52 protein-coding genes, 1 other RNA gene and 1 pseudogene (1 of these 54 cut by a window edge) are annotated in these 57,671 nt (G+C 34.9%); 19 read left to right on the top strand and 35 right to left on the bottom strand.

All coding sequences use genetic code 11. The annotated features are described in order from the left end of the window. Nucleotides 1–186 precede the first annotated feature (186 nt). The 5 genes from A9G10_RS06925 (at nt 187) to mutT (ending at nt 6,045) form a co-directional block, all read left to right on the top strand. The gene (locus A9G10_RS06925; RefSeq protein ID WP_143425973.1) at nt 187–549 is read left to right on the top strand and encodes a hypothetical protein; all 363 of its coding nucleotides are present in this window, start codon (nt 187–189) and stop codon (nt 547–549) included. Nucleotides 550–678: 129 nt separating this feature from the next. After that, nucleotides 679–2,229 carry a multicopper oxidase family protein gene (locus A9G10_RS06930; RefSeq protein WP_065558820.1) on the top strand — a complete coding sequence of 517 codons (1,551 nt, stop codon included), beginning with the start codon at nt 679–681 and terminating at the stop codon, nt 2,227–2,229. A 145-nt stretch (nt 2,230–2,374) separates the two neighbouring features. After that, complete coding sequence (locus tag A9G10_RS06935) at nt 2,375–2,713, top strand: hypothetical protein (RefSeq protein ID WP_143425974.1); 339 nt, start codon at nt 2,375–2,377, stop codon at nt 2,711–2,713. Nucleotides 2,714–2,796: 83 nt separating this feature from the next. Then, nucleotides 2,797–5,523 (top strand): preprotein translocase subunit SecA, encoded by a 2,727-nt coding sequence (gene secA, locus A9G10_RS06940; RefSeq protein ID WP_065558822.1) that lies wholly within the window; start codon nt 2,797–2,799, stop codon nt 5,521–5,523. A 117-nt stretch (nt 5,524–5,640) separates the two neighbouring features. Then, on the top strand, nt 5,641–6,045 hold the full coding sequence (mutT, locus tag A9G10_RS06945; RefSeq protein ID WP_065558823.1) for an 8-oxo-dGTP diphosphatase MutT: 405 nt from the start codon (nt 5,641–5,643) through the stop codon (nt 6,043–6,045). Nucleotides 6,046–6,098: 53 nt separating this feature from the next. Here the strand turns inward: mutT and A9G10_RS06950 are convergent, their stop codons facing one another. From A9G10_RS06950 to A9G10_RS06970, 5 genes are read right to left on the bottom strand one after another with little or no spacing between them, the layout of a single operon-like run. Then, entirely contained in the window at nt 6,099–6,485 is a 387-nt protein-coding gene (locus tag A9G10_RS06950) for an EamA family transporter (protein ID WP_065558824.1), read from the bottom strand. Beyond that, complete coding sequence (locus A9G10_RS06955) at nt 6,482–6,841, bottom strand: EamA family transporter (protein WP_065558825.1); 360 nt, start codon at nt 6,839–6,841, stop codon at nt 6,482–6,484. Before A9G10_RS06955 ends, A9G10_RS06950 begins: the two co-directional genes overlap by 4 nt. Beyond that, entirely contained in the window at nt 6,829–7,263 is a 435-nt protein-coding gene (zur, locus tag A9G10_RS06960; RefSeq protein ID WP_065558826.1) for a zinc uptake transcriptional repressor Zur, read from the bottom strand. The genes A9G10_RS06955 and zur overlap by 13 nt, the downstream gene beginning before the upstream one ends. 23 nt (nt 7,264–7,286) lie before the next feature. Further along, a complete protein-coding gene (locus A9G10_RS06965; protein ID WP_065558827.1) occupies nt 7,287–7,559 on the bottom strand; it encodes an RnfH family protein in 273 nt (90 codons plus the stop codon). Nucleotide 7,560: 1 nt separating this feature from the next. Beyond that, nucleotides 7,561–7,989, bottom strand: a complete 429-nt coding sequence (locus tag A9G10_RS06970; protein ID WP_065558828.1) for a type II toxin-antitoxin system RatA family toxin — start codon at nt 7,987–7,989, stop codon at nt 7,561–7,563. Nucleotides 7,990–8,056: 67 nt separating this feature from the next. Here A9G10_RS06970 and smpB point away from each other — a divergent pair, with 67 nt between their 5' ends. Beyond that, nucleotides 8,057–8,539, top strand: coding sequence for an SsrA-binding protein SmpB (smpB, locus tag A9G10_RS06975; protein ID WP_065558829.1), 483 nt, complete (start codon nt 8,057–8,059; stop codon nt 8,537–8,539). A gap of 36 nt (nt 8,540–8,575) precedes the next feature. Here the strand turns inward: smpB and A9G10_RS06980 are convergent, their stop codons facing one another. The 3 genes from A9G10_RS06980 to A9G10_RS06990 form a co-directional block, all read right to left on the bottom strand. Beyond that, a complete protein-coding gene (locus A9G10_RS06980) occupies nt 8,576–9,574 on the bottom strand; it encodes a substrate-binding domain-containing protein (protein ID WP_065558830.1) in 999 nt (332 codons plus the stop codon). A 15-nt stretch (nt 9,575–9,589) separates the two neighbouring features. After that, nucleotides 9,590–10,708, bottom strand: coding sequence for a glycoside hydrolase family 172 protein (locus A9G10_RS06985; protein WP_065558831.1), 1,119 nt, complete (start codon nt 10,706–10,708; stop codon nt 9,590–9,592). Between the two features lie 64 nt (nt 10,709–10,772). Then, a complete protein-coding gene (locus A9G10_RS06990; protein WP_065558832.1) occupies nt 10,773–12,011 on the bottom strand; it encodes an oligosaccharide MFS transporter in 1,239 nt (412 codons plus the stop codon). Between the two features lie 685 nt (nt 12,012–12,696). Here A9G10_RS06990 and A9G10_RS06995 point away from each other — a divergent pair. Continuing rightward, entirely contained in the window at nt 12,697–13,476 is a 780-nt protein-coding gene (locus tag A9G10_RS06995) for an FCD domain-containing protein (protein WP_065558833.1), read from the top strand. Between the two features lie 145 nt (nt 13,477–13,621). Here the strand turns inward: A9G10_RS06995 and lolA are convergent, their stop codons facing one another. Beyond that, the gene (lolA, locus tag A9G10_RS07000; protein ID WP_065558834.1) at nt 13,622–14,215 is read right to left on the bottom strand and encodes an outer membrane lipoprotein chaperone LolA; all 594 of its coding nucleotides are present in this window, start codon (nt 14,213–14,215) and stop codon (nt 13,622–13,624) included. Between the two features lie 176 nt (nt 14,216–14,391). Between lolA and A9G10_RS07005 the strand changes: the two genes are divergently transcribed. The 7 genes from A9G10_RS07005 to A9G10_RS07035 all read left to right on the top strand — a co-directional run bounded on the left by A9G10_RS07005 (nt 14,392) and on the right by A9G10_RS07035 (nt 24,778). Continuing rightward, complete coding sequence (locus A9G10_RS07005) at nt 14,392–15,729, top strand: replication-associated recombination protein A (protein ID WP_065558835.1); 1,338 nt, start codon at nt 14,392–14,394, stop codon at nt 15,727–15,729. A gap of 209 nt (nt 15,730–15,938) precedes the next feature. Beyond that, nucleotides 15,939–18,224: a class 1a ribonucleoside-diphosphate reductase subunit alpha gene (gene nrdA, locus A9G10_RS07010; RefSeq protein ID WP_065558836.1), complete on the top strand. Its 2,286-nt coding sequence runs from the start codon at nt 15,939–15,941 to the stop codon at nt 18,222–18,224. A gap of 135 nt (nt 18,225–18,359) precedes the next feature. Then, on the top strand, nt 18,360–19,490 hold the full coding sequence (nrdB, locus tag A9G10_RS07015; protein ID WP_065559020.1) for a class Ia ribonucleoside-diphosphate reductase subunit beta: 1,131 nt from the start codon (nt 18,360–18,362) through the stop codon (nt 19,488–19,490). A gap of 217 nt (nt 19,491–19,707) precedes the next feature. Continuing rightward, nucleotides 19,708–20,352, top strand: coding sequence for a DUF7424 family protein (locus A9G10_RS07020; protein WP_065558837.1), 645 nt, complete (start codon nt 19,708–19,710; stop codon nt 20,350–20,352). 289 nt (nt 20,353–20,641) lie between these two features. After that, nucleotides 20,642–21,082: a hypothetical protein gene (locus A9G10_RS07025; RefSeq protein WP_065558838.1), complete on the top strand. Its 441-nt coding sequence runs from the start codon at nt 20,642–20,644 to the stop codon at nt 21,080–21,082. A gap of 69 nt (nt 21,083–21,151) precedes the next feature. Next, on the top strand, nt 21,152–23,830 hold the full coding sequence (gene glnD, locus A9G10_RS07030) for a bifunctional uridylyltransferase/uridylyl-removing protein GlnD (RefSeq protein ID WP_218837358.1): 2,679 nt from the start codon (nt 21,152–21,154) through the stop codon (nt 23,828–23,830). Between the two features lie 24 nt (nt 23,831–23,854). After that, nucleotides 23,855–24,778 (top strand): AEC family transporter, encoded by a 924-nt coding sequence (locus A9G10_RS07035; RefSeq protein WP_065558839.1) that lies wholly within the window; start codon nt 23,855–23,857, stop codon nt 24,776–24,778. Between the two features lie 297 nt (nt 24,779–25,075). On the opposite strand, the gene A9G10_RS07040 is transcribed toward A9G10_RS07035, so the two are convergent. Both A9G10_RS07040 and A9G10_RS07045 read right to left on the bottom strand, forming a co-directional pair. After that, nucleotides 25,076–25,744: an HD domain-containing protein gene (locus A9G10_RS07040; RefSeq protein ID WP_065558840.1), complete on the bottom strand. Its 669-nt coding sequence runs from the start codon at nt 25,742–25,744 to the stop codon at nt 25,076–25,078. Between the two features lie 199 nt (nt 25,745–25,943). Next, nucleotides 25,944–26,837 carry a DMT family transporter gene (locus tag A9G10_RS07045; protein WP_065558841.1) on the bottom strand — a complete coding sequence of 298 codons (894 nt, stop codon included), beginning with the start codon at nt 26,835–26,837 and terminating at the stop codon, nt 25,944–25,946. Between the two features lie 653 nt (nt 26,838–27,490). Here A9G10_RS07045 and ssrA point away from each other — a divergent pair. Next, nucleotides 27,491–27,855: a transfer-messenger RNA gene (gene ssrA / locus A9G10_RS07050) on the top strand. A 669-nt stretch (nt 27,856–28,524) separates the two neighbouring features. Here the strand turns inward: ssrA and A9G10_RS07055 are convergent. From A9G10_RS07055 to A9G10_RS07095, 9 genes are all read right to left on the bottom strand, one after another. Continuing rightward, nucleotides 28,525–30,204, bottom strand: coding sequence for an AlwI family type II restriction endonuclease (locus A9G10_RS07055; protein ID WP_065558842.1), 1,680 nt, complete (start codon nt 30,202–30,204; stop codon nt 28,525–28,527). Between the two features lie 63 nt (nt 30,205–30,267). Then, a complete protein-coding gene (locus A9G10_RS07060) occupies nt 30,268–31,119 on the bottom strand; it encodes a DNA adenine methylase (RefSeq protein ID WP_065558843.1) in 852 nt (283 codons plus the stop codon). 267 nt (nt 31,120–31,386) lie between these two features. Beyond that, complete coding sequence (locus A9G10_RS07065; RefSeq protein ID WP_065558844.1) at nt 31,387–31,866, bottom strand: hypothetical protein; 480 nt, start codon at nt 31,864–31,866, stop codon at nt 31,387–31,389. A 29-nt stretch (nt 31,867–31,895) separates the two neighbouring features. After that, nucleotides 31,896–32,495 (bottom strand): hypothetical protein, encoded by a 600-nt coding sequence (locus A9G10_RS07070; RefSeq protein WP_065558845.1) that lies wholly within the window; start codon nt 32,493–32,495, stop codon nt 31,896–31,898. 68 nt (nt 32,496–32,563) lie between these two features. Next, entirely contained in the window at nt 32,564–32,932 is a 369-nt protein-coding gene (locus tag A9G10_RS07075; protein WP_065558846.1) for a hypothetical protein, read from the bottom strand. A gap of 168 nt (nt 32,933–33,100) precedes the next feature. Continuing rightward, nucleotides 33,101–33,538, bottom strand: a complete 438-nt coding sequence (locus A9G10_RS07080) for a toxin VasX (protein WP_065558847.1) — start codon at nt 33,536–33,538, stop codon at nt 33,101–33,103. 448 nt (nt 33,539–33,986) lie between these two features. After that, nucleotides 33,987–35,348 (bottom strand): tRNA uridine-5-carboxymethylaminomethyl(34) synthesis GTPase MnmE, encoded by a 1,362-nt coding sequence (gene mnmE / locus A9G10_RS07085; protein WP_065558848.1) that lies wholly within the window; start codon nt 35,346–35,348, stop codon nt 33,987–33,989. Nucleotides 35,349–35,472: 124 nt separating this feature from the next. After that, complete coding sequence (locus A9G10_RS07090) at nt 35,473–36,060, bottom strand: YdcF family protein (RefSeq protein WP_065558849.1); 588 nt, start codon at nt 36,058–36,060, stop codon at nt 35,473–35,475. A 12-nt stretch (nt 36,061–36,072) separates the two neighbouring features. Next, nucleotides 36,073–36,633 (bottom strand): DNA-3-methyladenine glycosylase I, encoded by a 561-nt coding sequence (locus A9G10_RS07095; RefSeq protein WP_065559022.1) that lies wholly within the window; start codon nt 36,631–36,633, stop codon nt 36,073–36,075. A gap of 237 nt (nt 36,634–36,870) precedes the next feature. Here A9G10_RS07095 and A9G10_RS07100 point away from each other — a divergent pair, with 237 nt between their 5' ends. Then, complete coding sequence (locus A9G10_RS07100; protein ID WP_065558850.1) at nt 36,871–38,223, top strand: MFS transporter; 1,353 nt, start codon at nt 36,871–36,873, stop codon at nt 38,221–38,223. Nucleotides 38,224–38,292: 69 nt separating this feature from the next. Here the strand turns inward: A9G10_RS07100 and gorA are convergent, their stop codons facing one another. The 10 genes and pseudogenes from gorA to ribH form a co-directional block, all read right to left on the bottom strand. Continuing rightward, on the bottom strand, nt 38,293–39,645 hold the full coding sequence (gorA, locus tag A9G10_RS07105; protein ID WP_065558851.1) for a glutathione-disulfide reductase: 1,353 nt from the start codon (nt 39,643–39,645) through the stop codon (nt 38,293–38,295). 431 nt (nt 39,646–40,076) lie between these two features. Then, nucleotides 40,077–40,823, bottom strand: a complete 747-nt coding sequence (gene tatC / locus A9G10_RS07110) for a twin-arginine translocase subunit TatC (protein ID WP_065558852.1) — start codon at nt 40,821–40,823, stop codon at nt 40,077–40,079. A 47-nt stretch (nt 40,824–40,870) separates the two neighbouring features. Then, nucleotides 40,871–41,158 (bottom strand): annotated as a pseudogene (tatB, locus tag A9G10_RS07115) (Sec-independent protein translocase protein TatB); the annotation flags it as partial. Nucleotides 41,159–41,161: 3 nt separating this feature from the next. Next, nucleotides 41,162–41,383 (bottom strand): twin-arginine translocase TatA/TatE family subunit, encoded by a 222-nt coding sequence (gene tatA, locus A9G10_RS07120; RefSeq protein ID WP_065558853.1) that lies wholly within the window; start codon nt 41,381–41,383, stop codon nt 41,162–41,164. Between the two features lie 70 nt (nt 41,384–41,453). Then, the gene (gene ubiB / locus A9G10_RS07125) at nt 41,454–42,995 is read right to left on the bottom strand and encodes a ubiquinone biosynthesis regulatory protein kinase UbiB (RefSeq protein WP_065558854.1); all 1,542 of its coding nucleotides are present in this window, start codon (nt 42,993–42,995) and stop codon (nt 41,454–41,456) included. Between the two features lie 13 nt (nt 42,996–43,008). After that, nucleotides 43,009–43,785, bottom strand: coding sequence for a bifunctional demethylmenaquinone methyltransferase/2-methoxy-6-polyprenyl-1,4-benzoquinol methylase UbiE (gene ubiE, locus A9G10_RS07130; protein ID WP_065558855.1), 777 nt, complete (start codon nt 43,783–43,785; stop codon nt 43,009–43,011). A 61-nt stretch (nt 43,786–43,846) separates the two neighbouring features. Next, entirely contained in the window at nt 43,847–44,782 is a 936-nt protein-coding gene (gene nadR / locus A9G10_RS07135) for a multifunctional transcriptional regulator/nicotinamide-nucleotide adenylyltransferase/ribosylnicotinamide kinase NadR (protein ID WP_065558856.1), read from the bottom strand. A gap of 161 nt (nt 44,783–44,943) precedes the next feature. Next, complete coding sequence (locus tag A9G10_RS07140) at nt 44,944–46,002, bottom strand: TrmH family RNA methyltransferase (protein WP_065558857.1); 1,059 nt, start codon at nt 46,000–46,002, stop codon at nt 44,944–44,946. Nucleotides 46,003–46,023: 21 nt separating this feature from the next. Next, nucleotides 46,024–46,443 carry a transcription antitermination factor NusB gene (nusB, locus tag A9G10_RS07145; protein ID WP_065558858.1) on the bottom strand — a complete coding sequence of 140 codons (420 nt, stop codon included), beginning with the start codon at nt 46,441–46,443 and terminating at the stop codon, nt 46,024–46,026. A gap of 4 nt (nt 46,444–46,447) precedes the next feature. After that, nucleotides 46,448–46,918 carry a 6,7-dimethyl-8-ribityllumazine synthase gene (ribH, locus tag A9G10_RS07150; protein ID WP_065558859.1) on the bottom strand — a complete coding sequence of 157 codons (471 nt, stop codon included), beginning with the start codon at nt 46,916–46,918 and terminating at the stop codon, nt 46,448–46,450. 385 nt (nt 46,919–47,303) lie between these two features. Here ribH and lpcA point away from each other — a divergent pair, with 385 nt between their 5' ends. Together lpcA and A9G10_RS07160 are read left to right on the top strand one after the other, a co-directional pair. Then, entirely contained in the window at nt 47,304–47,882 is a 579-nt protein-coding gene (lpcA, locus tag A9G10_RS07155) for a D-sedoheptulose 7-phosphate isomerase (RefSeq protein WP_065558860.1), read from the top strand. Further along, on the top strand, nt 47,883–48,662 hold the full coding sequence (locus tag A9G10_RS07160) for a class II glutamine amidotransferase (RefSeq protein ID WP_065558861.1): 780 nt from the start codon (nt 47,883–47,885) through the stop codon (nt 48,660–48,662). 425 nt (nt 48,663–49,087) lie between these two features. Here the strand turns inward: A9G10_RS07160 and A9G10_RS07165 are convergent, their stop codons facing one another. The 5 genes from A9G10_RS07165 to pncB form a co-directional block, all read right to left on the bottom strand. Further along, the gene (locus A9G10_RS07165) at nt 49,088–49,546 is read right to left on the bottom strand and encodes a methylglyoxal synthase (RefSeq protein ID WP_065558862.1); all 459 of its coding nucleotides are present in this window, start codon (nt 49,544–49,546) and stop codon (nt 49,088–49,090) included. Nucleotides 49,547–49,680: 134 nt separating this feature from the next. After that, complete coding sequence (locus tag A9G10_RS07170; protein WP_065558863.1) at nt 49,681–50,823, bottom strand: porin; 1,143 nt, start codon at nt 50,821–50,823, stop codon at nt 49,681–49,683. A gap of 293 nt (nt 50,824–51,116) precedes the next feature. Continuing rightward, complete coding sequence (locus A9G10_RS07175) at nt 51,117–52,256, bottom strand: porin (RefSeq protein ID WP_065558864.1); 1,140 nt, start codon at nt 52,254–52,256, stop codon at nt 51,117–51,119. Between the two features lie 287 nt (nt 52,257–52,543). Then, a complete protein-coding gene (gene asnS / locus A9G10_RS07180) occupies nt 52,544–53,947 on the bottom strand; it encodes an asparagine--tRNA ligase (protein WP_065558865.1) in 1,404 nt (467 codons plus the stop codon). A 162-nt stretch (nt 53,948–54,109) separates the two neighbouring features. After that, entirely contained in the window at nt 54,110–55,303 is a 1,194-nt protein-coding gene (gene pncB, locus A9G10_RS07185; protein WP_065558866.1) for a nicotinate phosphoribosyltransferase, read from the bottom strand. A 250-nt stretch (nt 55,304–55,553) separates the two neighbouring features. Between pncB and pepN the strand changes: the two genes are divergently transcribed. Then, on the top strand, nt 55,554–57,671 hold the 5' portion of the coding sequence (gene pepN / locus A9G10_RS07190) for an aminopeptidase N (RefSeq protein WP_065558867.1). 519 nt of this gene lie beyond the right edge of the window; only the first 2,118 of its 2,637 coding nucleotides appear in the window; it begins with the start codon at nt 55,554–55,556; its stop codon lies off the right edge, out of view.

A 57,671-nucleotide genomic window follows, 5' to 3' on the forward strand; every position in this document is an offset into this window, starting at 1 on the left:
AATTTCATGAACTCGCCAAACTTAAAAAAAGTCTATATCTTATTTATCTAATTAATAAATTTATTCAATTTGTTAACTATCAATTATGTTGTTTAAAAATAAGAAATGTTTAAAAAACGTGCTATATAATGACGTTTGAAGTACAATACTGCTTATTAGCGATTTGATGCGTTGTGAGATTGTAATATGTCAGTAAGGATCCTCAATATACAATTTAAAGGCATCGTTGTATTAACAGCGGTTCTGTTGCTGTTTGGTTATTTTGTACTACCATTATCAAAAATAGGAAAGTCTTTGGACTCGACTTGTTATTCAACGACGTATTCCAAGTTAACTTTCGATCAAAGCTCAGATCCTCATCACGCTAAATCTTCATCATCAAAAATAATTTGTTCATTAATCAATCATTGTGCTGTATGTGGGGCAATCGTTTCAAACTATGCCATTAACCTCGATAGGCAAATCAATTTTACACATTTTTTATCACTTAAATTCATTGCAAATGATAATGAATTTATTCCTGAATTAAGACCACCACGAATTGCTTAATAAGTTATCGCTATTAGATAGTAGTTGTTAATCACTATCGTTATGAATAAACGTTATCTATCGTTATGTTCGCTCACATCACGATTTTCAGCGTTATTGTTAAATCAGTTAATTTATTATGGGAATATTATGAAACGTCGACATTTTTTAATGAATTTTACGGCTGCTGTAGGTGGATTAGTTGCAACCAAGGCCATTGCTAAAATGGAACATACCAAAATGACTGGTATGACCTGCGAACTCAATTCTGATGATTGTAACAAGGGGGATAATATGCACGAACATATGAATATGAACATGAATATGAATCACGATCAAAAACCACAAAAGCTTTTGCCTACTTCCTCACTAAAACAGAACCAAAATTTACCCAGCTTGATCAATTTAAAAAATGAAAGTAATCAACCAGGAGTATTTGAAGCGACCTTACACCTCAAACCCGTCAAAATTGCCTTAACACCTGAAATTACGACGGAATTTTGGGCATATAACGGGATGATTCCTGGCCCCAAAATTGAAGTTAACGAGGGTGATCACGTTAAAATCACGGTAAAAAATGATCTGCCACAATCCACGACCGTGCATTGGCATGGTTTACTTATTCCATCGAATCAAGACGGTAACCCTCAAGATGCCATTCCAGCAGGAAAAAGTCGTGTTTATGAATTTGACGTTCCCAAAGGAAACGCAGGCACATTTTGGTATCATCCTCATGGACATGAAACAGTAGCTGAACAAGTTTATCGAGGTTTAGCTGGAACATTCATCGTTCGAAGCAAAGATGATCCTTTAAATTCTCTTCCTGAACAACACTGGTTCTTCTCAGATTTAAAATTAACGGATAAAGGTGAAATTGCCGATAATACCATGGTTGATTGGATGAACGGTCGTGAAGGTCAATTTGTATTAATTAATGGGAGTTATCGACCTAAAATTAAGGTTGACTCAGCAACACGGGTGAGAATCTGGAATGCTTGTTCAGGTAGATATCTGAACTTATCTATTCCTGATTGTGATGTCTTTTTAGTGGGGACTGACGGTGGATTATTGTCTGAACCTGTATCACTAAATAAACCATTACTGTTATCACCTGCCGAACGGGCAGAAATTGTTATTCTTCCTAAAAAAACGGGGACGGTTTATTTGCAATCTATCGGTTATGATCGAGGCAAAATGGGCAATGTACCACCTGAACAAGATATGTTACTTGCAGAGTTAGATTTAACACAGTCAAACTCAATCACCTTGCCATCAACACTTCGTACCTTACCAAAACTTGGACAAGCCACCGCCCACAAAAAATTGGAATATACCGAAGTGATGGACATGAAAGAGCCGCGTGGCGGAATGTTATTTTTAATCAATGGTAAACGCCATGATATGAATCGTATCGATCTTGAAAGCAAAATTCACGAAGTTGAAGAGTGGACTATTCATAATAACTCTCATATGGATCATAACTTTCACATTCATGGCGCACAATTTATGGTCGTTTCACATGAATTTAATGGTACCAAAACACTACCCCAATACATGGCATTAAAAGATACAGTGAATCTTCGACCCCATGAAACAATCACGATAAAGATTCAACAAAATATGCCTGGATTACGCATGTATCATTGTCATATCATTGAACATGAAACTCTGGGTATGATGGGGCAATTGATGGTGAAATAGTTTTTTATGTTTATCTATCTTGTCATTTAACGTTCGACAAGATAGATAAATTTCATTTTGTCAAATCTTCATTTTCTTTATAACAATACCTGTAATAAATGTTTTTCATTTTGGCAAATAATGCTAACATATTGCCATTATGATCATGACTAATTTCTGGCAAATACTCAGTAAACGCTTAACAATCAAAACCGCTCTATCGCACTTATTATTAGGTGTAATTGCTACTGGGTTTAGTTTATGTCAGCAAGAGGCAATCCCCAATGAATCAACGGTTTCTCACGTCGGAATTATGGCGAACAATGAAATCGTTCAAGATCAACAAGTGTCTACCCGAAAGGTGTCACAATCGTTAACCACCCCCTATAAATTCAGTACCAATACTGTCTTTATGGCGACTAATTACGATATTTTATCCACCAATAAACCCATTCAAATAACTTCACATAATGCGATAAGAGCAGGCCCAAAAAACACTATTTAACGAAAGAGTTTATTACTTAATTTTTATGTTTTTATATAAGGTGTTGACCTTACATTTCCTATTAAAAGAAAAAAGAGAAATTTATGTTATTAAAATTATTAACTAAAGTTTTTGGTAGCCGTAATGAACGTGTGCTAAAAAGCCTGCGTAAACGTGTTGAAAAAATTAATGCATTAGAACCTGCAATGGAAGCATTAACTGATGATGAACTTAAAGCAAAAACAATTGAATTTAAACAAAAATTAGCATCCGGCACCCAATTAGATGATATTTTAGAAGAAGCTTTTGCCGTTGTCCGTGAAGCCAGTAAACGTGTTTTTGGTATGCGTCATTTTGATGTTCAGTTAATTGGTGGTATGGTTTTAAATGAGCGCTGTATAGCCGAAATGCGTACTGGTGAAGGTAAAACGTTAACCGCAACATTACCCGCTTATTTAAATGCTTTAACCGGCAAAGGTGTGCATGTCGTCACTGTCAATGATTATTTAGCACAACGCGATGCTGAAAATAATCGTCCTTTATTTGAATTTTTAGGTTTAACCGTTGGTATTAACCTGCCTAATATGCCACCAGCAATAAAACGAGAAGCTTACAACGCTGATATCACTTATGGTACCAACAACGAATATGGGTTTGACTACTTACGTGACAATATGGTGTTTAGTAAAGATGCACGTGTTCAACGACCATTACATTATGCTTTAGTCGATGAAGTTGACTCTATTTTAATTGATGAAGCAAGAACACCGTTGATTATTTCTGGACAAGCCGAAGACAGCTCAGATAAATATGTGAGTGTTGATAAAATTATCCCTCATCTTATTCGCCAAGAAAAAGAAGACTCGGATCAGTTTCAAGGAGACGGTGACTTTTCAATTGATGAAAAATCACGTCAAGTTAATCTAACTGAACGAGGATTAATTAAGGTAGAAGAACTACTGATTAAACAAGGTATCATGAAAAATGATGAGTCGCTTTATGCACCAAGTAATATTGTGTTAATGCACCATGTCAATGCAGCACTACGAGCCCATCATTTATTTCATCGTGATGTCGACTACATCGTTAAAAATAACGAGATTATTATTGTCGATGAGCATACAGGACGAACAATGGAAGGACGTCGTTGGTCTGACGGCTTACATCAAGCAGTTGAAGCAAAAGAACATGTTAAAATTCAGAATGAAAACCAGACATTAGCTTCAATCACTTTCCAAAACTATTTCCGTCTATATGAAAAATTAGCCGGTATGACGGGTACTGCCGATACTGAAGCCTTCGAATTTCATCAGATTTATGGTTTGGATACCATTGTTATACCAACTAACCGCCCAATGCAGCGTAAAGACCAATCCGATTTAGTCTATATGACTGAAAAAGAGAAGATTGCAGCCATTGTCGCTGATGTACAAGATTGTGTAAAACGAGGACAACCGGTATTAGTGGGGACTGCATCGATTGAAAAATCAGAATTGGTATCTAATGCATTTAAAAAAGTTGGCATTAAGCACAACGTATTAAATGCCAAGTTCCATGCCCAAGAAGCAGAAATTATTGCTAATGCAGGGAGTAAAGGCGCTGTCACTATTGCCACCAATATGGCAGGTCGAGGTACCGATATTATGCTTGGCGGTAACTGGCAAAGCGATTTAGCAAAACTTGAAAATCCAACTCAAGAAGATATCGAAAAAGCTAAACAAGCATGGCAAGTTAAACATGAAGAAGTTATTGCACTGGGCGGGCTTTATATTTTAGGTACAGAAAGACATGAATCCCGTCGTATTGATAATCAGTTACGCGGTCGTGCTGGTCGTCAAGGAGATCCGGGCGGTTCACGTTTTTATTTATCGCTTGAAGATCCGCTGATGAGAATCTTTGCATCAGAACGTGTTGGTAATATGATGCGTAAATTGGGTATGAAAGAAGGCGAAGCGATCGAACACCCATGGGTCAATAAAGCGATTGCGAATGCTCAAAAGAAAGTTGAAAGTCGTAACTTTGATATTCGTAAACAATTGCTTGAGTATGATGATGTTGCCAATGAGCAACGTAAAGCAATTTATCGTCAACGAAATGAGATACTGGATAACACAGAAATCAAAGATACCATTACCGTAATCCGTGTTGATGTATTTAATGCGCTCATCGATCGTTATATTCCACGGGAATCAATCGAAGATATGTGGGATGTGCCAGGACTTGAATTAGCGCTAAAACGTGACTTTGATTTGGATCTTCCAATTGCTAAATGGTTAGACGAAGAACAAAATCTTTATGAAGAGTCACTTCGAGAACGTATTATTCAAATTGCTCAACAAGCTTATGAAGAAAAAGAGCAAGCAGCAGGTTCAGAAGCATTTAGACATTTTGAAAAAACAGTTATGTTACAGACGCTTGATAACTTGTGGAAAGAACACTTGGCTGCGATGGATTATCTACGTCAAGGTATTCATCTACGAGGTTATGCGCAAAAAGATCCTAAACAAGAATATAAACGTGAATCCTTTAACATGTTTGAAGACATGTTAGAATCACTGAAATATGAAGTTATTGGGATATTAAGTCGTGTTGTTATTCGTTCACAAGAAGAAGTGGAAGAAGCAGAACGTCAACGCATTGCTGAAATGGAAAAACTATCAGCTAAGCAACATGCAAGTCATGAATCAGCTTCTAATATCGAAGGTGAAAGCGAAAACAATACAAGTTCAACTCAACCGAGAGTACGCACTGAAGCCAAAGTGGGACGAAATGATCCCTGTCCTTGTGGTTCAGGTAAGAAGTATAAACATTGTCATGGTGCTGTTCAATAAGCAAAAAATTTAGTATCATCAAACATTATTGATGATTTAATCAGCGATTATCATCGTCGTTTAAATTCAAGGGAAAGTGTTCACTTTCCCTAATTTTACGGATAGATAAACAGAATTATGAGAAAACATACTGAAATAGCGGTAGGAATTATACGTTCGGAAAATTGTCAAATTTTTATTACCCAACGTGGAGAAGACTCACATCTAGCGGGTTTTTGGGAATTTCCGGGAGGAAAAATAGAAGCAGGTGAAACACCTTACCAAACTTTGCAACGCGAGATCGCTGAAGAAGTTGATATCCAAATTCATGATGCTCAATTTTTAAAAATAGTGAAACACAGCTACGATGATCGTGATATTACCATTCACGCTTATTTAGTGGAAGAATGGGACGGCGTTCCATTTGCGAAAGAAGGACAACCCAGCCGATGGGTAGATCAAGAAGAGTTGAATGCCGATGAATTTCCTGATGCTAATCGTCCTATTATCGAAATGTTAAAAAATCTCGATAAACAAATTTAAGAAGTGATTGCCATTAATTGTTAAAATGACATCATTTTCAAATTAGCTACGCACTATTTAGACTTTTGGTTAATTCTTTGTTCAGCTAACGCTAAAAAAATAATCCCGATGATTATACTTATTGCGCCTATAAAGCGTGTGAATGTAATCTTTTCATTAAACACCATTACCGAAACCAACATTACCGTAACAACTTGTAAATGCGAGGCCGCAAAAGCAGGGCCAACCGGTGCTTTTTTTAATAATACCATCCAGGTCACAAACGCACCAGTATAACCTATCATAACTAAATAAGCCCAACAGTGGCTAAAAATACGTAATAACCAATCAACACTGAATTCGAAAGGCAAAGCCGATATTGCTGTCAGTTTAAAACTGGTTTGACCAAAAGTATCAAAAAAAAGCAGTAATATAAAACCAATTAAATAGAATTTTTTCATTCCGTGAGTCCTACTAAAACTACTCCTAAAGTAATAAAAAATATACCTAACAACCGAAAACACGTTAGATGCTCTTTAAATAAGATTCGTCCAGCTAACATGACCGTTATCATATTAAACGAACCCAATAAAATACCTTGTGACAAAGGCACTTCGCTTAAAAAAGCTAACCAGAAAATAAAACCAACAAAATAAGATCCAAAACCAATCCAAAGCCAAAAATTACCAAATAGCTTATGCCAATAATCTAAACCTTGATTATGTTTTGAGGTAATGGCTGCATATTTAAAGGCGATTTGACCGACAGTATCACAGCTGATATTTAAGAGCCAAAGAAAAATAATTAAGGTTGACACGACTGACACACTCCATGAATTTCCAATACGCTGTGTTTAATCAAAAATTGACTTTGTTGTGCCAGTTGTTTTAGTTGCTGTTCAATATTTGCTGAGTGTTTTTCAAAAATTTGTCGGCATTTATCACAAATAAAGAGAATTGAAAGATGATCGGGGTCTTGAAAATGTGGGCAAACAATATAACTATTGCTTGATTCAACTTTATGAATAAAGCCTTGCTCTAGCAAAAATTCAAGGGCACGATAAATAGTCGGTGGTTTTGCTTGTGGTTCACTGACTTTTAATAAATCTAAAAGATCGTATGCACTCATAGCCTTATTTGCCGTTAACATGATATCTAAAACTGTACGACGTTGGGTTGTCAATTTAATACCGCGTTTTTTGCATAAGGTTTCAATCTTTTCAATTATCAGATTATGCATCGTGTTTCCCTTGCCAGTAATCATTATTTATTCAATGCTGCTCTTCTTCGTCTTATTTCTTTAGGATCGTTGATTAAAGGGCGATAAATTTCAATACGATCCCCCTCTTTCACTAGCTCATCAAGCGAACAACGTTTTCCATAAATACCAATTAGATGATCATCTAATTGAATGCGACAAATAGATAAGATATTGGATTTTACTATTGCTTGCAAGATATTCGTCGATTCTTCAACCTGACAATCAATCATTGTCGGATTATTCGGTAACGCATACACAACTTGAATCGTTATCATATTAATAAATCTGCCTTGCTCGATTGGAAAACGCTTTAACCATATTTATCATCACATCTTTAAACATTGGGGTAAAAGTCATGTCTAATAATTTATTTTGAAATTCAAAATCTAAACTAAAACTGATTTTACTTTGATTTTCAGAAAGTGTAGTAAACTGCCATTTGCCCGAAAGGTGCTTGAATGGGCCTTCTAAAAGGGTTAAATCGATTGAATTAGGTTCATTAATTTGATTTAATGTGGTAAATGATTTTTTGAAACCAAATTTTTCAACTTCAATAAATGCAGCAATAATATTATCCTGTTTTCTAATAATTCCTGTTGCGATACAATCGGGAACAAATTCAGGATATCGCTCAATATCATTGACTAATGAAAACATTTGTTCAATTGAATACGGTTCAATAACTTCGTGAAATATATGTGCCATAACATTAATTAATTAAAAATAAAATTTGTGGCATATCTTAACACGTAACTCTATAATAACGCACATTATGACTAAGAAAAAATCACACAAACCCGGTTCGGCAACCATTGCATTAAATAAACGCGCACGCCATGAGTACTTTATTGAAGAGGAAATTGAGGCGGGATTATCCCTACAAGGTTGGGAAGTTAAATCCCTACGTGCAGGTAAAGTAAATATTAGCGATAGCTATGTACTGCTCAAAGACGGGGAAGCATGGCTATTTGGTGCAACCATTACACCATTAAATGTGGCTTCAACACATGTTGTCTGCGATCCCATGCGTAACCGTAAATTGCTTTTGAATGAACGTGAATTAAATTCGCTATTTGGTCAAATCAATCAAAAAGGTTACACGGTTGTTGCGCTTTCATTATATTGGAAAAATGCTTGGGCAAAAGTCAAAATTGGTGTGGCTAAAGGTAAAAAAGAGTACGATAAACGAACGGATATCAAAGAACGCCAATGGCAGGTTGATAAAGCGCGTATCATGAAAAACGCTAATCGCTAATCATCTTATTATTACTTTTGTCTCTCATCATAAAAGCTATGGATGGCGTTTAATGTGTGGTTTGATAAAAATCGCGTTATGCTTTAACGTTTTAAAATTAAGCAAATCATCTATAGTGTTTACACAAATCAATGCCATCGTTTGAAAATCTTGTGCAATGGCATCAATCGGGTAATAAGAGTAATCCAGATAAATATTATAATCATACGAACATAAGCAAATTTGGTCTGGATTAACTTTAACCTCGACTAAATAGCTGAGCACTTCCTGCAATAAATTACCAGACGGAGTAAAAATAGCTTTCGGTAAACGCCCTAATTTTTGATGCAATCGCTTAAGTAAGTCATAACCTTTATTTGGGCAATAACTATCACAAATGATCCAGTCAGAAGCCAGCGTTAAGCCCGCATTGGTTAAACCTTGTTTAAATCCTTGTAACCGAGCACGAATTGAAGTGAGTTGTGCATCACAACCAATAAAATAAAACTCATTTAATGTTTTTGCATAAGGTTCGATTAATTCAGCTACCGATCCAATTGCCTCACTTGTAATAAATGGAAGTGTGGTATGCTCAATATAACGATCAAAAAATAATACTGGAGTATGTTGATTAATACTCATGTAAAACTCATCGCTATCTAGTGATGTCACCACAATCATTGCATCAACTTTTCGTTCAACCAAATTTTGCGCTACATTAATTTCAACCTCTTTATTATAGTGGCTACAAGTAATTAAAAGCTGTATATTTTTTTCTCGAAATGAGGCTTCTAAATGGTGCAAAAACATCGAAAAAAACGAGTTCGACATATCAGGAACAATGACACCAATTGTATTTGTACTCTTCGCCTTAACTAAGTATCGACGAATATGCGATTGCTCTTTATATTGTTCCGCTATTGCGAGTACTTTTTGGCGTGTGTGAGATGAGATTCGATATTTTTTATCCCGTTTATTAAAAATATGGCTGACGGTCGTTGCCGAAACGCCAGCCAAACGAGCAATATCATTGATTCTTAATTTATTACTCGCCATATTTCACCTTCCAGATTATCGTGGTGTACGTTGTTGTTTATTGGGAAAAGTCGGGCTATGATTTTCCGACGGATTTTGATACCAATACGCAACGCTAGCAATATCATCACAACGTTCATACAATCTTATATCATCATTTCCGATTTGTTGAAAAGCTAACTTAATATTTTTATGGAAAGCAACCGGATCAGGTAAATGCCAACGATATAAACCATGCATCGGAAGTGCATCATCGCCAAAGCCATGTACCGGATTTGAATCACCTGTTTGAAAAAAATCCCGTGTAGCATCTCGATTAGTTTGATAAGGATAGCCCATAAACAGTGTTTGAAAACATTTTGCTTTAGGCTTACCTTGACTGTCACGATTATGAAATGCCCATGCCCCACCAAAATAGTCTTCAGAGCCCGTTGAATGTTGTGTTGGATACGCACTATCATCATCCAAATAGAATTTGAACTCGCCTTCTCCCCACCAATACCGTTCTAAAGCGGTTAAGGCTAAATACGTCCCCACATAATAGCCATGACCTTGTACGTTATCTAATATGACATAATCTTGTGCATACTGTGTTACACGTTGACGACGCCATTGAGCATGAAAATAAAGAGGCTGGTCAAACGGTTTTGGCATGATGGCATAATTAATAGTGAAAAAGAAATGTTGTAAATCTGCTTCATGCTCGTTGTGAATTTCTATTCTGGCTTTTTTATTGAATGGCATTCTAAAATAACAGTTAAATCCCCCTGTTGGATTAACCACAATCGGTAATGAATTAATATCACATCTTGCTCCAAATCCATTACAGAAAAAATCACCAATTGGACTTTCAACTGACGGTATTGTTTCATCATCCCAGTAAATACGAATAACCACATCACGGAGAACAAAGCTACCACGATGTGTTCTATCGGTTAAAGTAAACCACATATGTCTAATTTCAGCAGGCCCGCTAATTTCTGCAATAGTTATTTTTTCCCCTGCCGGAATCGAGATACATCCCTGTCCTTTACGGCTAGGGCCTAAAGCACTCGCTTTCATACAAGACTTACCCTTTTCACCTGTCATATTTTCAGGTGAAATAGTTCGAGTTTGTTCAAAGTTAAATTGTGTCACTGAATTGAATATATTCATTTTTTAATCCTTAATATGTCTTAATAAATTTTTATTATTACCGTCTAAAAGATATGTGTTTTTATTAATCTTTTTTTAAAGTGTTCGCTTTTTGGTCTCGACTTAAGAAGAAAATGGCAAAAATCATAAAACCTAAAACCACTAAACCTAAATTATTGAACGTCGTTGCTGCGCCAGCGGTATCATAAATGTCACCAACATAAGTTGAGAACAAAATAACCCCAACTGAACCTGCAACTTGATAACCAATCAGAAAAACAGTGGCAGAAAGACGTGCGTTAAAATTGTTATCAATATACTTAAAGACTGAGACTAAAATGGTTGAAATTTCTAAACAATGCATCAGTTTAATAATGGATATAATGACAATGCTATCAACATGAGCAGTTAAAAATATTCGCGATGCCGATATAAATGCAGCAAAGATAAGCGCATTTTTTGCGCCAACTCGATTAACGACAAAAGGAACACAAAACATGACTGCTGCTTCTAGGAACACTTGAAAAGAATTTAATAAACCATATAAATGATAACCATCATTTACATCGGTAAATTGTTGTGTGAAATAGACAGGAAACAATTGCTGATCATAAATGTTATAAAGGCTATAAGTACCTAATACATAAATAACAAATATCCAAAACTTTTTGAGCGCAAACACAGAAAGGATTTCATTAAAGGTCAATTTTTCTTTCTTTTGAAATACTGCACTTGAGGATTGAGATAAGTCAGGTTTGAAATTGAGATTCAAAATCATAAAACAGATACCGACAATCGACGCTGCCCAAAAATTAAGATGGGGATTAATACTTATCAAAATTCCAGCGATAAAAGTGCCTACTGCATAAGCAATACAGCCCCAAGTTCGACATTGTCCAAATTCAAATCCAAACGCCCGACTAATCTTTTCACAATATGAATCAATCAGTCCCATACCTGCCACCCAACCAAATCCTAAAAAGAAACTACCAAAAATCACACCAACATAAAAGTTATGTTTTAACAGTGGCTCATAAATATAAATTAATGCAGGAGCGGCACAGGTGATGATAATACTTTGAAACCAAATAAGGTGTTTTTTTAAGACTAATTTATCTTGATAAATACCATACATAATCATGATAATTAACGAAATAAAGTAGTTAAATGAATAAATGATACCCGTTTGTTTCGCCGTTAAACCAATCTCTTTACTAAGCCAAATTGAGTAAAAAGAGAAAACAAAACTGCCTGCTGCGTAATACATAAAGCTATAACAGGAAGCAAACCAATAAGTTGGTTTATTATAAAATTCACTTGTCATAATTTATCCTATGAAGAGTTAACCACTGATAAGGAATATAAAGAGCTAAAAATTTAGCTTTAATGGGTTTATTGGATAAATGTGATCCAAATCAAAAATTATTTTTAAGACTTGTTATAAACGGCAAAATTCATCGAGTAATTGTGTTAACAATAGGTAAATCTAAACGTAAAATAATCATTATGCTGATAAATTTTAAAAATTTGAACGTTGAACTTTAAAACCAGATATCAGACAACTTTTTAATTCATAAACCGCAACAAGGTGGGTTTACCCATTAAATAATTAAAAATGTTCTGATTAGACGCAATTAACTGTGTTTTAAATACTCAAAAAATAAGGAATGTCGATTCCGCAACATAAGTGGGACGATAAAATGTAACATGATTAAGTATCCCTAAAAAATCTAACTTATAACTGCAAGATAGTTAACCTATATTAGATATATCAATTTAGTGAAAAAGACATCAAATTTAACTCAAACATATATGACAATCCAAAAAGTTGACACACATGATATGGCTAAAATATAACAACAATTTAAGATGGTTTATCGACTTGTCAGTTATGTAAGAATTGATAAAAATAGTATAAAAAAAATTAGAGTTACATTATTTAACTCTAATCAATTAGATGTTATTTTAAGGTTATATTTAAACGACTTAGGTATTTTAAAAAATAAATTATGACCGAAAAACAAAATGAATATCACAGGCTTTATCAAATCATCGCATCAGAATTAAAGAATCGGATTATTAGCGGTATTTACCCAATAGGAAGCAAATTACCTTCAGAAAGGCTGGTGTGCGAAGAGTTAAAAGTTAGTCGTTCTGTCGTAAGAGAAGCAATAATCATGTTAGAAGTTGAAGGTTTTGTCGAAGCACGTAAGGGATCAGGTATCCACGTTATTGGCAATAGCTCGCTTAAAAACCTTTCATCAACTTCAGGAGGATTAAATTTTGTAAAAAGTGGACCTTTTGAACTATTGCAAGCACGTCAACTTATTGAAAGTAATATTGCTGAATTTGCTGCTACACAAATTACCAAGGGAGATATTGTTAAATTATTAGAAATTCAACATAACGCTCAAAAAGAAGATCATCATCTCGACCCCTATTGGGATATTAAATTCCATACTCAGATTGCCATGATTACTCGTAACAGTGCTTTAACTATCATTGTTGAAGAGACTTGGCAACAGCGCACGTTAAATCCTTTATGGAAAAAACTTCATGAAAATATGCCAGAACAAACCATTAATAATTGGGTAGATGAACATAACCAGATTCTGGAAGCTTTAATTAATCGCGATCCCAAAGCAGCAAAATTAGCGATGTGGCAGCATTTAGAAAACACTAAAAAAGCACTTTTTGATGCTGCAAATAAAGATTTTGAAACAAGACGCGATCACTATTTATTTTCTGATAATCCCGTCATTAGTATCAATACCAATGAATTAGACTAAACTAATCAAATCATCAAGCTTTAACTCACTCGTAGCTATCAACTAATTATAAATAAATTTAGCAAAATTAATTGACGCTATCTTGTGTTTAAGGCTAAACATGATAATCGATAATGACTTTTATTACTCTAAACGCATTGATCGCTTATCGTTGATCATCAATTTGAATGCCTAAAGGTGGTTCAAAATGAAACTTACTGAGTTCTACTTTGCCAAGTTTTTGGTGCGATAGATCATAAAAACTGCGTTGTCCATCTTCCTCAATAATCGTAAAATTGGAAATCATTCCGCTTGGTAACACTGAAATGATAAAATTCTGACTTGAACTGTCTGTCGGCTTTAAAGTGAATGAATCTTGTTTACGTGTAACTTGATAGTGGTTCCAAATAGGATTATGGCTATCGGTAATTAACAGCATCAAACGATTATCCACGGCTTTTTTTAAATCCATCACTGTTACTTGTTCGACTGTTGGCGTATAGACCCACATATTACTTCCATCCGAAATAATAGTAGTTTCCTCTGGCTCTGTCATTTTCCAATTAAAATAGTAAGGTCTTGTTACCCAAAGATCCCCCTTCCCTTCCTGAACTTGCTGGTTATCTGCTGTTTTTACATCTTGTGAAAAACGTGCATAAAATCCGTCAACTTTGTCTAAACGCTGTTGTAAGACCTCTTTATCACCTGCCCATGCGGATACGCTAACCAATAATCCCATTAATACTAAAAATTGTTTCATAACGAATCCTTACTTTTTTTATCTATAACAAAGCGTTAAATATTGTTCTTAAATCTGATTAGGTCAAAATATTACCGTTTTTCGTTAAGTTCGAAAAGTTATTTTCTTTTCTTTTTCACTTATCAATTAACAAGTATATAATATAATGAATTTTTCAAACTTGGATACCACCTGTTATGCCTAGCATGTCATTTGATTTTACGACCGATGAATTTCAGCCTTTAGCGGCAAAAATGCGTCCACGTAATTTATCAGAATACATCGGACAAACTCAGCTACTAGGAGCAGGTAAACCATTACCTAAAGCCATTGAAGCCGGAAACCTTCATTCAATGATCTTATGGGGGCCTCCGGGAACCGGAAAAACCACATTAGCTGAAATTATAGCGCATCATGCTCATGCTAAAGTCGAAAGAATTTCGGCAGTCACATCCGGAATCAAAGATATTCGCGAAGCTATTGAGCGTGCAAAAATCAATCAGCAAGCTGGTATCCGCACGATATTATTTGTTGATGAAGTTCATCGTTTTAATAAAAGCCAACAAGATGCATTTTTGCCTTATGTTGAAAATGGTACGGTTACTTTTATTGGGGCGACAACTGAAAATCCATCATTCGAACTTAATTCTGCGCTGTTATCACGAGCAAGGGTTTATTTACTCAAATCATTAACGAATACCGATATCGAAAATATTTTACAACAAGCCATTGATGATCCTGTTCGAGGTTATGGCAATAAACATGTCGTATTACCACCAGAAACAAAAAAACAGATTGCTGAATTTGTTGGCGGGGATGCCAGACGTGCACTGAATACACTTGAATTATTAGTGGATATGTCGGATGGCAATGAACTAACTCCCGAGTTACTTAAAGAAGTCATGGGTGAGCGTAGTGCCAGATTCGATAATCAAGGTGACCGATATTATGATTTGATTTCAGCCGTCCATAAATCAATTCGTGGTTCTGCGCCCGACGCTGCACTATACTGGTATGCAAGAATCATTACTGCTGGAGGCGATCCCCTCTATGTTGCTCGTCGATTACTGGCCATTGCCTCTGAAGACGTCGGTAATGCCGATCCAAGAGCAATGCAAGTTGCATTGGCTGCGTGGGATTGTTTTACACGTGTTGGCCCAGCAGAAGGAGAACGCGCCATTGCGCAAGCTATAGTTTATTTGGCTTGTGCACCGAAAAGTAACGCGGTCTATCTTGCCTTCAAACAAGCTATGAGTGATGCGCAGTCTAAGCCAGACTATGATGTGCCTGAACATTTACGTAATGCGCCAACCAGTTTAATGAAAAATTTGGGCTATGGAGCACAATACCGTTATGCACATGATGAACCAAATGCCTTTGCAGCAGGTGAAAATTATTTTCCGCCTGAACTGGCTGATAGTAAATATTATCAACCAACTGATCGTGGTGCAGAAAAAAATTATGCCGATAAACTTGCATGGTTAGAAGCACAAAATAAAGCAAGTGCAATTCAACGTTATAAAAATCAAAAATGATCCATAAGTAAAACCTTTCTAAACCATTTTATTTTATTACAGAAAAAAACGTTTACTAACCGATAGTTAACAAAATAAAAAAATGTTAACTGACTAATAAATACACTATATATAGTAATAAAATGATTAATAGGCACTATATATTGTATATTTTGACAAATATCAATTATGATAGGCTCCACAAAAAACGGGATAAAACTGGATGGAAAATGAATAAATCAATATTTGTGACCAAGCGAGATGGTAAGAAAGAACCTATCAATCTTGATAAAATTCACAAGGTAATTACATGGGCAGCAGAAGGATTAGAAAATGTTTCGGTATCTCAAGTTGAATTACGTTCACATATTCAATTTTATGATGGGATCCGAACATCTGATATTCATGAAACAATTATTCGGGCTGCCGCCGATCTTATATCGCAAGATTCACCAGATTATCAATATTTGGCTGCACGTTTAGCCATTTTTCATTTACGTAAAAAAGCCTATAACCAATTTACTCCTCCACCACTTTATGAACATGTAAAAAAACTAGTGGCAAGTGACCGTTATGATAAACACTTACTTGAAGATTATACGCAAGAAGAGTTTGAACAAATGGATAAAATCATCGACCATTGGCGTGATATGTCTTTTTCGTACGCGGCAGTAAAACAGCTTGAAGGAAAATACTTAGTTCAAAATCGGGTAACAGGCGAGATTTATGAAAGTGCGCAGTTTTTATACATTTTAGTCGCAGCTTGTCTTTTTGCTAATTACCCTAAAGATACACGTCTTAGCTATATCAAACGCTTTTATGATGCAGTCTCAACTTTTAAAATTTCATTGCCAACGCCAATTATGGCCGGTGTTCGCACCCCAACACGCCAATTCAGCTCATGTGTACTTATCGAATGTGATGACAGCTTAGATTCCATTAATGCGACGGCAAGTGCGATTGTCAAATATGTGTCACAACGCGCAGGTATTGGGGTTAATGCAGGCAAAATTCGAGCGCTTGGTAGTTCAATTCGTGGTGGTGAAGCTTTCCACACTGGTTGTATCCCATTCTATAAATATTTTCAAACAGCAGTAAAATCCTGTTCACAAGGCGGTGTTCGTGGTGGTGCTGCAACGGTATTTTATCCACTTTGGCATTTAGAAGTTGAAAGTCTATTAGTTTTACGTAACAACCGTGGAGTTGAAGAAAACCGTGTTCGACATTTGGATTATGGTGTTCAGATTAATAAATTAATGTATCAACGCTTAATCCAAAACGAAAACATTACCCTTTTCAGCCCGTCAGATGTTCCGGGTCTTTACGAGGCGTTTTTTGCCGATCAAGCAAAATTCGATGCGCTGTATCATCAATATGAACAAGATGTGAACATTCGAAAACGTGTAGTAAAAGCGGTAGAACTTTTTGCCCTGTTAATGCAAGAACGTGCATCAACTGGACGTATTTATATTCAAAATGTTGACCACTGTAATACTCACAGTCCATTCAATGCTCAGCTTGCGCCTGTACATCAATCCAATTTATGTATGGAAATTGCGTTACCAACTAAACCGCTGAATAATGTCAACGATGAAAAGGGTGAAATAGCACTATGTACACTGTCCGCCTTTAATTTAGGTGAAATTCAATCGTTAGATGATTTTGAAGAGCTTGCCGATTTAACGGTTCGTGCCCTTGATTCACTGCTTGATTATCAAGATTACCCAGTTCCTGCTGCTCGCAATTCATCCATTAATCGCCGTACATTAGGTATTGGCGTCATTAACTATGCCTATTATTTAGCAAAACATGGGGTAAAATATTCAGACGGTAGCGCTAATAATTTAACTCACCGCACGTTTGAAGCGATGCAATATTATCTTTTAAAAGCCTCAAATAACTTAGCGAAAGAAAAAGGTGCATGTAACTTATTTAACGAAACAACCTATTCACAAGGTATATTACCGATAGATACCTATAAAAAGGATCTTGATACCATTACTAAAGAGCCATTACATTATGATTGGGAATCACTGCGTGAATCAATTAAAACTCATGGTCTACGTAATTCAACCTTATCGGCGTTAATGCCTTCTGAAACATCTTCGCAAATATCTAATGCGACCAATGGTATCGAGCCACCTCGAGGATATGTTAGCGTTAAAGCCTCAAAAGATGGCATCTTAAAGCAAGTAGTACCTGACTATAAAGATTTAAAAAACTTCTATGAACTACTGTGGCAAATTCCTAATAATACGGGCTATTTACAATTAGTTGGTATTATGCAGAAATTTATCGATCAATCAATTTCGGCTAACACCAATTATGATCCGACAAAATTCCCGAATGACAAAGTACCGATGAAACAGCTACTTGCTGATTTATTAACCGCATATAAATTTGGTGTCAAAACACTCTACTACCATAACACACGTGATGGGGCGGAAGATATTCAAGGGGATATTGCACTAACTGAAAGTGATGACGGCTGTGAAGGCGGGGCCTGTAAAATTTAATCGCTTTTATAAAAAAATAACGCATTACTTCAAAAATGTTCAATGGGGATTTTAATCCCCAATAATTGCCCTTTTTCCGCTGTCGATAGGTAGTGGTAAAAGCAACTAAAATCAGTTAGGAGTACGACTATGAATATGAATTACAGTACCTTTTCGCATGTACATAACGATCAGCTTAAAGAACCCATGTTTCTTGGTCAACCAGTTAATGTGGCGCGTTATGACCAACAAAAGTATGAGATGTTTGAAAAATTAATCGAAAAACAACTTTCGTTTTTTTGGCGTCCGGAAGAAGTCGATATATCTCAAGACCGCATTGACTATGCAGCACTACCCGAACATGAAAAACATATTTTCATTAGTAATTTAAAATACCAAACGTTACTTGATTCGATTCAAGGTCGTAGCCCAAACGTTGCTTTACTCCCTTTAATTTCAATTCCTGAACTTGAAACTTGGGTAGAAACGTGGTCGTTTTCTGAGACGATTCACTCTCGTTCTTACACACACATCATACGTAACATTGTCAATGATCCCTCAGTGGTATTTGATGATATTGTGACAAATAAAGAGATCCAAAAACGTGCGGGTGACATTGCGGGTTATTATGATGATCTAATTAGCTATGCGAGTTATTACAACTTATTGGGTGAAGGGAATCACACGGTTAACAATAAAACCATTACTATAAGCTTACGTGAGTTGAAAAAGAAACTGTACCTTTGCTTAATGAGTGTTAATGCGCTTGAAGCCATTCGTTTTTATGTCAGTTTTGCTTGTTCATTTGCTTTCGCTGAACGTGAACTAATGGAAGGAAATGCAAAAATCATCAAACTTATTGCCCGTGATGAAGCCCTACACTTAACGGGAACTCAATTTATGATTAATACGCTTCGTAGTGGTGAAGATGATCCTGAAATGGCCGAAATCGCAAAAGAGTGTGAACAAGACTGCTATGATCTGTTTTTACAAGCAGCAAATCAAGAAAAAGAGTGGGCGGCATACTTATTTGAAGGCGGTTCAATGATTGGCTTAAATAAAGATATTTTATGTCAATATGTTGAATACATCACCAATATTCGTATGCAAGCGGTCGGATTGAAATTGCCTTACGAAGTAAAATCTAACCCGATTCCATGGATCAATAATTGGTTAGTATCCGATAATGTGCAAGTTGCGCCACAAGAAGCCGAAATGAGCTCTTATCTAGTCGGTCAAATTGATTCTGAAATCAATGAAGATGATTTGAGTGATTTTACTTTATAGTTTACGCTGTCATTAAAACTTCCTATTCTGACTTGCGCAGGTTGACGACTAAAGCCTGTGCAAGTCTTATCTTTAGCGGTTAACCAAATCCAAGCAATTACAATCCGAATTCTTTTTTTAATTTATATTACATTTCTTAATGTTTGATTAATAATCTTTTTAATTGTATTATTTAACCAATATTAGTTAAATAAATCAAAAGGAAGTAAGAAGTAAAATGAATAAATTCATAGTAAGTTTAATTGCTATTACGTTACTATCAGGTTGTAAGGTTGAATTAGCACCGACTGTAAATCTTAGCGATGTGCAAAGTGAAACGGCAAAAATCGTACAGTCAAAAATATTGATTGAAGTTTCATCATGTACTGACTTTAAAGATTCACGACAAGAATCATCCACGTTAATAAAAGCAAAAAATGAAATTCAAAAAATTTTTGCGGATGCAAAATATATTGAATGTTATCGAGAAAAAATGGATTCTAAAGCCGTATTTGAAATACCGATTATGGTAGGTGGAAAAGCGGGTAATGGCGATATCCAAATACGCAATAACGAGACAGGCGGTATGGTTGTTGAAATGTCAAAAAAATTAGAACAAAAGATCAGTAATCACCAAAATTCGACATTCCGCAAAATCAATACATCAATCAGTATTAACGTCAATAATGATTTGAATCAAGCACAACAAATTATTGGTTATGCTATCTATCTTGATAACAATGCGATTCCTGTATCTAAGTATGATTTAAAACCAGGTCAGCATACGATAAAATTATCTGATGTTTCGGTCTCTGCAATATTAACTAAGGGTTCCGCTTTAGTTTATGAAAATGCCAATGATTCAATCAATACAAATAATTAGCTTTAACTAAAATAAAAGCCTATCAATGCTTTTATTTGGTTTATGACATTTAAAATGTAGGGTAAAAACTATCGAATTGCTATTTAGCTTGACGAAATGATGTTATTTTTTGGGGTATCAATCATAATAGATAACAGTAAATGTTTTCGTGTTAATTACTATCAATATTTAAAGCATAATTGAATAAAACTGTGTTATATTGTAGTTGCACTAACATTTAAAACAGTACTATTCATCGATCTTGAAAAAACTTACTTCATTTTTACTTACATTAATTATAGGTTTTAATATGAAAAAACTTTTATTGAGTAGTCTTGTCGGTTTAGTTTTGGTTGGTTGTGGTGAAAAAAAAGTAACTGAAGAAATGCTTATTGGTGAGTGGGATTGCACATTTTCAGGGCAAGAGGCAAAATGGGAAAATGGGAAATTTTCTGACTATGCGCCACTCAAACAAGATAAAGGGATGATTAAGTATTTTATGAAGGACAATACCTTATTTTTCAATTTTGGTACAGATACATCTTATCCATATAACTTAAAAGCTTATTATAATGATTCAATGGATATTAAATCCAATAATGGTGTTACATCAAAAACGCAAAAGACCATGAACTATTTATCACCAGACAAATTCAAAACAACGGAAATAACTGAAATTCTTATCGATAATGCTCCAAACGCAAATCGAAAAATGAATGTAGAAATAAATTGTGATCGTGTAAAAAATTAAAACAAATGTTCAAGCAACAAACTAAACTGTTGCTTGACAGTCTGTGAAAATCAGGTGACGATATGATTATTGAATGGTCTTAATTTAATTCCCATGACGCAAGTGCATTTAATTTATCCTATTTCACCACTTGATTTTAGTGATGCTGAGATAAATATTAACTTTCTCAAACAACACCTTGACCAATTTCAACAATGGTCGATGATGCAATTTAAACAAAATGCAGACATTGATGAATTAGTGCATTTACGCAGTCAATTTATCGATAAATTACTTGCACGATTATGGTGCTATTATCAAATTCCCGATCAAACATCATCACCTTTAAAAAATAATCGTATTGCATTAATCGCTGTCGGGGGATATGGGCGAGCAGAGCTACACCCTTTGTCAGATATTGATATTTTAATATTAAGTGATCACCCGCTTAATCATGACATCGAAAAAAAAATCGGCGAGTTAGTACGGTTGCTTTGGGATCTTCATTTGGATATCGGTCATAGTGTCAGAACATTAAAAACGTGTTTGCAAGAAGCTAAAAACGATATTACTATCATGACCAATCTAATTGAATCAAGATTGATTGCGGGTAATAATCCATTATTACAAACGCTTCGACAACACATTTTTAGTGATAAAATTTGGCCTTCTCCTGCTTTTTATCGTGCTAAAATTGCCGAACAGCAAGCCCGACATCAGCAATATCACAGTACAACTTATAATCTTGAACCTGATTTAAAAAATAGTCCGGGTGGTCTACGGGATATGCAGATCATTCAATGGATTGCGATTCGTCACTTTGGTGGTGAATTTTCACAAAAAACTGCTGATTTTCATTACCTTACTTTAGAAGAGGTAGACGAATTTAGGACTTGTCGTAAATTTTTATGGCGTATTCGTTTTGCCCTCCACAGTGTCATTACTCGCTATGACAACCGATTGCTTTTTGATCGTCAATTAAGTATCGCTAAGCTTTTAGGCTATCAAGGTCAAGGAAATGCACCCGTCGAACAAATGATGCATGATTACTATCGAATTGCACACAACGTTACTGAACTCAATCAGATGTTACTGCAATTATTTGATGAGTCTATTCTTGAAGTTAATCCAACCAATAAACCCTATGCTATCGATGAACATTTTCAAATCCGAGAGAAATTAATTGATGTAAAAGATGACAATATCTTTAAAAAAGATCCGACAATGATATTACAGCTGTTTTACACCATTTTGCTCAATCCTCAAATCATCGGTCTCTATTCTAATACCATTCGACAGTTACGCTCTGCAAGGCGAAAACTCACCACATTATTATGTGAACACCCTAAAGCCAGAACACTATTTATGCAAATAATTAAGCATCCGGACGCCATTGCAAAAGCGATTTTACCCATGCATCGTTATGGTATTTTAGCGGTCTATATACCCGGTTGGAAACATATCGCTGGCATGATGCAATTTGATCTATTTCATACCTATACGGTTGATGAACATACGATACGATTATTAATAGAGCTTGATAGCTTAAAATCAGAACAAGGAAAACAAAAGCATCCTAATAGCTCAAGCGTTTTTGCTAAGTTATCCAGACCTGAACTGTTAATTATCACGGGTTTATTTCATGATATTGGTAAAGGTCGTCATGGTGATCATTCTGAAATTGGTGCTAAATTAGTTGAAAAATTTTGTCAATTACATGAGATTGAAACAAAAGATACCGACCTGATAATCTGGTTAGTACGCTATCATTTACTGATGTCTGTCACGGCACAAAATCGCGATTTACAAGATCCTGCTGTGATTCAAGAATTTGTTCAACAGGTTAAAAGTCGCCGTCGTCTTCAATATTTACTTTGTTTAACTGTTGCTGATGTATGTGCAACGAACGAAACACTTTGGAACAGTTGGAAACAAAGCTTAATACGTCAACTGTATTTTAATGCCGAACACTTATTTGACATTGGCATTCACCAAATCCCAGAACAACGGAGTATTGCTCGTCAACACAAGCAAGAAGCATTATCCATCTTAATTGCTCAAAATTATAATGAGCAACACATCAAAAACTTCTGGCTAAACTTTCGTGTTGATTACTTTTTACGATACAGCACTGAACAAATTGTTTGGCATGCCCAAAATTTGTTAAACCACGACTTAATGCAAACGCTAGTTATGATCAATCCCACACCGTATCATGGTGGCACAGAAATCGTTATTTACTCGCCAGATAGACCTTATTTGTTTGCGACCGCCTGCAACAACTTGAGTATGCACAATTTAAACATCCTTGAAGCACTTATCATTACCAATAAACAAGGATTTGCGCTTGATACCTTTATCGTACTCGAACCTAACGGCAATACCGTTCAATCTGATCGCCATGAAGGTATAATAAATTCGCTTGAAAAAACATTACAGCAACCGATTTATAAAGGTGTTACGGTAAAACCACCTAAACAACGATTACGTTCTTTTTCAGTGCCGACACAAATTAACTTTTTATCATCCTTTAACGAAAGTCAAACCTATATGGAATTGATTGCTTTAGACAGACCAGGACTTTTAGCTTGTGTTGGTGAAGTTTTTGCTAACTTAGAGATATCTTTAAGGAGTGCCAAAATTGCCACAATCGGCGAACATATCGAGGATCTGTTTATTTTGACCGACAAACATAACCATGCCCTTGATGATGATACTTGTCATAAACTAAAACAATCCATCATTGTTGCGCTTGACGCAATGAATTAATCACATAAATTAAAGATAACAACTATGCAATTTTTTACTATTTTGTTTCCTATTTTTTGTATTTTCGTGGTGGGATTTATTGCGCAGAAAAAACTACATTTCGATGTGGCAAACCTGTCCAAAATGTCCCTGTATGTGCTTTCACCCTTTTTGGCATTTAAAACATTTTATACACATATCTTAACAACAGAATATTTATTCTATATTTGCTATATTTTTGGTCTCTGTTTTGCTCTAGTCATTATTATTTCGATTTGGTCTGTTGTGATGAAATATTCCAGCAAAGAACGCTGTGCAATGATTTTAAGCGCTTGTTTTATGAATAATGGTAATTATGGTACGCCCGTACTACTTGTCTTTTTTGGCACAGTAGGTTTTGATCTGGGCGTAATTATGATGGTGCTACAACAATTTGTCATGAGTACTGTTGGTATCTATTATGCGGCAAAAGGAAGTGCACGAGATGATATCGTTACACAAAAAGATGTCATTAATAAAGTTATTCGAATGCCTGTGGCGTATGGGGCGTTTTTAGGTATCCTTTTTCAGCTTTGTAACATTCCCTTGTCCAAATCGATTATGACGTCCATTGGGATGATTGGTGACGCATCCATCGTGGTTATTATGATTATATTAGGTATGCAATTAGCGAAAATAAAAATCACCCAACTGGATTATCCTAAATTGTCGTTTGCACTCCTCACACGGATGATTCTATCGCCAATTGTTGCTTGTGCCATGGTCTACTTCATGCCTATTGCACCGGTATATAAGCAAGTGCTAATCGTACTAGCGGCAATGCCAAGTGCAGCAAACACGACATTAATGTCGGTACAATTTGACACGCACCCTGAACTTGTATCAAGTGCCACTTTTTTCAGTACTTTAATCAGTTTAATTACCCTACCTATTGTTCTATCTTTGGTTGGAGCACCTATCCCTTACTGATTCATGATCTCTCGATAAGAGAGATCTTATCTTTTTACCATCTAAAATTATTTTTTTGATAAACGTTATCTTGATTTGGCCCTACGCGTAAATGTTGGTTAAGTCCATTAATGGCTTTTATTTCATCTAAGGTGAGTTCAAAATCAGTTAATTAATAAGTGCCAAAACCGAGTTGCTGCATTGCAACATGATGACTAAGCATAATTTTACTGTAGATCGAAATCGTCATGATAACCTCTTCTATTTCATTCAGATTATTGATCAATTATATCGATCATATCCATATTATCAATTAATTTAGGGTATTATCTCTTCATCATCACCACCCCACTCTTTTTCGAATTGCTTCACAAACTCAACCAATATCGCGTGACGTTTTAATGCGATTTTTTTAGCAACTTGTGTATTCATCCTATCTTTGAGTAAAAAGAGTTTTTCATAAAAATGGTTTATCACTGTATTAGGTTGTTTATAGTTTTCTTCATTTAATGATGTTCTGGGTAATATAGTAGGATCATACATAATATTGTGCTTGTTCCCTCCGTAATAAAAAGTCCGAGCGATACCAATAGCACCAATGGCATCCAATCGATCTGCATCTTGCACAATTTGCCCTTCTAACGACAATTCCTTTTTTTGAGCCAGATTTTTTCGATATGACATATTTTCAATAATGTCAAAAATGTGTTTAATTTCGCTTTGACTGATAGTTTGTTGAATTAAAAAATCGTTTAACTCACTAATGGCATGATTCACATCAGTTACGACTTTTTCATCGATAACATCATGAAGATAGGCACTTAAAATAACGATAAAGTGATTGGCTGTTGGCTCATGTTTTAAAATTTGTTTTGCCAATTTAACCACTCTTTCAATATGCGCCATATCATGTCCAGAAAAATCGTCAGCAAGTTTTTGTTTAACAAAAGTTTGAACATTATTGATAATTTTTTGTTGATCTAACATTTTCTTTGATTCCTGAATCATTCGGTTTATCACTTCCTTCATGTGGGGACATTATTTTGAAACAATATTAACATTTAGGTCAAATTATGCTTGATGCCATTGATAAGCGAATAAACTAAGATGACCTAAAATTTTAGTTAACAAAAAAGAGGCGGTTTTTCCTCAACTTTTTTAATTTGATAGATTGATATAAATCAACCTATCTTTTCAACTTAACTTTTCGCTCGGATAATAACACACCACAGAGCGTAAATAATGTGCCAAACGCAGCAAGCCAAGTAAACGGTTCATCCAATATGATCACCGCACCAATAATCGTTAACACAGGAACCAGATAGAGATAAATGCTAATTTTTACAGCCCCCACTAATTTCACCGCATAATTCCAAGATGCAAAACAAATTGCAGATGCCCCAACGCCTAAAAACAGGATATTAAATAGATTGGTTTTATTGCTAAATCGGTCTAAATTCAGTTTAAAATCGAATAAATAAAGTGCAGGAAGCATGAGCAATAAACCATAAAAAAAGAATCGTCGGGTTAATAAAATGGTGTTATACCCTCGATTACTGCTTTTTTTAGTTAAGATCGAATAACATCCCCAAAACAAACAAGCAAGCATGGCAAGCAGATCACCAAACGGATTCATAGCAAGCACATATTTACCATTAAAGCAGATTAATCCAACGCCAATCGAGGCAAATAAACAACCGACGTAAAAACGCTTAGGTGGTGTTTCAGCCTTGAGAAAAAACATAGCTAATAGCGCGGTAAATATAGGGGCTAACGTTGTGATAATTCCTACATTTGAAGCAGTAGTATAGGTTAATGCAATATTTTCACACAAAAAATAGCAGGTAATACCACATAATCCAGCACAAAGAAAAATGAATTCTTGTTTTAGTCCTTGCCAAACAAATAAGCGAGGAGATAAAATCCAAAGCGTTATATAACCTAGTAAAAAACGAAAAAATAAAATTTCTATCGGTTTAAACTCAATTAATAATGTTTTGGTGGAAATAAACGTCGTTCCCCAAAAAAACACTGTCATTAATGCAATTAAATGCCCCTGTGTTCTTTTTGTTAATAACATAAAGACCTCGAAACTTACAGCAATATAGCCCTCTATGAGTAAATTTTTACTCACCTTTTAAAGGCATTGATAAATATATTAAGAATAATACAAAAATTATGTCTAGTGCTTACTTGATTTTGCTAAAAATAATGCTATTTAATAATAGGCATTTATACTAACGCTATGCTCTTTTGTGTGCAAACAAATTAAAGTCGTTATAATGATAGGCAAATATAAAGAAGGAAAATGACAGATAAAAAAAATCCACCCGAAATTCGAGTGGAGGGCAAAAAATGAAAAAACGTAATCTGTTAATATAGACAAGCAAAAACCCAAAAAGTTCAATTTAATTTCAGATATTTTTGAGATTTTATTAAATTAATTTTTAATTACTTGATTTATTATTATTTATTTAATTAAATTTTTTTCAAAAAAGTAAAATTTTTTACTTTTTCAATATCCACTAATTAATCATGTCAGCTTTGTAACTCATCCGCTTTAACGCTATTAATAAAGTCACATTTACAAATGAAACTATTTAATGTTTCTAATAAGCGCAAAACTATCATAAAACAAACATTTGATTGCCAACCCCAAACCAAGCTAACTTGTATTCATGCTTGATTTCACCTATAATGCCCCGATATTGTACTAAGTTACTTATCACAATTGGGGCTGATTCTGGATTCGACGGGATTTGCGAAACCCAAGGTGCATGCCGAGGTGCGGTAGGCCTCGTAAATAAACCGCAAAAAAATAGTCGCAAACGACGAAAACTACGCACTAGCAGCTTAATAACCTGCATAGAGCCTTCTCTCCCTAGCCTCCGCTCGTAGGACGGGGATCAAGAGGAGTCAAACCCAAACGAGATCGTGTGGAAGCCTTGCTTGGGGCGGAAGCATTAAACTTAATCAAGCTAGTCTATCGGTAGCGTGTTTGTCCGCAGCAGGTAGGCGAAATCTAAAGACAAACTACGCATGTAGTACCAAGGATGTAGAAATTTCGGACGCGGGTTCAACTCCCGCCAGCTCCACCAAATTATCTTCATTGAAGTTTAGTGAAAATCATTAAAGCTTGAAAATACAGTATTTTCAAGCTTTATTATATCTGTAATATTCATTGTGATTCAGTGACAATCAAGTGTTTTAATTATATGAAAATGTATAACTAAATTACATTTAACTAAATGAGTTTAACGATGGCACGTATAACCCCTTTTTAGTATCGGTTTCGGTTGGATGTGCTTTATACCAATCACTGGTCATAACTTTTTGTTCCCACTCTTCTTTTTAACCTTTTAAAAATAGACAAACGATTAAACTGCAAATTATTGATATTTTTTTATATACTAAATTCATGGTAGCCACTCGTTTTGATAACAAATAACTATTAATATAAAGGAAATTAATGGTGATTTCTAATTTATATAGACCAATTGACATCCATTCATTGGCGTGGACGATCAAAAATAAATAGGAATAAACTAAATTTTTATATTTTAACTATATGGATTTTAGATTTTAGCTGATGTTATTTTAATGGGAGAGATATTTTTATTTCCCATAAATGAATAAAGAAATACGAATATTATATACAACACCAAACACAATAGTACGATGTTTTCTCTATTTCTTATTGACAAATGATAACTATCAAATGAGATTTGAGATGGTACAGATTATAATATAATTTATATATTGGTTTTTTATAGATTGAGCCAGTTCAATGCTTTTTGAGTGATTTTTTCATACCATTCTTTTTCGTTATTTGTTGAGTTTGCTAATTTTATTGAATGTTCAAAAAATCGTTGAACATGCTTTGGTTCGGGAATATAACTTGCTTTGTGAGAGTCTTCAACCATTTTTAAAAACACTTTCAATGGGAGTGGCACAATTGTAGAAGTTCCTCCATAGTAGCTGATATTCATTTTGTGCAAAGCGTAAAAGTGAGCAATACAAGCCTCGTTAATCTTTGGTGCAATAAATAAAGAGTATGCTGGTTTTTGGGTTTCTTTTTTTATTTTAGCTAGATGTCTTGTTACTGGTTCGCCTTCTGTTTCATATTGTCGTTGTCCACTTTGCATTGTAACTTCTACAGTTAGTCGAAAGGATCCATAGTCGCAAACAATATCCGCCATGTTTCCTTGTGCGGTAGACATTGGATTACCAAAGTCATCAAATTTCAGATTGGCTTTAATATTACCACCATCTAACATTGTCATTGCTCTCCAAGTATTCCATTCTAACATTAAAGGAGAATCGTAAAGCGAATTATCAAGTATTTGATCAAATGTAGAATTGATATCGTCAAACAAACGATAGTCTTTAATGGCTGTAACTTGGTCTGTTATAATTTGTTCTTTACGTTTTTCTAATTCGTCTGCAAAAATATCTTTGAGTTCTTGTAACGTTGCTGTTTTAGATATGGTAATATCTGAAAATTCAGAACTGATTTTTTGTTCAAGTAATTCTTTATTGTCTGTTAAAAGCCTTGGGCTTTCTATGCTTCCAAGATAATTAACATATTGTTCTTCATTGTCAATATATTGTGGTTCTCGATCAGTATGTTTCAAAAAATAATCTACATCCAAAATTTTTTCGGGTACGATTGAAATAGACTTACCAATATACGAAATGTTTACTAGTCCTGATGCTCGTAAATAACGGAAACAAGCGTCTGTATAATCACGCATATTACTTGCTTTGGTGTCTAGAAATTTTGCAATCGAAGCATCATTTGTTTCTCTTGTTTTTGTATTTCCTCTAATAATGTCGTCTGCATAAATTTCTCTCAATTCTCTTTCGAAATATTTAGTACGGAATTTTTTATAATTTCCCTGATTTTGAGCTTTACTAGTTCTGAAATCGTTGATTTTAAAAACAATGTTATCGAATTCACGATAATCCACTAATTGCAAGCCAAAAATCATTAATTCGTCAAATTTTAGAGCTCCAAAATGTCGGATTAAACGAAATAATTCAAGATAAGGTTTTACCCAAAAACAAGCTGAATTTTTAGATGGCTTATGATAGGGTGAAGGAACTTGAAATTTTAAAAGCTGTCGCAAAAATATCTCATCTTTTCGCTTTGTGTTTATTAATTCTAAACCTGCTGGCGTCAAACTGATAACTGGCGAAAGGGCAACAAACCCAAGTGCTTTGGGGGCTCGATTTATTCTGTCCCTTGCGCTAAACGCAGGATCATTTGCTCCTTTTCCGTTGAAAAAATTTTCCTCTTTCAACAATTCCATAAACTTCAGTTGTGTTTCTGTATTCCATTTTTGACCAGAAAAATGAGTGTCCAATAATTCTATTTCAGGAATCATTTTGCTTGGTGTTCTTGGAGAAGTTGTTACGAAAATTACTTTACTGTCTATTCTTGCCATGATGTTTTAAAATACCAATACATTATTAAGTTCTAATTTTTCTAACTGTTTTTTTACTACATTTCAGTAATTACAAATTACAATATGATTAGCTTCCGACTTAAATCGGTTTCTGATATTGACAGCATACGTTTTTCCATATTCATCTACAATCATATTTCTATAAAGTTTTTCGGTTAGAGGAGTTCTACCAATAACCATTAATGCTTTGCATTTTAGTCGTTTGTATGCGTCAGCTAATTCGGTGTGATTTTTTTCATTAAAGCCGTCTTTATGTTCAGCATTTCCATAATCAGAAAAAGTACAATCATAAGGTGGGTCTAAAAACATAAAATCATCTTCATTTGCCATTTCAAAAATATTTTTGTAATCACAGTTGTAAATTTCCGCATTGGAGAGTAATTGGCTGTGAGCCTTTGTAACCAATGATGTGTTTAAATTAGTATATCGTCCGTAAGGGACGTTGAACTCACCTTTTGAGTTATAGCGTATCATTCCTGAATATGCAGTTTTGTTGATGAAAAAATAAAGCAAAGCATCTGAATATTTTTTGTTCGCTAAATCATTGAACATATCTCTGATTTGGTAGTAAAGAACTTCGTTATCGTCATTTACTCTTTTCGTGGGAGTTATTGCTTTTAACTCTTCAAATTTTTTTCGATTTAGACGATACATTTTTTCAATTTCAGAAAGCTCCTTTTGTAGAGTTTCAAAGTCAAATTTTACGCTCTTATAGAACATCATTAGTTTTGAATTGATGTCGTTTATAATTGCCTTTTTAGGTTCTAAATAAAAAAACATTGCACCACCACCCAAAAAAGGCTCAATATAACGACCTCTGAAAAATGGTATATGTTTTTCTAAATGTGGAATTTCTTTTGATTTTCCACCTCTATATTTCAATAATGGTTTCATTGCTACTATTTTAGGATATGGGGTCGATTCATTATACTATCTAAAGAAAATAAAAAATACAAACTAAGCTTATTATCTTAGATTATAATAATACAACATTTTTGCATATTAATGTTTTTATGATGATTAGAAGACTTATTTAAAATAAGGCCAGTAAGATTACTTTTCAAAAAGTATTTTAGATTTTATTTAAAAAATAATAAAAGAATAAATAACGAGATTTATTTATTCTGAATCACAAATAATCTACACATAACAATGGTTTGTTTATACTAATTCAACTTCCGCTTCCAGCTCTTGTTTTATGATGTTAAGGCGTTTTTTTATGATTAACTCCCAAAAACTGTTACTTCGTCCATCAAGCAGATAATAAAAAATACCATCGTCATAATTGATTAAGTTCTCCCATAATGCTATTTGTATTGGGTTCGTCACGCCACCTATACATGTAAAATCAATGATTGCTAAAAAATCTGAAAGATAACCTACATGGTTGTTAGAGCAATTTGTATCACACTCTATTAACCAAAATTTGCAACTATTAAATCGGATCATTTTGTCCGGAGTATGTTTTGACAAGATTGGATATCCCAATAACCATAGCAAATAATACAAATAGTCCTGCGAAAAGTGATTAATCGAACTGATTATAGCGTTATATCTGTTTTTTTCTAAATTGGTAAATTGAGTTTCAGCACCCGGTTTTAATAGCTTTTCATATTTTTCCAAATGTTTGCTGGTTCTCATTAAAGCATCGAGTTCGGCACGACCACTTACTATACTGTTATGTTTAAAAGCTTTGACATCGAAATATTCAGCTTGTTTAAATAAACCATCCTTTTTATTAATTTTTTCAGATGGTTAAGTTTTTCTTCAGCTGTCATCGGAACTTCAAAATATCCCTTTGATAGTAAGTATTTTGTTTTTGGCCAAACACTAGTTTGCCTGTTAATTCCTATCCTGGATTCTGATATATAGTCATACTCTAGCTCTTCTTGTGCTTTTGATAATTCTATTGCTTTGATTTGATTGCGATATTCATTTATCAATGATAACGTTTTACGTTTATGCAGTGTTTTTTCTCTAAAATAATCTGCATTTACTCCCGCAGCCAAAGTCGCATTGTAATAGTAATTATAATCTTGGCTTATTATTATTTTATTTGAATTTGGGGTATTTTGGGGTTGATTGACATTTTCATCTTCATGACTTGGTCTATCCACACGTTTAGACCCCAAGATTTTATTGAAATGTTCATCAATTTTTTGGTTATAAATCTCTTCGGATTTGATCACCAGTTGCGCTATGGGCTCAATCCTTAATTGTCGTTGTAAGCTCAGTTCTTCCGCTATACCAAACGGATCTTCCTGAACCACAACAGGGACTTTGTATTCACGCGTTTGTTCTAATTTCTCAATTTGCGCATCTAATACAAAGCTTGTCGCTAAAAACTCTTTATTATTTGCGTTTGACCTGTCTCGTAATGAGTTAAATTTGTGGGCTGTGATGAAGTTTTCGAACTTAACAAACGTTTTTTACCGTCATGTGTGATGATAAATCGTGGATCAGCAGCCAGCTCTAATAATGAATTATCGGATTTGAGTTTTTTAAACTCAAAACTTCGCTTGCCCCAGTCAGTTAATTTGCTTGGATCTTTGTATGCTTCTTGATTCAGGTTAATTTTAGTAAAACGTTTAATCGCTTCTTCTAAACGAATATTTTTCTCAAAATGTTCTTTTGTCGAAGAATCACCGGTTGTCGAAGAAGATCTTTTTCTAGAAGGTACTTCAATTGTGATCGAGGATTCATTCATTAATTTTAGATATTTTTCTATTGTACTGTTTTTACCTTGAGACCAGGCTCGACGAGTGTAAGCAATGTAGGCTTTGCCTTCATATATTGAGGTGTCAATATTGATAAAAGAACCGGGTATATGGTGATTGCCGTCTTTGGTACAACTTTCTGGGATCTTTTTAATGTTTCACTCTTTTAAGTCAGTAATGGTTTTATGGCGAAATACGCCTGAAGGCGTCACTTCATATCCTAAAAACTCCCACCCTTTCGTTTTATGTTTGACTAAGATATAAACGTAACCCACGCATAAGGTTCGATAGACATATTTATGGGTGACTAAACCAATGGGTGGCTCTCGATTGTCTTCCAATAATTTAATGGTTTCCCCCATTTTTTGTGCTAAGTTAAAATTTTTACTAATCGGCGCTTTTCTGACCAGAAAAATGGGGAATCCTTGACGTTCGCAAACGCCACAACCACCATTTGCTAAAGCTGAACGAGAATCTTTGCCATCATTGTTTGCTTCAGCATAAATAATGCGATCTTCGAGTTCAGCGGCTTGCTCTTCTTTTTGTTTTTGAAGTTGTTCTTCTTTTGTGGTTTTGGTGGTTGTATGCTTTTCCATTTAATTCATTCCAATTTTTTATTAATATTCCTTTTAACTCAACTTGTGTGAGTTATTTCCATGTGATAAATATAAAAATATTTATTTTGCGATATTTTGAATAAGATATTGTTAAAATTGAAGCGATAAGTGTGAAGTTTACAATGTGGCAGGTTTTTACCTATTAATATATCTGACCTTAAGGTAAGATATTATGATTTATTTTGTATTCACAAATTAAGCTTAATTGATTTAATATTAGTTAAAAAATCAATAATCTAAAAATTTTTCTAGTTTTTCAGTTACTGCTTTCAAATTTATACAATTTTATATTTTAAATATTCTTTAAAAATTGTTAACAATATCTAAACGTAAAATTACCCTTTTTTTGAACATTTTGCAATAGTTAATTTTAAAGAGTAACACTATGAAAATTCATTAAATTTAAATGCAGTAACCTAGTTAAGTCTTATTTTCCAATACAAAACGAACTGAAGATACGACCTAATAAATCGTCGGAGGTAAATTCACCAGTGATTTCGCTTAGCGCTTCTTGGGCAAGTCTGAGTTCTTCGGCAAGAAGTTCACCAGCATGGAAAGCCGTCAGTTGGTACTTACCATTGTTGAGGTGTTCTGACGCTTTTTTGAGTGCTTGCAGGTGTCGTCGACGCGCTAAAAATCCGCCTTCAGTACTACTGGTAAAGCCCATAGCTTGTTTTAAGTGATCACGAAGTAGCGTTACCCCTTCCCCTGTTCGTGCGGAAAGTTGGATAAGTGAGTAACCATTGACTTCACTATAACCTAATGCTTCACCCGTTAAATCTGCTTTGTTGCGTATGACTGTAACAGGCATATTTTTGGGTAGCCGTTCTATAAATTCTGGCCATAACTTTTCGGGATTGGTTTCGGTTGTAGTGGTGCTATCGACCATAAATAGTACCCTATCTGCTTGTTCAATTTCTTGCCAAGCTCGTTCAATACCAATGCGTTCAACTTCGTCACTGGCATCACGTAAACCCGCAGTATCAATAATATGTAGGGGCATACCATCGATATGAATATGTTCACGTAATACGTCACGCGTTGTGCCTGCAATATCGGTAACAATCGCCGCATCACGACCAGCCAACGCATTAAGTAGGCTTGATTTACCGGCATTTGGACGACCAGCTATCACCACTTTCATCCCTTCTCGTAATAGTGAGCCTTGTTTCGCTTCTTGGCGAACTTCGTTTAAGCGAGTAATTACTTCATTAAGTTGTGCTTCTATTTTGCCATCAGATAAAAAGTCGATCTCTTCTTCAGGAAAGTCTATTGCTGCTTCGGTAAAAATGCGTAAATGAATTAATGATTCAACCAATTCATTAATTTTTTTCGAAAACACACCTTGCAAGGATGAAATCGCTGATTTTGCAGCTTGCTCAGAACTTGCATCAATTAAATCGGCTATGGCTTCGGCTTGGGCTAAATCTAATTTATCATTCAAAAAAGCACGCTCTGAAAATTCACCCGGTTTTGCAATACGGACGTTAGCAATCTCTAATACCCGTTTTAAAAGCAAATCTAAAATGACAGGCCCACCATGCCCTTGTAACTCTAGTACATCTTCGCCCGTAAATGAGTGAGGATTAGGAAAAAATAGCGCTATTCCTTCGTCTAAGGTTGTGCCGTCAGAAGCTAAAAATGGAAGATACTCCGCATAGCGAGGTTTTGGTATTTTGCCGAGTATCGCTTGCGCAACGGTTTGCGCCTGTGGCCCCGAAATTCGCAAAATGCCCACACCACCTCGACCGGGTGGCGTTGCTTGTGCAACAATGGTATCTGTTTTCATATATGTTTGTAGCTGATTTAAATTTGAATGCCTAATAATAGCATGGACGCACGGCAAAAACAGTAGTGACTATGGGTTTTGCCGTTATTCATTGATTATTTAAGTGATAGAATCAGTCGGCTGATTATTCATCTTTCTTTGGATGATCGAATAACCAAGAATTTGCCAATGCTAGGGGTTCTCGGATTAATGCGACATATTTTTCTTCATTTCCCCACCCTAATGGTGCCGATAAACCTGATATTTCGTTAAAGCCTGAACGTTTAGCTAGCATTAGCGAACGCAGCATATGAAAATCATTAGTTACCACAACTGTCTTGCCTAACGGCAATACACGATTGGCATAGACAAATTGTTGAGCTGTTCGCGTCGATTTATCTTCTTGGTATACCCGTTTTGGATCAATACCTTTATTAATTAGATATTGTGCCATCACACTTGCTTCGGTCGCCGACTCATTATTACCTTGTCCCCCACACACAACAACTTTCGTTCGTGGATTACGTTGTAAATAATCGTAGGCAACATCTAATCGTTGGGCTAAGGTGTAATGGGGAACAGCAGGATTACCTACAACAAGTGCGCCTAATACAACTAAGGTGTCGGCATCTGGCTCTGGCTTTTGTTTAGAATAAAGATAAATAACGATGTTAGTGATAACAAAATAAGTCAAGGTTAACGCTAAGCCATACTTAAATAATTTGGTGATCATTTCTTTTAACTCCTATTTTTTATAACAATGTTCAAAATGGTCATTGACTAATCCCATTGATTGCATAAAAGCGTAACAAATCGTTGACCCAACAAAAGAAAAGCCTCGTTTTTTTAATGCCTTTGATAGTTTATCAGATATATCGGTACTGACAGGCACTTCACTAAGCTCTTTGTAGTGATTGATAATTGGTTTACCGTCGACAAAAGACCAAATAAATGTCGAAAAATCTTCATTATTACTTTTCATTGTTAGATAAGCTTGTGCATTTTTTATAATACTATTTAGTTTTAATCGATTCCGAATCAGTCCTTTGTTTTCAAGTAAACGTTCAACATCTTTTAGGGTTAATGTAATAATTTTTTCAGGGTTAAAATCATAAAAACAGCGCCGATATTCTTCACGTTTTTTCAATACCGTGATCCAAGATAATCCAGCTTGTTGTCCTTCTAAACAGATTTTTTCAAATAATTTTAGACTATCATACTGGGCAACCCCCCATTCGTTATCGTGATAATTTATATATAAAGGATCGTTTGAAACCCAGTCACAGCGTGTTAATGTTTTAGTCATCATCCCCAAATTCATCCTTAGTTAACATAGTTTATTGATAGTACAACATAAAATAATTAAATGTTTTAATTATTATAAATCAAATGTTCAGTTTTACCGCATTCATTAAATTTTTTTATGATGAAATTAAATACAATTTTTTATGGCAGAATGTGATTTTTATAACAAGATTTAGTTAAAAAAGAGTCATTTTCTTTATTTTCTATTTTATTTTAACCATAAAAATAAGGTTTTTTCATGAGTCAATCTGAAATTAACGCAGAATGGCAGCCTGCTGCAAGGCCATTAAACAGTAAAGATTTAAAAACATTAGTTTTATCTTCTTTGGGGGGAACGTTAGAATTTTATGATTTTGTCATCTATGCCCTGTATATCGATACGATTGTCAAACCTCTATTTTTACCCCATACGTTATCACCTTTAACATTAGATCTTTTTGCATGGGGAATTTTTGCTGCTGGCTACTTGGTTCGCCCTGTTGGCGGTATCATTATGGCTCATTTTGGCGATAAAGTCGGTCGCAAAAAAATGTTCACACTTAGCGTGTCAATGATGGCTTTACCCACATTTATTATTGGTATTTTACCCACCTACGAAACCATTGGAATTTTTGCACCGTTGTTATTATTAGTGATGCGTATGTTGCAAGGAGCAGCCATTGGCGGTGAAATGCCGGGCGCTTGGGTTTTTATTGCTGAACACGTGCCAAAACAACGTTATGGCTTTGGTGTCGGAACCTTAACTTCGGGTATTACTGGGGGTATTTTACTTGGCTTTATTGTGACCATTATTATTGATCTTTGTTTTAGCCACCAAAATATTTTAGATTATGCTTGGCGAATCCCTTTTATTGTTGGTGGTATTTTTGGCATCATTTCGGTTTATTTGCGTCGGTTTTTATCCGAAACCCCTATTTTCAAAGAATTAGCCGCCCGTAAGGCAATTGAAAAAAATATTCCTGTCATTTCGGTGTTAAAAAATCATAAAACGGCGTGTTTGATTGTGGCACTTTTAACTTGGTCATTATCCACTGCAATTATGGTGGGTATTTTAATAACACCAGGGCGTATTGTTGGTGGAATGTACCATTTTGCCAATCTGGATTGGCGAATTGGTGGTTGTATTGCGGCATTAACCTTAACTATCGGTTGTGTTATTTCAGGCTGGTTAGAAGACAAACTGGGGACAACAAAAACAGTGATCATAACATGGGGTGGTTTGGCTGTGATGAGTATCTATTTTTATAGTATTTTATCGCCAACTATTTCACTTACTAAATTATATTTAACTTGGGCAATATTTGGTTTATTTATTGGTGCAATCGCCATGACACCAATCATTGGTACAAGAACTTTTCCACCTGCGATTCGTTATTCGGGTTTGTCGTTTTCTTATAATTTAGCCTACGCTTTGTTTAGCGCAATTACACCAACTTTAACTATTTATCTTTTGAGCCCTGAACATTTATTGGGTCAATATAGTTATCTTGGTGCAGGTATTTATATCTCGTTTGTCGCGTTAATTGCTGTTGCGGTGGGGTTTTATCCGTTAGCAAAAAAAGGTTGGTCAAATAAACCCAATAATAAATAATTCTATCAATAAAAAAGCAGGATGTTGCCTGCTTTTTTTATTCTATTTTGAATCCAGACAAATCGACAATTAACGCATGGTGACAAATTCTTCTGCGGCGGTTGGATGAATGGCTATGGTGTTATCAAAATCTTTTTTGGTTGCGCCCATTTTGAGTGCTACCGCAAAACCTTGTAATATTTCATCCATACCATAACCGATACCATGAATGCCGATAATTTTTTCGTCATCACCAACACAGACTAATTTCATTCGACAAGGTTGACGATGCTGTGTTACGGCTGTATACATCGCAGTAAAAGTTGATTTATAGACTTTAACGTTTTCTTGTCCATATTGTAAAATCGCTTCAGGCTCTGTCAATCCAACAGTACCAATTGCAGGATGCGTAAAGACAACAGTTGGAATATTGTTATAATCTAAATGTTCATCAGGTTTGTTATTAAATAACCGTTCAGATAAGCGACGACCGGCAGCTACAGCAACAGGGGTTAAGGCTGTTGCGCCTGTGTCATCGCCAACCGAGTAAATACCAGCAACATTTGTATTTTGGTACTTGTCTACAACAATAAATCCGTTATCGTTAACCTTGATACCAGCCGCCAGTAAGTTCATATTTTGTGTTGCGGGTTCACGACCAATTGCCCAAATGATACAATCAACAGTATAACTTTCTCCATTTTCAAGGTTTAACGTTAACGAGTTATCACTATTTTTAGTCACTGATTTTGGAATCGCAAACGTGTGGAGTTGTTGACCTTCACTGGCTATCACTTCCATTAAGGTTTCAATGATGAGTGGATCAAAACTGCGTAAAGGTGTCGCTTGGCGTATAAATTGATGAGTTTGAGAACCTAATGAATGTAATACGCTGGCTATTTCACAAGCAATATAGCCTGCCCCCACGACAGCTACACGTTTAGGTAAAGCTTTGAGTGCAAAAAAACCATCAGATGTAATACCATATTCCGCACCAGGAATATTCGGAATACTCGGTTTTCCACCAACGGCTATTAGTATGTGATCGGCGGTATATTGTTCACCATTCACGTCAATGGTGTGAGAATCAACAAATTTAGCATAACCATAAATGACATCGACTTTATTATTGGTTAGTACACGGTCATAAGACTGATGTATTCGGTCGATGTAAGCGTTTCGGCTTGCCAGCAGTTTATCCCAACTAAATTGATTGATAGTCGTATCAAATCCATAATCAGGGCCATAATGATTGATTGCTTCAGCAATTTGAGCGCCATACCACATGATTTTTTTGGGCACACAACCCACGTTGACGCAAGTCCCACCTAAAGATTTTGCTTCGATGATTGCGCATTTTTTGCCATAAGAAGCCGCTCGGTTTACCGATGCTATGCCACCACTTCCACCACCGATTGCAATATAATCATAATGTTTAGTCATTAAATTTCCTTCGTGCTGATTACTAAAATTAGCTATTAGCTTTGCATAAAGTGAAAAATAAAAAAAGTATTTATTTTAAAATTTAACAATAGTTTTTAACGATTAATATCCACAATTAGTAGATTTTTATTTAATAACCTATTTTTCTAATTGGTTAATTTTGACTTATAACTTATTTTACTTTAAATAATTTTTTTAACAGCGTTGTTTTCCAACTATTGTGATAGGGTTTTTAGTAATACATAAATACATCAAAAATTAAGTAATTTTTTAGAGCAATCGTTTTTTGTCGGTATTGGTCGATGCCGCCCTTAGGATCGGTTTGTAGAAAGGACAAGTTATTCAATTGTTGACGTAATTTTATGCCAGCCACAATATTTATATTTTTGAGTTATCTTTGCTTGCATCAAAGTCCGTATTCATTGTGTTTGTTATTCACTATCTTCATCTTCCTCATTTTTACGAGGTTGATAAAAACGGGCGAAAAAGGTGCCAATTTCAAACAGTAAACAAATTGGTATCGCTAATAATATTTGTGAAAACACATCAGGTGGGGTAACAAACATAGCAACGGCAAATACAGCGACAATGATGTAAGGTCTTTTTTTCCTTAGACTTTTTGGTGTGGTCACGCCTGTCCAACAGAGTAATATAATGGCGACAGGGACTTCAAAAGCAAATCCGAATACCACAAACAACGTCATAACGAAATCAAGATATTTGGTGATATCGGTGTTAATTGCCACATCAATTGGTGCAGTGTGGATAAAAAAGTAAAATGCGAGTGGAAATACCACAAAATAAGCAAAAGCAATACCTATATAAAATAGTACTGTGCTTGATATAATCAGTGGCATGACTAAACGTTTTTCATTTTGATATAACGCGGGTGCAACAAATCCCCACACTTGATAAAGTACATAGGGAATAGAGATAAATATCGCCACCACTGCCGTTAATTTAATTGGTGTAAAAAAAGGGGCTGCGATATCAGTTGCAATCATGCTACTACCGGTAGGTAATTGACTAATTAACGGATTAGCAACAATGTGATAAATGTCATTAGAAAAATAGAGCAGACAAACCAGAACTAATAAAATGCAGATAATACAACGTAAAAGTCGAGTTCTAAGTTCAACAAGGTGTCCAATTAAAGGTTGAGATGCGTCGTCTGTCATGATTTGTCTTTATTTGGGGTTTCAATATCGGTTTGGGTTGCTGAATCAATCTCTTTTTGTAACGATTCCGTCACACGTTTTAAATCATCAATCGATTCTTGGATTTCAGGTGTTAAGTTGGTTAAACCACTTTGTTCTGCCTTTTTTAAACTATCTTGTAATTCTTGCAGTTTTAACTCTTTGTTGAGTTCTAGTTGAACAGTTGCCGACATTCGTCGTAATACTTTAATCCAACCTGCAACGGTTTTAATTGCAATAGGCAAACGCTCGGGCCCTAATACAACCAGTCCAATAATTAAAACTAATAATAATTGACCAAAGCTGATATCAAACACAACCTACTCTTTTTTTGTCGTTTGTTCATCGTTAGAGGAATCTACAGTTTCAACTTTATTAGGTTGTTCTGTCGATGTTGTTTTATCATCATCCTCATTCATTGCTTTTTTAAAGCCTTTAATTGATGCACCAAGATCCGAACCTAATGAGCGTAATTTTTTGGTTCCAAACAATAATACAATAACTGCGATTAATATGAGTAATTGAGGCCAACTTGGCATCATGATAATTATCTCCGACGTCATTTGTGATTTTGATTATACACTTAAATTATCAGATTCCCAAATAACTCATTTAATGAATAATCAGCATAGACATAAATAATATAGTTAGTATTCCTATTAAGCTGTATAAAATTCGTTCTCTTTTTTTGCGACACGTTAATTCATGATTAATCTGTTTAATTTGATGATTCATCTGTTTTGTCATGCGTGCGTAATCATTAAGTTTTGCAGGCAGTTCAGGCAAAAGCGTTCGCCATTGTGGTAATGAAGCCCATGCTTGTTGAATAATTGTTTTAGCACTATATTTGTCTTCATACCATTTTTCTAAGAATGGTTTAGCGGTTTGCCATAAGTCGAGTTCTGGATATAGTTGACGCCCCAAACCTTCAATATAAAATAGCGTTTTTTGCAACAAGATTAATTGTGGTTGAATCTCCATTTCAAATCGTCTAGCAACATCAAATAATTTTAGTAAAATTTGTGAGAATGAGATTTCAGCCAACGGTTTTGCAAAAGCAGGCTCGCATACGTTGCGCATTGCCATTTCAAAAGCAATTGGATCGGTAGATTCAGGAACCCAACCCGATGCAATGTAGGTTTCGGCAATTTTGCGATAATCTTGATTAAAAAAAGCAAGAAAATTTTCAGCAAGATAGTGCTGGTCATCTTCTGTTAAAATTCCAATAATAGCGCAATCAATTCCAATATAACGAGGGTTTTGTGGCTCGGTAATGTCAATAAAAATATTGCCCGGATGCATATCGGCATGGAAAAAATTATCTTTGAAAACCTGCGTGAAAAAAGCTTGAACACCTCGTTCAGCAAGTAACTTCATATCAATGTTGTGTTGTTTAAGTGTTTGGATATCACCAATTGGCACACCTTTTATGTGTTCCTCAACTAAGATAGTTTCTCGACAGAGTTCTTGATAGATGTAAGGTATATACAATATGTTGCTATTGATAAAATTGTCACGTAACCGAATGGTATTATAAGCTTCTTGTTGTAAGTCTAACTCTTTCATTAAGGTAAGTTCATAGTCACGTACGATTTCAATAGCTCGTAACTTTGCACCGAACTTAATGCGTTTAGTAAATTGTTTGGCAAGCCAATACATTAAACCAATATCCGCTTTTATGACAGGTATTATGTTAGGACGCAATACTTTAATGACAATTTCAGCTTGGCTGCGTTTTAATATGGCTGTATGAACTTGTGCAATCGATGCCGATGCCAATGGTTGCTCATCAAAATCTGAAAAATAATAATCGATTGGCTGACCTAGTGCTTTTTCGATTAGTTGTTTTGCCACTTTTCCGTCAAAAGGATCAACTTGGTCTTGTAATTTAGCTAAACTGTCTGCAATATCTTTAGAAAGCACATCTCGACGAGTTGATATCATTTGACCAAATTTTATCCAGACCGGCCCAAGCTCTTGCAATGCTTGACGTAATCGCTCGCCAATTTCTTCATGTTTTGCTTTCGGCCTTATCCAAAATAAACATGATATTAAAATTGGTAACCACTTTGAAAATCGGTTAGTTGGCAATAATTCATTTAATTGATATGCACGAAAAACGGTTAATATTTTATAGAGTCTGAAAAATGTCATTATATTTCATCGCTTAAAATTTAAAACCAGTATGTAACGCCACAATACCACCAGTCATATTGTGATATTTGACATCTACAAATCCTGCATCTTCCATCATTTTTTTCAATGTTTTTTGATCAGGATGCATTCGAATTGATTCCGCTAAATAACGGTAACTATCAGCATCATTCGCAATAACTTTGCCCATTAACGGTAACATAGTAAATGAATAAAGATCATAAGCTTTATTTAAAATTGGATATTGCGGTTTGGAAAATTCAAGAATTAATAAACGCCCACCAGGTTTTAATACTCGCCACATGGATTGTAACGCTTTATTTTTGTCAGTCACATTACGTAGACCAAAAGAGATGGTAATACAGTCAAAAAAATTGTCAGCAAAAGGTAACTCTTCAGCGTTAGCTTGTACATATTCAATATTTTTAAATAATCCTTTGTCACGAAGCTTTTCGCGTCCAACTTTTAACATGGATTCATTGATATCAGCGAGCACCACTAATCCGTCATCGCCAATTAATTGTGAGAATTTTGCAGTTAAATCTCCAGTGCCACCAGCAAGATCTAATACTTTTTGACCTTTACGCACACTGCTATATTCAATGGTAATTTTTTTCCAAATACGATGAATACCAAATGACATTAAATCATTCATTACATCATATTTGTCGGCAACGGAATGAAAGACATCCGCAACACGTTTAACTTTATCTTGTTTTAAAACTTGCGTAAAACCAAAATCTATTTTTTCTTGATTATCGTTATTTTGTTTGTCAGAAGATTGAGACATAAAATTTACCCATCACAAAGATTTAGGCTATTTTAGCATAAGCCAGAATAAAAGTGATGAACTAAATCAACAACCTTTCGACCATATTGGATACGGTTTCAAAATATTCTAATGATGAGAGTTTTGGGTCAAAATCTTTTTCATGGATGACTAAATCAAAATGATAATTTTCTTTTAATGCGTTTAAAACTTGATGTTCTTTATCAAACACTTGCTGATAATAATCTGCTAACGTATCAAAATCGATTGAAGCAAACAGTAATTTATTAGCCTGTACTTCAGCACTCGATATCCGTTCAACATGTAACATTGCAATTTTAAGGTAATCAGCCTCACTTAAATAACGCTTATTATGTGAGTTTGTTAATTCCCGTTCGATATAATTAATATAGCCGTTTGATACATATTGCGTGTTGTAAATATTAGCGAGCTGTATTGGAAGTTCTTTAAATATTCCTTGTCCTATAATCGCCACTTTTCTGACAAAAAAAGGCTTGGCAGCTTGTGCTATAAAAGACCAATTTTGGTAGGGTTTTTCGCGTATTTGAGTAGCACTAATATTCATAAAGTTGCGATCAGCATCAATAATCATTGCTGGGCAACCGAAATAAAGCTCATGATTTTTTACATCTTGAGGTTCACTGGTAAATATAACCGTTGGTTTGATTTTATATTCATTCAAAATAAGTTTGACACGATCACTCCAGTCTTTCCACCCATTTGGATAAGATTGGATTCCAGCTTCATCTAAAACATGAATATGAATATTATGACGGTCTTTGAAGGTTTCTTTCAACCATGTGAATCGGTCACTGACTTTAGGTTGTTTTGATAAATGGCTTTTGTCAAACAGTTGTTGATCACGTGATGGTTCACAGCCAAGAAAAATATGTAATTCATTGACCTGACTCATCGATTTTTCAATTAAATATATATGTCCACTATGTAGAGGATAAAACTTACCAAAAATTAAACCAACTTTATGTTTAGACTCCATACCACTTACCAATGCATTTAAAACTTGTTAACAATCTACAGAAAAAATATTCATTTTCTAACCAATTGATGCTATTTAACATATACCCTATTTTATCAAATACCATTAACCTTTATTGGCATTAATGTTTTGAGCAAAAATAAAGTAATCATATTTTTTAATTATAATGTTGATAATAAGATACCTGTAGCAACAGAAATATTTAGTGCCGCCATATTATCATTACCGTGTAAATGTACAACTACATCTGCACATTCTACCAGTTTTCGATTAATTTGTTGAAAAATAACGATAGCAACCTTTTTATTGAATTTAATTTGGTGTATTTCACTCGATTTGATTGACTTAACCGGGCATGGTAATAAAGCAACAATCTGATAATCATGTTGTTTTAATCGTTCAAGCGAAGCAACAAAGTCATCACTCTTTATTGGCTCAATCGCTTCGATTCCCCCTTCGGCAATACGCATTGCTGCGCCACTATTGAGTAAATTAGTCTGACGCAATATGACACCGTTTACACCATAAAATGCGGCACTTCGAATAATTCCACCTAAGTTATGGGGATTATTTACATCATCAATTGCTAATACACAATCTTGGTTTTTGCCACTATTTTTTTCGAGGTAATCGAATAATGTAAGTGGTATACGTTTTTTAACAATTAAACAGATCCCACCATGATGCTCCGTTTGGGTTATTTTCGTAATTTGATCAACCGATACGACATCATAGCCTAAACGTTGATTGACTAACCAGCTAATTAAATCTTTAAACTGATAGGTCATATCTTGAGTAATAAATAATTTGACGATTGCTGAACGTCGATGTTTGAAAACAGCTTTACAACTGTTTTCACTATAAACGAGGGTTTCTTCTTTACGTTGACGATATTCATCATAACCATAAGTAGGCGTTTGCTCATTATCACGAACTTTTTTCTGCCATGGGGAATCATGCTCGACAAATTGACCATACTTAAAATTTGATTCTAAATTATGATTGAGTTTTTCTGTCCCTGTTTTATTGGTTTTAGGTTTAAATACTTCAATACGGTCATTTACTGATTGTCTAATTTTAGTTTTAGACTGAAATGAATCTTTTTTAAAATTGTCTTTACGACCCGTCATTTTCTGCTGAGTTGAGCGAGAACGTTTCTGAGTTTCACTGTTCTTCGCATAAAAAATGGTTGGTTTATTTTTTTCAGAATTGTTGTTCATTTCAATCTCACTTTTGGTCAGTTATCGTGTACGAATGGTTGGAGCTATTTTATCTAATACACCGTTAACAAATTTGTGGCTATCAGCAGCACCAAACGTTTTTGTTAGATCGATTGCTTCATTAATCACGACTTTGTACGGTACATCTTGGCGTTTGGTTAATTCATATAGCGCAATTCGCAATATTGCTAATTCAATTAGACCTAGCTCTTCAACTGTACGTTCAGTGAGGTATGGCGCCATTTTATCATCTAACTCTGCTGTATTTTTACCCACCCCATTTAAGAGTTCTCGAAAATACTTGGAGTCAACGCCTTTCATATCTTGTTCTGCAATAAAACTGGTCTCAACATCGGCAAGATCATTTCGGGAAACTTGCCAAGAGTATATTGCTTGTACCGCACACTCTCTTGCTCGACGACGAGGATTGACTGATGCCACTAACTTACTCCTTAATTGCTTTAATAACGTTTAGCATTTCAAGCGCAGTTAATGCTGCTTCAGCACCTTTATTACCCGCTTTTGTGCCTGCACGTTCAATAGCTTGTTCTATAGATTCAGTTGTTAAAATACCAAATCCAACTGGGATCGAATAATCTAGGCTTGCACTTAATAAACCAGAACTTGATTCGCCAGCAACAAAATCAAAATGCGCCGTACTACCTCGAATCACGGTTCCTAATGCAACTATTGCATCATATTTTTTAGATTGTGCTGCAACTTTTGCCGCTAGTGGGATCTCATAAGCACCTGGTACCCAAATGACTGTAATGTTTTTATCATCGACTTGCCCAATACGTTTTAATGCATCGGTAGCGCCATTAACAAGACTATCATTTATAAAATGATTAAAACGTGCCACAATAATGACAACTTTTGCTTTAGGTGCGATAACTTTAGCTTCAATAGTTTGCATACTAATTCCTTATCAATTGATTTTTAAATGCAATTTCACTATCTTTATTCGTGAAAAAATAACTGCCAAATTGTATCACAAACTGCAGACTTCGCCTATTAGCAAATAGCGCTACGAGCAAGATCTTTACATCAAATATCTAAAAATAAGACTGTACTATTTTTAAAAATAATTTAATTAAGCTTATGTGGTAAATAATCAATTTAGAATAATTGATATTTTAAGAATGATTACTCATTTTAGTTTTTTATTTTCAAGGCGATGTTTTAATTAACCTGACATAAAAAATAAAAAAATGGATAAGAATTAAAATTATTTTTTAGTACTTGCAAGCTATTTTGAAAGAATTACAATGGTGGCTAAATTTTTTATGAGGGTAAGATTAATGTATATTGATAATATTCGAAATGAGTTAAATGAAGCAGCTGATGTGTTAAATAAATTTATTTCAGATGATAAAAACTTACAACATATTCAGCAAGCGGCTATATTACTGGCTGATTCGTTCAAACATGGTGGTAAAGTGCTATCATGTGGGAATGGCGGTTCTCACTGTGATGCTATGCATTTTGCAGAAGAGTTAACCGGACGTTATCGCAACAATCGCCCTGCTTATCCGGCAATAGCGATATCCGATGTCAGTCATATTTCGTGTGTGGGTAATGATTTTGGGTTTGATTCGATTTTTTCTCGGTATATCGAGGGTGTAGGTCAAAAAGGTGATGTTTTACTAGGTATTTCTACCTCGGGTAACTCTGCTAATGTGCTAAAAGCAATTGAAGCAGCAAAACAAAAAGGGATGAAAGTAATTACGTTAACCGGTAAAGATGGCGGTAAAATGCATGGTCTTGCTGATGTGGATATTCGAGTCCCCCATTTTGGTTATGCTGATCGTGTTCAAGAAATTCATATTAAAGTAATTCATATTTTAATCATGTTAATCGAAAAAGAGATGAGCAAGTAAATGTGCGAATTATTGGGCATGAGTGCGAATGTGCCAACAGATATCTGTTTTAGTTTCACCAGTTTAGTCAAACGTGGTGGTGATAAGGGTCCGCATAAAGATGGGTGGGGTATTACTTTTTATGAAGGTAAGGGATGCCGTACATTCAAAGATCCTGAACCTTGCAGTTATTCGCCTATTGCCAAACTTGTTCAACAGTATCCAATAAAGTCAAAAGCAGTCATCGCCCATATTCGCCAAGCAAATCGAGGAGGCGTAGCACTTGAAAATACGCATCCTTTTACGCGTGAGTTATGGGGAAAAAATTGGACTTTTGCCCATAATGGGCAGCTAACAGGTTATGAAGATCTTGATATGGGGATATTTGAACCTGTAGGTCTTACTGATAGTGAATATGCATTTTGTTATCTCATTAATCAACTTCACAAGAAATATCCACAAAAACCCAGTAAAGATCTGGAAGTATTCAGCTATATTAAGCAATGCGCTGACAAACTCAGCCAACTTGGGATATTTAATATGTTACTCTCTGACGGTCAATATGTTTTTGCTTATTGTTCAACTGACTTACATTGGATAACACGTAAAGCACCTTTCGGAAAAGCAAAACTGCTTGACGAAGATGTTGAAATTGATTTTCAAAAACATACTACGCCTAATGATATCGTCACTATCATTTCAACGTTGCCACTAACTTCTAATGAAACATGGTACAAGCTGAATACAGGTGAAGCAATTTTATTTAACAAAGGGGAAATTAACCCGTTTTCTTCATTTTAACTCATAATATTGAAACTTCATTTTAAATTGATACTATAGAAAGTAGATAATTATCATTTCGATTAGTATTAAAACTATTAAAATTGGATATAAAATCGGATTTTTATATCAAGCAACTTATATAAAGAAACGGCGATATATATAAGCCAACAAACTTCCCTATAGCCAATTCGAATTAGTTCAATCCCGCGTAATAGTTTTATTTTTAAATTACTCTATTTTGTTGTTCAACATTCACTTACAGGCTTGGCAATAAAAATACCTCAATTAAACAATGCCATTAAAAGTAGTAATACCGATAATGTTTTTGTAATATTAATAATCATAATCCCAAAAGACATCAACAATAAAGCCGACATGATAGCCCCTTTTCTGTGGCAATATTTGCTCTGTCTGTTATGTAGTCTTTGGGATTATAGTAATAATTATTTTAACCTTTCAGCTAAATAACCTTGATAGTCAGGAATTTCAATTTCTATTTCTTGCGTAAAAATGGAGGATTGAATCAGTGCATTAGCGGTTGCTTGATTAGTCGCAACCGGAATATTCCAGACCGTTGATAAACGAAGTAAAGCTTTGACATCAGGATCGTGTGGTACCGCATTAAGCGGATCCCAAAAAAAGATAAGAATATCAATTTTTCCTTCGGCAATTAATGCGCCTATTTGTTGATCACCACCCATAGGGCCACTAAGCATAGGTGTAATATTCAGACCTGTCTCTTGTTTAATTAATGTTCCAGTGGTTCCCGTACCACATAAATGATGATGAGAAAGCTCTTCTCGATTTTTTTTACACCAATTTAATAATGAATCTTTTAAATGGTCATGTGCGACTAAAGCAATATTTTTTTTGGCAGCTAATTGACGAGTGGTATAACGCATAATGTTGTCCTAATCTATTATTATCGCTGATGTTTTTAACAGAGTATCTATTAAAATTCAAGTTTTATTTGATTAAATTAGGGACAATAAAAAAGGCACCGAAGTGCCTTTTAAAAATATCAAATCGCAATTAATTAGAATTGATAAATTAAACCAAGTGCAACAGTATCTTTTGTTGTCGCTTTGATTTCTGATTTGCTAAATGTGCTGCTATCATATAATGCACGACGTGCACCGATATCATCTTTATCTAACAAGTTGATTTTATAATCTACAATAGCTTGTAAGTTTTTGTTAAATGCATAAGTTAAACCAACATCAACATATTTAACAAGGTCATTACCTTTAAGACCTGCATCACCTGATAAGCTTGAAGCATCTTTAACTTTGTGTTGGATATAAGCAACAGATGGAGTTAAACGACCAATATCGAAGTCGATTCCGTATTGAGCAACAATTTCAATACCTTTGGTTTTTAAGTCATCTGCATTGTGGTTAGATGATGCATTATCCCAACCATATTTTTGTTTGCCTTGAATATATAGCGCAGCTAAATAAACATTGTCATTGTCGTATTTGATACCTGCTGACCATGCTTTAGCATTTTTGTGACCACTAGTTTGAGTGTAACCAGCACCAACAGATAAACCAGTATCAAGCACATCCCAATCGATAACAGAACCCCATGCTTCCGCACTATCATGACCGTTATTACGATTCACCGCATTGAAATGACTAGTTGAGCTGTTATCACCGTTATCAGCATATTGAACAGCAAAGCGTAAACCATCAACTAAACCGAAGAGATCAGTATTACGATAAGTTGCTACAGCTTTAGTACGTGCAGATAATGCATAAAGATCATTATTTGAAGCATCACCACCAAATTCAGGTAAAACGTCAGTATAAGAAGTTAAAGTTTTTAGCACACCGTCATTACGACCATAATCGAATGAACCAAAATCACCAAAATTCAAACCAGCAAATGCATAACGAGTTTCGTTATCCGCATCTTTACCAGTTTTCGCTTCGTATTCCCAACGTCCGTAACCAGATAACCAGTCAGTAACTTGAGTTTGACCTGACATACCTAAACGTGCAGTCGTTTTATCACCTTCGCCTGTTTGGTTGTTTCGATCAGTAATATAGTTTAATGCATAAACTCGACCATAAAAATCGACTTTATTGCCGTCTTTATTCCACACTTCAATAGAAGCGTTTGCAGTACCTGCAATTAAAAGAGCAGGAATAGCGATTGCTAATAGATTACGTTTCATTTTGTTACCCTCATAGGTATTTATATTTTTAAAGATGCAAATTACTTTGCTCTCGGTTAATAAATAACTGCAAAATTAAGCAATTATATTATTACTGTGATATCTTGTATTAGATATAAGATTTCTGCTTACATTGCAGATAAACAATGCAAATAAGTAAATTTCTACGAAATTTAGTTTATTTTAGTACCTACAATAAATTTTTTTAAGCATAAAATGTTTTTTTGGGCGGGAATAAATTCAAAAGGCGATAAAAAAGACACCTAAGTGTCTTTTTTATAATTTGCGAAGAATTAGAATTGGTAGATTAAACCAACACCTAACACATCTTTTGTACCTGGAGTATTCGCTTTCTTATGACCACGATTATTAGTCGTATTCATCGCTGCACCAATGTCTTTATGGTCAAGTAGATTAAATTTATATTCTACGATAGCGCTGAAATTTTTGTTAAGATCATAAGTTGCACCTAAAGATACGTATTTAGCCATAGGTGAGCTATGAGATCCTGAACGGTAATGCGCTTTATTATCACCATCATAACCACTTGTTAGTTTATGTTGAACATAAGCTAAAGAAGGAGTTAAACGACCAACATCTAATTCAATGCCATATTGAGCAACTAATTCGATACCTTTAACTTTTTCATCTGCAATATGACCTTTATGATCGATATAACGATTTTTTAACTTGCTTTGGAAATAGTTAGCAGCTAAATATAAATTATAGTTATCGTATTTAATACCAGTAGCCCAAGTATTGTGACGTTGATCACTTGAAGTTGATTGAGCATAACCAATACCTGCAGTTAAACCTGTGTCAAAAATGTTCCATTGAACGTTTGTACCCCAAGCTTCTCTTGATTCACCACGAATATTATCTTTAGTAAGTGAGTTATCACCATTATCAGCATATTGTACTGCAAAGCTGATATCATCATTTAAACCAAAGAAGTTATTGTTACGGTAAGTTGCTACAGCTTTAGTACGAGCAGAAAGCACGTTCCAATTGTTGTTTGCAGCGTCACCACCAAATTCTGGTAATACGTCAGTATATGCAGTAATTGCTTTTAATACGCCATCATTACGACCATAATCAAATGAACCGAAGTCACCAAAATTTAATCCAGCAAATGCATAACGAACTTCACTATGACCAGGTTTTTGATCATCTTTTCCAGATTTAGCTTCATATTCCCAACGACCATAACCAGATAACCAATCTGTGATTTGGGTTTGACCTGACATACCTAAACGAGCAGAAGTATCATCGCCTTCACCTGCTTGACCACGATCAGTGATGTGGTTAGCTGCTTTTACACGACCATAAAAGTCAACTTTATTACCATCTTTATTCCAAACTTCAATAGATGCATTTGCGCTAGCTGCAACTAAAAGTGCAGGAATAGCGATTGCTAATAGATTACGTTTCATTTCTTACCCTCATGGTTATTTATTAAAAGACACTATCTAAAAAGTTTAGTGCCTATTTTTGTACAATGATTATTCATCCAAAAATAATATTACTATTATTTTCTTCCACTTTTTACAGTAGTGTAAATTATGTATAAAAATTTTTTAAAAGCAAGTGAACTTTTCGTTAATTTTGATGTCTAACCCCAAAATCGAAACCGTTTGATTATAATTTATACATATTTGCTAATTATCACTAATTTGCGTTTTATCATAAACATCTAAAAATGTTTGTTTATTTATACCAGTTAAAAATTTGCATTTCGTGGCGTTCTTGGGAATGGAATAACATCTCTTACGTTTTGTACGCCAGTGACATAAACGATTAAGCGCTCAAATCCAAGACCAAATCCAGAATGAGGAACAGTACCATATCGACGTAAATCACGGTACCACCAATAATCTTCTTTTTTAAGACCCATTTCGTCCATGCGCTTATCTAACATATCTAAACGTTCTTCACGTTGCGATCCGCCAATGATTTCGCCGATGCCTGGCGCTAACACATCCATTGCAGCAACCGTTTTACCATCGTCATTCATACGCATATAAAATGCTTTAATATCTTTTGGATAATTTTTAACAACAACAGGCGCTTTAAAATGCTGTTCAGCTAAATAACGTTCATGTTCTGACGCTAAATCAATTCCCCAACTAACAGGATTTTCAAATTTGGCATCACAGTTTTGTAAAATAGTAATGGCATCGGTGTAATCAACTTGAGCAAAATCTGCATTAATAAAGTTTTCTAAACGATTGATTGCTTCTTTATCAATATGCTGAGCAAAAAATTGCATATCATCAGCACGTTTTTCAAGCACGGTTTTAAAGACATACTTCAACATATCTTCTGCAAGTTTTGCATTATCATTTAAATCAGCAAACGCAACTTCAGGCTCCATCATCCAAAATTCAGCTAAATGACGCGTTGTATTGGAATTTTCAGCTCTAAATGTTGGCCCAAAGGTATAAACTTTAGACAATGCACAAGCGTACGTTTCTGCATTTAATTGCCCTGATACCGTTAAAAAAGCTTCTTTTCCAAAAAAATCTTTATCAAAATCGACTTTCCCTTTGTCTGTTTTAGGTAGATTTAACATATCAAGGGTGGAGACACGGAACATTTCACCTGCACCTTCAGTATCTGATGCGGTAATAATTGGCGTAGAAAGCCAAAAAAAGCCTCGCTCATCAAAAAATTGGTGAATGGCTTGCGCTAATGTATGACGTACACGAGTAATCGCGCCAACAATGTTGGTTCTTGCTCTTAAATGAGCGACTTCTCTTAAATATTCAATTGAGTGACGTTTAGCAGCCATTGGGTACGTTTCAGGATCATCAACAAAGCCATAAACCTCAACTTGTGTTGCTTGTAGCTCGTATTTTTGTCCTTGTCCCGGAGATTCAACAACTTTACCCGTTACTTTAACTGAACAACCTGCCGTTAACCGTAAAATATCTTGTTCATAATTTGGTAGATCTTTTTCTATAACAGCTTGAATGGGATCAAAGCACGAACCATCATAAACAGCTAGAAATGAAATACCGGCTTTCGAATCACGGCGCGTTCTTACCCAGCCTTGAACAGAAATAGTGCTACCAACAGCAATTTTGCCTTGTAACACATCAACAATAGGAGCAACTGAATTCATTTTAATTATCCATCTCTATATTAATTAAGTTAATAAGTATTAAAAATAATACAAGTATATTCTAAATGCCACTTAGTTACCTAACTTTAGTCTAAGTTGGCATTAAATTAAATTTTTAAATAAGACATTTATAATTTGATTTACGTTTTTATAAAAATAAGTTTAATGATTAACATTAAACGTTCTTTTTAATTCATTAATAAAAGCTAAATCTTGCGATATTGTCTTACCTGGACTGTCTGACAATTTTGCAACAGACTGATTATTACATTGCGTCAACTTCAATACGATATTTAAGGCTTTGGTATTTGCTTTAGTAGACGGAATATCACACGCCAAAAAGCCCCCGATACCAAAAGATAATTTCACTCGATGATGAAAATGTTGATAAATCTTTATTGCTTTGTCAAAAGTTAAACTATCGGAAAATACTAACATTTTTGTTTTAGGATCAATCCCTAATTGTTGGTAATGGGCAATCGCCTTTTCACCCCATTCAATCGAATCTCCCGAATCATGACGTAATCCTTGATAGTGATTAGCGAAATAAGCATCAAAATCACGCAAAAATGCATCCATGGTAATACAGTCTGTTAGGGCTACCCCCAAATCTTGAGGATATTCCTCTAACCAAACCTTAAGCGCTGTTTTTTGGCAATCTTGCAAAGTTGGCGTTAATCGTTGATGAGCTTGGAACCATTCATGTGCTTGAGTACCAACAGGGGTAAGTCCTAGTCGATAAGCTAGTAAATAATTACTGGTACTATGAAAATTGTCAAAATGGTTTTTTAGATAATCGACAACAGCAAATTGTACAGCAAATGAGTAACGTCTTCGGGTTCCAAAATCCATTAAATTAAAGCCCGACATATCCATATTTTCAGTTTGCTCGTTAAATCTAGCTAATTTATTTTTGAGTTGCGCTAAAGCTTCTGGAACACCAATATTGGGAGAACGATCTTTATGTGCAATTTCGCTGATGATAGCCAATAATGGGACTTCCCATAAAATTACATCCAACCACTTTCCTTCAATCCTGATATCAAGTCTTCCTTCTCGATTAGTTATCGTCAATAATTGACTATTAAAACGCCAATTCTTGAGCCAGTTTAAATAATCAGATTTAAAAAAGGAGATACCGGATAGATAATTAAATTCATCATCAGAGAGGGTTAATGATTCCATTAATTTGACTTGAAGTTTTATTTCTTCAGCATATTGACCTAATAAATCATCACTCCTACAACGAAACTCCGCAACGACGGTGGTATCTGGGTAATGATGAAAAACGGCTTGCTGCATATGCAACTTATAAGCATCAGTATCTAAGATTGATGTAATTATAGCTGGTAACATGTCTTTTGGTTGTTAATACTCTAAAAAAATTCTAGAGATTATAGCAGAATAATAATTAAGATATAGATTAAATATATTATAACCTAACTGCATTAGGCTATAATACTGATAACAAACCAAGTTAAAAAATATAACCTAACTATAATCATAAGAATTTTTTAAACATCATCAATAACGATAAGTGCAGTTGCGAAAATCATGCAATTTTATCGAATTTGATTTAAGTATAAAAATAAAAGGCTCAATAACTATGACGACAAATAATACCAAAACACAACCAACTGCAAAATATCGATTGGATTATAAAGCACCCGATTTTACCATTACGGATATCGATCTTGATTTTAACTTATCCGCACAAATCACAACAGTCACGGCGCGTAGTCATATTATACAAAAAAATGCTAAAGCCTCAGACTTAGTTTTAGATGGAGAAGACTTAACATTAATCGCTATCAATATCGATGAACAGCCTTGGCAGGATTATCACATTACCGACTCAGGCATTATTATTCATAATGTTCCATCAGATGAATTTACACTAACCATCGTCAATGAAATAAAACCAATTGATAATACTGCGCTTGAAGGATTGTATGTTTCAGGAGAAGCACTTTGTACACAATGTGAAGCTGAAGGGTTTCGACACATCACTTATTATTTAGACAGACCCGATGTCTTAGCTCGTTTTTCAACCCGGATTACCGCTAATAAACAACAATACCCTTATCTGCTTTCTAATGGTAATCGCATTGCACAAGGAGAACTGTCAGACGGTCGTCATTGGGTACAATGGCAAGATCCGTTTCCTAAACCCGCCTACTTGTTTGCATTAGTTGCCGGAGATTTTGATATTCTTAAAGATCAGTTTATGACTCGTTCAAACCGTAAAGTTGATCTGGAGATTTATGTTGATAAAGGCAATTTAGACCGTTCACATTGGGCAATGACCAGTTTAAAAAATGCTATGCGCTGGGATGAAACACGTTTTGGATTAGAATATGACTTAGATATTTTTATGATTGTTGCCGTTGACTTTTTTAATATGGGCGCTATGGAAAATAAAGGTCTAAATATTTTCAACTCAAAATATGTCCTTGCCAAACCAGAAACGGCTACTGATGATGATTATTTGGGTATTGAAGGTGTGATTGGTCACGAATATTTCCATAATTGGACAGGCAATCGTGTTACTTGTCGTGATTGGTTTCAACTTAGCCTAAAAGAAGGTTTGACGGTTTTTCGTGATCAAGAGTTCAGCGCAGATATGGGCTCTCGAGCCGTTAAGCGAATTGATGATGTTAAAATTTTGCGTAGTGTCCAATTTGCTGAAGATGCAAGTCCGATGTCGCATCCTATTCGTCCTGATCAAGTCATCGAAATGAATAATTTCTATACGGTAACTGTGTACGAAAAAGGGGCTGAAGTGATACGGATGATGCATACCTTGTTAGGTGAAGATAAGTTTCAAGCTGGCATGAAACTCTATTTTGAACGTCATGACGGAAGTGCAGCAACTTGCGATGACTTTGTCGCTGCGATGCAAGATGCTTCAGGCATTGATTTAACACAATTCAAATTATGGTACAGCCAATCCGGTACACCAGAATTAACCATTACAGATAGCTATGATGAAAAAAGCAAACAATATTATTTAACTATCGAACAAAACACGCCTGCAACCCTCGATCAAGCAGAAAAGAAAGCTTTGCATATACCTGTTGATATTGAATTATATCAACATAACGGCGAAATCATTAAACTTGAGCATAACCAACTGCCCATTCATCACGTTTTAAATTTAACACAAGCAAAACAACAATTTGTTTTTGATAACGTGAATGAAAAACCGATTATTTCATTATTACGTGATTTTTCTGCACCGGTAAAAATGACCTATGATTATCAAGATAGTGATTTGATTTTCTTGATGCAACATGCAACCAATGCGTTTAGTCGTTATGATGCTGCGCAAATGCTATTAATTAAATATATCCGGTCAAATGTTAAAAATTATCAGGATAATCATCAACTAAGCCTTCCTGACACCGTTATTGATGCATTTAGAGCAATATTATTATCAGAATCAACTGATCCCTCTCTTATTGCCCAAATCATCACTTTACCTTCGGAAAATGAATTAGCCAATTTATTTAGCGTTGTTGACCCAATAGCCATATATCAAGTCCGGCTGTTTTTATTAACGTGTTTTGGTAATGCACTCTATGATGAATTAACCGCAGTTTACCGTCACAATAAAGTCGAAAATTATCGGATTAAACATGAAGATATTGCTAAACGCTCATTAAAAAATGCCTGTTTAATGCTTTTAGCCCATGCCGATGAGAAATCACAAGCAAATCATCTG

This window comes from Gilliamella sp. wkB308, from assembly GCF_001690185.1.
Classification (GTDB): Bacteria; Pseudomonadota; Gammaproteobacteria; order Enterobacterales; family Orbaceae; genus Gilliamella; species Gilliamella apicola_I.

Bases quoted from the DNA above. Each gene is read 5' to 3' on its own strand.
- A9G10_RS06925 (WP_143425973.1), top strand. From the start codon at position 187: ATGTCAGTAAGGATCCTCAATATACAATTTAAAGGCATCGTTGTATTA.
- A9G10_RS06930 (WP_065558820.1), top strand. From the start codon at position 679: ATGAAACGTCGACATTTTTTAATGAATTTTACGGCTGCTGTAGGTGGA.
- A9G10_RS06935 (WP_143425974.1), top strand. From the start codon at position 2,375: ATGACTAATTTCTGGCAAATACTCAGTAAACGCTTAACAATCAAAACC.
- secA (WP_065558822.1), top strand. From the start codon at position 2,797: ATGTTATTAAAATTATTAACTAAAGTTTTTGGTAGCCGTAATGAACGT.
- mutT (WP_065558823.1), top strand. From the start codon at position 5,641: ATGAGAAAACATACTGAAATAGCGGTAGGAATTATACGTTCGGAAAAT.
- A9G10_RS06950 (WP_065558824.1), bottom strand. From the start codon at position 6,485: ATGAAAAAATTCTATTTAATTGGTTTTATATTACTGCTTTTTTTTGAT.
- zur (WP_065558826.1), bottom strand. From the start codon at position 7,263: ATGCATAATCTGATAATTGAAAAGATTGAAACCTTATGCAAAAAACGC.
- A9G10_RS06965 (WP_065558827.1), bottom strand. From the start codon at position 7,559: ATGATAACGATTCAAGTTGTGTATGCGTTACCGAATAATCCGACAATG.
- A9G10_RS06970 (WP_065558828.1), bottom strand. From the start codon at position 7,989: ATGGCACATATATTTCACGAAGTTATTGAACCGTATTCAATTGAACAA.
- smpB (WP_065558829.1), top strand. From the start codon at position 8,057: ATGACTAAGAAAAAATCACACAAACCCGGTTCGGCAACCATTGCATTA.
- A9G10_RS06980 (WP_065558830.1), bottom strand. From the start codon at position 9,574: ATGGCGAGTAATAAATTAAGAATCAATGATATTGCTCGTTTGGCTGGC.
- A9G10_RS06985 (WP_065558831.1), bottom strand. From the start codon at position 10,708: ATGAATATATTCAATTCAGTGACACAATTTAACTTTGAACAAACTCGA.
- A9G10_RS06990 (WP_065558832.1), bottom strand. From the start codon at position 12,011: ATGACAAGTGAATTTTATAATAAACCAACTTATTGGTTTGCTTCCTGT.
- A9G10_RS06995 (WP_065558833.1), top strand. From the start codon at position 12,697: ATGACCGAAAAACAAAATGAATATCACAGGCTTTATCAAATCATCGCA.
- lolA (WP_065558834.1), bottom strand. From the start codon at position 14,215: ATGAAACAATTTTTAGTATTAATGGGATTATTGGTTAGCGTATCCGCA.
- A9G10_RS07005 (WP_065558835.1), top strand. From the start codon at position 14,392: ATGCCTAGCATGTCATTTGATTTTACGACCGATGAATTTCAGCCTTTA.
- nrdA (WP_065558836.1), top strand. From the start codon at position 15,939: ATGAATAAATCAATATTTGTGACCAAGCGAGATGGTAAGAAAGAACCT.
- nrdB (WP_065559020.1), top strand. From the start codon at position 18,360: ATGAATTACAGTACCTTTTCGCATGTACATAACGATCAGCTTAAAGAA.
- A9G10_RS07020 (WP_065558837.1), top strand. From the start codon at position 19,708: ATGAATAAATTCATAGTAAGTTTAATTGCTATTACGTTACTATCAGGT.
- A9G10_RS07025 (WP_065558838.1), top strand. From the start codon at position 20,642: ATGAAAAAACTTTTATTGAGTAGTCTTGTCGGTTTAGTTTTGGTTGGT.
- A9G10_RS07035 (WP_065558839.1), top strand. From the start codon at position 23,855: ATGCAATTTTTTACTATTTTGTTTCCTATTTTTTGTATTTTCGTGGTG.
- A9G10_RS07040 (WP_065558840.1), bottom strand. From the start codon at position 25,744: ATGTTAGATCAACAAAAAATTATCAATAATGTTCAAACTTTTGTTAAA.
- A9G10_RS07045 (WP_065558841.1), bottom strand. From the start codon at position 26,837: ATGTTATTAACAAAAAGAACACAGGGGCATTTAATTGCATTAATGACA.
- A9G10_RS07055 (WP_065558842.1), bottom strand. From the start codon at position 30,204: ATGGCAAGAATAGACAGTAAAGTAATTTTCGTAACAACTTCTCCAAGA.
- A9G10_RS07060 (WP_065558843.1), bottom strand. From the start codon at position 31,119: ATGAAACCATTATTGAAATATAGAGGTGGAAAATCAAAAGAAATTCCA.
- A9G10_RS07065 (WP_065558844.1), bottom strand. From the start codon at position 31,866: ATGAGAACCAGCAAACATTTGGAAAAATATGAAAAGCTATTAAAACCG.
- A9G10_RS07075 (WP_065558846.1), bottom strand. From the start codon at position 32,932: ATGAATGAATCCTCGATCACAATTGAAGTACCTTCTAGAAAAAGATCT.
- A9G10_RS07080 (WP_065558847.1), bottom strand. From the start codon at position 33,538: ATGGAAAAGCATACAACCACCAAAACCACAAAAGAAGAACAACTTCAA.
- mnmE (WP_065558848.1), bottom strand. From the start codon at position 35,348: ATGAAAACAGATACCATTGTTGCACAAGCAACGCCACCCGGTCGAGGT.
- A9G10_RS07090 (WP_065558849.1), bottom strand. From the start codon at position 36,060: ATGATCACCAAATTATTTAAGTATGGCTTAGCGTTAACCTTGACTTAT.
- A9G10_RS07095 (WP_065559022.1), bottom strand. From the start codon at position 36,633: ATGACTAAAACATTAACACGCTGTGACTGGGTTTCAAACGATCCTTTA.
- A9G10_RS07100 (WP_065558850.1), top strand. From the start codon at position 36,871: ATGAGTCAATCTGAAATTAACGCAGAATGGCAGCCTGCTGCAAGGCCA.
- gorA (WP_065558851.1), bottom strand. From the start codon at position 39,645: ATGACTAAACATTATGATTATATTGCAATCGGTGGTGGAAGTGGTGGC.
- tatC (WP_065558852.1), bottom strand. From the start codon at position 40,823: ATGACAGACGACGCATCTCAACCTTTAATTGGACACCTTGTTGAACTT.
- tatA (WP_065558853.1), bottom strand. From the start codon at position 41,383: ATGATGCCAAGTTGGCCTCAATTACTCATATTAATCGCAGTTATTGTA.
- ubiB (WP_065558854.1), bottom strand. From the start codon at position 42,995: ATGACATTTTTCAGACTCTATAAAATATTAACCGTTTTTCGTGCATAT.
- ubiE (WP_065558855.1), bottom strand. From the start codon at position 43,785: ATGTCTCAATCTTCTGACAAACAAAATAACGATAATCAAGAAAAAATA.
- nadR (WP_065558856.1), bottom strand. From the start codon at position 44,782: ATGGAGTCTAAACATAAAGTTGGTTTAATTTTTGGTAAGTTTTATCCT.
- A9G10_RS07140 (WP_065558857.1), bottom strand. From the start codon at position 46,002: ATGAACAACAATTCTGAAAAAAATAAACCAACCATTTTTTATGCGAAG.
- ribH (WP_065558859.1), bottom strand. From the start codon at position 46,918: ATGCAAACTATTGAAGCTAAAGTTATCGCACCTAAAGCAAAAGTTGTC.
- lpcA (WP_065558860.1), top strand. From the start codon at position 47,304: ATGTATATTGATAATATTCGAAATGAGTTAAATGAAGCAGCTGATGTG.
- A9G10_RS07160 (WP_065558861.1), top strand. From the start codon at position 47,883: ATGTGCGAATTATTGGGCATGAGTGCGAATGTGCCAACAGATATCTGT.
- A9G10_RS07165 (WP_065558862.1), bottom strand. From the start codon at position 49,546: ATGCGTTATACCACTCGTCAATTAGCTGCCAAAAAAAATATTGCTTTA.
- A9G10_RS07170 (WP_065558863.1), bottom strand. From the start codon at position 50,823: ATGAAACGTAATCTATTAGCAATCGCTATTCCTGCTCTTTTAATTGCA.
- A9G10_RS07175 (WP_065558864.1), bottom strand. From the start codon at position 52,256: ATGAAACGTAATCTATTAGCAATCGCTATTCCTGCACTTTTAGTTGCA.
- asnS (WP_065558865.1), bottom strand. From the start codon at position 53,947: ATGAATTCAGTTGCTCCTATTGTTGATGTGTTACAAGGCAAAATTGCT.
- pncB (WP_065558866.1), bottom strand. From the start codon at position 55,303: ATGTTACCAGCTATAATTACATCAATCTTAGATACTGATGCTTATAAG.